Raw genomic sequence first — 56,596 nt, 5'->3', positions numbered from 1 at the left:
ATAACATCAGCAGTCATAATTGCAGTTTCTGCCTGCTCTCTCATTCGTGAGATGATAATATCATCGGATTCCGGCTCGATTCCGCCGGTATCAATCAGGGTAAACTGATAGTCTAACCAGCTAACCTCCGCATAGATACGGTCTCTTGTTACTCCTGGTGTGTCTTCTACTATAGAAATTCTGCTTCCTGCTAACGCATTAAACAGCGTAGATTTTCCTACATTCGGGCGGCCTACCACCGCAACAACCGGTTTACTCATAATTTCCTCCATTCTCTATTGCAATAATTTTATCTACAAAGTCTCGTCCCTCTGATTGTATAATATTCACGGGAACTTGTAAAGAATCGGAAAGTCCCTTTAATGAAATATCATCTAGGAAAATGTCCTCATCTGCTTTCAGTACATTACATGGAAGGAGTAATTCCTCCCCTAATTCTCTATCCTTCAACTGTGCGATAATATCTCCTCCTGTCAAAAGACCGGAAACGGTGATATGTTCGCCAAAAAATTCATTCTTAATACAGTACACATGTACTTTTATATGTGGAAACTTTTTCTCCACATCTCTCGCAAGTTTCTCAATGGTTGGGAAAGCAAGCTTTGCTGTTGCAATGGATACTGTCTTCTCCCTGTCATCTCCAGAAAGCTCCTCTAAACGTTCCTTTACCTCTTCTAGCAAAAGGCGCATCATTCCCACACCATTTTCAAGCTGTCCATACCCTTCATAGTAAGCCTCATCTGGGAATTCCTGCCCGGCAAGGATAAACCACTCGTCACTGGCATGAACAAAGGTTGTTCCATAATTTTCACGAAAATAATCCTGCCATTTATGAATCTGTTTTAAAACTTTTTTTGCATCTTCTTTTCCAAAAAGTTTTAATGGAGCAAGTCCCTCTCTGTACTTTGTAAGTCCGACCGGAACAACAGACAGACTCTCCATATGTGGAATAAACTTTCCAAGATCAGAAATAGTACGGTCAAGTTCTTCCTCATCATTTAATCCCTGACATAGTACTACCTGACTGTTCATACGGATACCTGCCTCATAGAAACGTCCTATTTTATCCAAAACATCGCCTGCAAAACGGTTATGAAGCATCTTACACCGAAGTTCCGGATTCGTCGTATGAACAGAAATGTTGATTGGTGAAAGGTGATATTTGATTACTCGCTCAATATCTTTATCCCTCATATTTGTGAGCGTGATATAATTTCCCTGTAAAAAAGAAAGCCTGGAGTCATCGTCTTTAAAATACAGCGTATCTCTCATTCCCGGCGGCATCTGATCAATAAAACAGAACATACACTTATTACAGCAGGAATGATATTCGTCCATAAGGGAAGATTCAAAAGTAATTCCCAAATCTTCATCTTCATCCTTCTCAATCTCCAGAACGCACTCCTCGCCATCCTTTGTGAGAATCAGAACATCTAAGTATTCATCTTCCACATAATACTGATAATCAAATATATCCTCTATTTCATTTCCATTAATTTCTTCTATCGCATCTCCCGGCTCTAATCCAAGTTCTTCCGCAATACTTCCCGGCTCTACCCACGCGATTTTATGCAAATGTTTCTTCATTTTCTTTCCTCATCTACAAAGATTCTATTATAAATCGTATATGCTATCATTTAAACTTTACAAGCGATCTGCTTCTCTCACTTTGTATCACTCTAAACAAATTACAGCTATACCTATTTGTGTTTCTGCCACATTAGAAAATTAATTTTATTTTGTTATTCTAGAGCGTGTTTGAAAAATGCTCTAACGAACTATAAACACATAAAACAGCCAAGATTTCCTCTTTTTCCATGACTTGCCCGGTGAGAAAACAGCTTATCGCTATTACAGCAGGTACAAATATCGGTAATATCCAGATTTTCTTTACGGATGCCTGCCTGTGTAAGAATCAGTTCATTTGCTTTCCATAAATCCAGTTGATATTTACCATTGCCCTTATCATCCATAATTAATGGAATCTCTTCTGGTAAAAATACTTGTTTAAATTCTTCGGCAACTTCTTCCCCGACTTCATAACAACTTCGGCAAATAGATGGTCCAATTGCCGCAATAATATTCTCTGGCTTACTACCATATTCTCTCTGTATATATGCAACAAACTTCGCACCAATTTTTGCTACCGTTCCACGCCAGCCGGAATGTGCCAGCCCTGCAACATGATGTTCCGGATCATAAAAAAGAAGTGGAACACAATCAGCGTAAGAAGTATACATAGGGATTCCTGCTTCATCTGTCACAAGGGCATCAATTCCCGGCACAGTTTCTCTCACAATGCCATCCCCCTTATCCTTTGCTGTAACTTTACGTATCTCTGTCTCATGAATCTGAGAAGACAACACCAGATCTTTTGCGTCAAATCCTATCGCGGCTCCGATTCTTCGAAAATTCTCCTGTACCTTTTCCGGGTCATCACCGCGGGTAAAAGATAAATTCATAGAGGAAAGATGTCCCTCACTCACTCCACCGATTCTTGTAGAAAAACCATGACATACTCCTGCCTTTACAAGCTTGGGAAAGGTAAGAAATACCACTCCATTTTTCTCATTTATAATTGTTGAATGATTCTCATTAGCGTATACAAAATCCATGTTTTCCTCCATATTTTCTGTTCACCCTTGAAATTCAAATGCATTCTGTATCCAGTGACACCGAAAATCTTTATCTACTTCTATCACATCAAAACGAACCGCCGTATTCTCTGCAAGTCTCCTCTGCATTCGATAATAATTAAATGTATAGCAGATTCTCTTTTGCTTTCTGAAATCAACCGCTTCTGCTGCAGTTCCGCAATCTCCATAGCTTCGCATCTTTACTTCTACAACAAGAATCATCTCCTGCTCTAATGCAATAATATCAATTTCTCCGTGGTAACTTCGAAAGTTTCTCTCCAGTATGCGAATACCTTTTCCCTCAAGAAAAAGGACTGCCGCCTCTTCTGCGGCACCTCCAGAATTCTTTCGCACAGATTACTTCTCCATTCTTTTATAAAATATTTTTAAGAAAACTACATCGATGAATCGGACACGGACCAAGTCGGTGCAAAGCCTCAATATGTTCTTTAGAACCATATCCTTTGTTCGAAGCAAAATCATATCCCGGAAAAACTTTATCATATTCTTCCATCATATGGTCTCGGTAAACCTTTGCCATAATACTCGCCGCTCCAATAGAAATACTCTTTGCATCTCCTTTGATAATCGGCACCTGTTTTATATCCACTCCCGGAATCATTACTGCATCATTAAGTAAAAGTTCCGGCTTTACGGAAAGATTGGCGATTGCCTGACGCATTGCTTCGTAAGTTGCCTGTAAAATATTTATCTCATCAATTCGCTCTGGCGAAGCCATACCAATGCCTACGGATACCGCTTCTTCTTTAATAATATCAAATAATTCCTCTCGCTTCTTTGCCGAAAGCTTCTTTGAATCATTAATATATAAAATACGGCTGCCTTTTGGCAAAACAACGGCTCCTGCTACAACCGGACCGGCTAACGGACCTCGTCCTACCTCGTCAATCCCACAGATAAAGTCATACTGACTGTATTCCTTTTCATATTGGCACAGATTCTCTATACGTTCTATTTCCTGATAATATTTATCTACTTTCTTTTGCTGAGAAAGTAAAAAATTCTGTACACCCTTTCTCTCATCTTCCTGATACAGGGCAATCTGTGCAGTAATCTGCTCTGGAGTCAGATTTTTAAACTCCTCTTTTATCATACTAATGCTTTTCATTTTTATGAAACCTTTCCAAACTTAGTCAAAGGCCAGATTCTTATCCACACCTTACCAATAATCTCTGAACGGTGTACCGGTCCAACTTCCTCATAACGGCTGTCATAGCTGACCGGACGATTATCCCCCAGACAAAAATATTCATCTTTCCCTAGTTCTAACGGTTCCTCTGCTATTCCCGGCTCATCAATATATTTTGTAATGCCGTAAATATCACTCTTTAACTTCTTCCCATTAATATAGACCTTACCTTTTTTTATCTGTACCGTCTCTCCAGGCAGCCCGATCACACGCTTAATATAATATGGATGTTCGCCGTATTCTTCCGGGCCTGGAAAAATAACAATATCATATCTCTCCGGGTCTCGAAAATGGTAAGATAATTTATCCATAATAAGATTCTGCCCGTCAGATAAAGTTGTATCCATAGAATCCCCACGTACAACCGTTCTCTGACCTACATAGTGAAGGATAAAATATACCGCCGCACATAAAATAGCAAGATATAAAATGGTACTGATAATTTCTCTCACGTTCTTTCTTCGCTGCTCTTTTCTTCTGCGTTGTCGTCTTCCCAATGTTACTTCCGGGTTTTTCTTTGTTCTCCTACCCATACTTCGCAGACACCCCTCATTTAAGACACCTTGCCAAACTTAGTCAAAGGCCAGATTCTTATCCATACTTTTCCTACAATAATAGACCGTTTTACCGGACCAACTTCTTTATAACGGCTATCCTGACTGACTGGCCGATTATCCCCTAAACAAAAATATTCATCATCACCAAGCGTAATCGGTTCTTCTGCAATTCCCGGATAATCAATATAATCTGTGATACCATACACATCACTCTTTAATTCTTTATCATTGATATAAACTTTACCATCTTTAATCTGTACAGTCTCTCCTGGCATCCCGATAATTCGCTTGATATAATATGGATGCTGTCCAAACTCTTCCGGACCTGGAAAAATAATAATATCATATCTTTCCGGATCATGGAATCGATAAGAAAGCTTGTCCATAACAAGATTCTGTCCATTGGCCAGAGTTGTATCCATAGAACTTCCATTTACAACGGTTCTCTGCCCTACAAAATGTAGAATCAAAAATACAAAAACGCAGACTCCAATTATGTATGCAATCGTACCCAATATATTCTGGGCAGTACTTTTTTCTTTTTTCTCACTCGCGTTTTTCTTCTCTGCTTCTCTTTCTTTACTGCGCATCAGGCACCTCCAAAGATAACTTTCCAAGACGTAAGGAACGGAAATCTTCTAAAAGCAGTCTTCCCGCCTTATCAATATCTGTCTGGTTTCCTTTCATCAGACATCCTCGTATTCTTGCAATCTCTTCAAGAATCTCTAAGTTTTCCTTACTCTCATCCACAGAATAGCGTTCTACCAGCACTCCTGGATAAGACTTTTTCAAAAAGCCGATGAATTCCATTGCCATCTCTGTTGTATTAAGAATTTCTTCCTTAATAGAACCAATGAGCGCCAGGCGAAGCCCTACTGCCTGATCTTCAAACTTCGGCCATAAAATACCTGGAGTATCTAAAAGTTCCACATTTTTATTAATCTTAATCCACTGTTTTCCCTTTGTAACACCTGGCTTATTGCCGGTCTTGGCACAGGCTTTTCCTGCAAAAGAATTAATAAATGTAGACTTTCCAACATTCGGAATTCCCACTACCATCGCACGAAGCGGGCGATTTAAGATTCCTCTCTTTTTATCTCTTGCTTTCTTCTCCTGACATGCCTTTTCAATTAAAGACTTTACTTCCTTCATCCCGGCGCCTTTTTGTGAGTTCACCTTCGCTACAAAGAAGCCCTTTGCCTCAAAATAGTTCTGCCATGCCGCTGTTGTCTTTGCATCTGCCATATCTGCTTTATTCAGCACGATAAGACGATATTTATTCTTTGCCAGTTCATCTATATCCGGATTCTTGCTGCTAAATGGTACTCGGGCATCCACCAGTTCTACCACAATATCAATCAGCTTGATATTCTCCTGCATCATTCTTCTGGCCTTCGTCATATGACCAGGATACCACTGAAAATGCATCTTTTTCCCTCCTTCTATATATTATCTATACTTATTATGCTATCACAGTCTTCCCTGTACTGATTCTATATTTACTTCTGTACTTGATTTACAGTTCAGATTTCGATAAACATATCTTTCCTACTGTCTTGTTACTTTATGAAGCGTTCCTGCTATTTTACCTACAAATTGTGAACGTTTGATGTTTCCAATATTGGATACTCTGGAATCTTCGCTGTTATTGCAGTTATCTCCCATTACAAAATACTCATCCTCACCAAGTTCTACATCATAGGCAGCAAGTCCTGCTGAAAGGATGTCTTCTTCTGAAAACCCTTTTAATTCTTTATTATTTATATAAATCTTTCCATTCTCTATCTTAATGGTCTCACCCGGTAATCCTACAACTCTTTTTACCGAATAGTGCGTGGTAGAGCCATTCTCTAGCTCTAAAATGACTGCATCAAGCCTTTTCGGGCTTCCAATTCGATAATCCAGCTTATTCACCAACACAGTATCTCCGTCATAATATGCCGGCTGCATGGAGTCGCCGTGTACGGTCACTGTCTGAAAGCAAAACTGAATCACTAAAAATGCTAACAGGATTGCTGCAACAACTTCTCCAACCCAAAGACCGATTCGGCGAATCATCATGTTTCTTCTTTCTAAATAACGATAATTTTTCATCTGCTTTCACCTTTTCCCGGAAATCTGTATGGAAAAACAGGGCAAGTATAAATACTCGCCCCGGTCTTTTGTGATACTATTTAACTAATTCTTTTACCTTAGCTCTCTTACCGATTCTATCACGTAAGTAGTAAAGTTTTGCTCTTCTTACTTTACCTTTTCTTACTACCTGAATCTTTGTAACGATTGGAGAATGTAATGGCCATGTCTTTTCAACACCAACACCGTTAGAGAACTTTCTTACTGTGAAAGTTTCTTTTGCTCCACCGTTCTGTCTCTTAATAACAGTTCCTTCGAATACCTGGATACGCTCACGGGAACCCTCTACTACCTTAGCGGAAACACGAACTGTATCTCCAACACGGAAACTGTCAACTTCTGGTTTTAACTGTGCATCTTCAATGCTCTTAATAATATCTTTCATGTGTGACCTCCTATATATTCTCGGTGTTCTTAATACCTAAACGTAAAAGCGGACCACCTTTTTTCACAACTTTTTAATAATAACATACTATTCCGACTCATGCAAGCCTTTTTTTAGCTTTTTTAAATACTTTTCATCTTCTTTAGATAAAATGGCTGTTTCAATAAGATCAGGCCGTCTTTCTAATGTCCTTTTTAACGACTGTTCTCTTCTCCACTTATCTATATTCCCATGATGTCCAGAAAGAAGTACATCTGGTACCTTTCTTCCTCGAAATTCTACCGGACGGGTATACTGGGGATGTTCTAAAAGATTGTCATGGAACGATTCAAACTCTGCAGATTCCTCATTATTAAGGACACCAGGTACAAGACGGGAAACCGCATCAATCATAACCATTGCCGGAAGTTCTCCCCCCGTAAGCACATAGTCACCGATAGACACATAGTCTGTAACGATTTCTTCTAAAATTCTCTCATCTACTCCCTCATAATGCCCACATAGAAAAATCAGATCTTCTTCTTTCGAAAATTCTTCTGCCATTGACTGGTTAAATACGGATCCCTGCGGTGTCACATAAACCACCCGTGGCTTTTTCTCCATGTTCTGAGTCACATCCTCATAAGCAAGATAAATCGGCTCTGGCTGCATCACCATTCCCGCTCCTCCGCCATAAGGATAGTCATCTACATGTTTATGCTTATCTTTGGAATAATCCCGGATATTTACCGCACTCAGATGAATATATCCATTCTTCAATGCTCTTCCGGTTACACTTGTATGAAGCCCTGCCTCAATCATATCCGGAAACAGGGTTAGTACGTGGAAATTCATTAATCCACCAGACCTTTCAGCATATGAACTAAAATAATCTTCTCTTCCATATCTACATCTAAGATACAGTCCTTAATCGCAGGAAGAAGTACATGTCCTCCATCTGGAGTCTTCACTTCATATACATCGTTCGCACCGGTTTCTATCACATCAATAAGTTCACCAATTGTCACGCCGCTCTCATCAACGATTGTAAGTCCCAGTAAATCTGCAACATAATATTCATCTTCTTCTAAAGGAACTGCATTCTCTCTCGTAACCTTAAGAGGGCATCTCTTATATTTTTCTACATCATTAATATCATCAAGCCCCTCAAACTTTACAAATACAAACTGTTTGAAAAACTTGCAGTACTGTACCTTTTTCTCAATCAGTTCCTTTCCTGTATCAATGAGAACTGTATCTAAGTCAAGAAATCTTTCTTTATCATCTGTCGTAGGAAAAACTTTGACTTCACCCTTCAGTCCATGTGTTCCTGTGATGATACCAACCTGAAATAAATCTTCCATACCTTTGTTATCTCCATTCTGCCGTCACATTTTTCGTTATATAGAAAAAAATGTTACCTGCTCAAACGTTTACAGGTAACATTTCAAATGCCTATTACTGTGCGATATCAACTATCACTTTTTTATCATCACGGGAAGCTGCTGCCTTGACAACAGTGCGGATTGCCTTAGCAATACGTCCCTGCTTGCCGATTACTTTGCCCATATCATCTGGTGCAACATGTAATTCTAAGATAATGGAGTTCTCTGTCTCCTTCTCTGTGACAACAATTTCATCCGGATGATCAACAAGAGAAACTGCTATAACTTTTACTAACTCTTTCATTATATTAGCCTCCAGTTATTATTTCTCAATACCGGCATTCTTTAATAATCTTGCAACTGTATCTGTAGGCTGAGCTCCTTTAGAAAGCCAGTCTTTTGCTGCTTCTTCATCGATTTTAACTACGCATGGTTCCTGGTTAGGATCGTATAAACCGATTTCATCGATGTTTCTACCATCTCTTGGAGATCTTGCATCTGCAACTACAATTCTATAGATAGGATTTCTCTTTTTACCCATTCTTTTTAATCTCATTTTTACTGCCATGTGATTCACCTCTTTCATAATATTTGTATATAAATTAATTCATCTATATTGGAACCGGTACCCCGGATACCATCGTTCATCAAAGCTTTTTAAAACGGAAGCTTCATTCCGCCAAGATTGAATCCGCCTTTTCTGCGGCCGCCCTTGCCCATCATTCCATTCATCTGCTTCATCATCTTACGCGACTGTTCAAACTGCTTACAAAGCTTATTCACATCCTGAAGCTTTACACCTGCTCCATTCGCAATTCGCTTCTTTCTGGAAGGATTCAAAATATTAGGGTTTGCTCTCTCTTCCGGTGTCATGGAATAAATAATCGCCTCAATGCTGTCCATCGCACTATCATCGATATCCACATTTTTAAGCTGACTTCCTACACCTGGAATCATGGAAAGCAGGTCTGTAAGACCGCCCATCTTCTTAATCTGCTGCATCTGGGAAAGGAAATCGTCAAAGCCAAACTCCGCCTTGCGAAGCTTCTGTTCTAACTTTCTTGCTTCTTCCTCATCCACTGCATTCTCCGCCTTCTCGATAAGAGTAAATACATCTCCCATTCCAAGAATTCGGCTTGTCATACGGTCTGGGTAAAACTGCTGTAAATCTTCAAGTTTCTCACCCATACCTACATATAATATCGGCTTACCTGTTACTGCGCGGATAGAAAGTGCCGCACCACCTCTGGTATCACCGTCAAGCTTGGTTAAGATGACGCCGTCGATGCCAACCTTTTCTTCGAAAGTTTTGGCTACATTGACCGCATCCTGTCCAGTCATAGCATCTACAACTAAAACTGTCTGTGTCACATCGACATTCGCCTTTATATTCTGCAGCTCTTCCATCATAGATTCATCTACATGAAGACGTCCTGCAGTATCCAAAATAACAATATTGTTGTCATTCTCTTTGGCATGTTCAATAGAAGCTTTAGCAATATCTACAGGATTCTGCTTATCTCCCATAGTGAACACAGGAACTCCCTGTTTCGCACCATTCACTTCCAACTGCTTGATTGCTGCCGGACGATATACGTCACAGGCAACTAATAAAGGTTTCTTACCCTTTTTCTTGAGCTGTCCGGCAATCTTGGCACAGGTTGTTGTCTTACCAGCACCCTGAAGACCTGCCATCAGGAAAACAGTAATCTCATTCCCCTGCTTAATCACCAGCTCTGTCATCTCGGAACCCATCAGGGATTCCATCTCTTCTTTTACAATCTTTATTACCATCTGACCTGGATTTAAACCAGTCAGAACATCCTGTCCTATCGCTCTGTCCGTTACTGTCTTGACAAAGGACTTAACTACACGGAAGTTAACATCCGCTTCCAGCAGGGCTCTCTTTACCTCTTTCATCGCTTCCTTTACGTCAGCTTCTGTCAGACGGCCCTTGCTTCTCAAATTCTTAAAGACATTCTGTAATTTATCAGTAAGGCTCTCAAATGCCATAACAAAATCTCCCTGTTCTTAATACTCTTCCAGTATGTTGCTGGACAGTTCTGCAATCTGTGCAATCTTCTCTCGGACAATGGACTTATCATCACATTCCGCAATCTCTTCTGCACAGGTATGAATGGAAGCTACTGTCTTCTTTACTTTCTGAAAATGTTCTACAAGATGAAGGCGATTCTCGTAATCGGTAAGAATCTTCTCACATCTTTTAATCAAATCATATGCTCCCTGTCGGCTGATGCCTCGAAGAACTGCAATCTCTGTTGGAGACAAATCATTCTGAATATACTCTCCATATACCTCTTTCTGGTGCTGCGTGAGCAGTTCACCATAAAAATCAAAAAGTAATGACTTCTCTACTATTCTATCCAATAGTCTCTCACCTCATGTCGTGTAAAGTAGTTTTGCTTTACAGTTGGCTATTATATACGACACAAATATTTTTGTCAAGTACTTTTCCTTGCTTTTTTGTGAATTTCTGATTTCCTGCAAACCAATGGACAAAGCACTGACGAAACTCGAATCTCAATATGCCCTATTTGAGACTTTAGTCACGGCGCGTTGAATGCCCGCTTAAAATGCTCGCGGCCAACTTTTACTCCAGCAGTCACTGTCAGAAGCATCGAAAGCCAATACCTCCTATTTGTAGTCTCGAAGCAAGTGTTGGGTACGAGTGCTTTAAGTGAGCATCCAACATGCCGCGACTAAAGTCACAAATAGGAAGTATTGGCTTTCAATGGTTCGTCAGCTTTGCCTGCGCGGCAAATTAGAAATTCTCAGCCTTAATCTGGAAGTAAGCCTGTGGATGATCACATACAGGACATACATCCGGAGCTTTCTTTCCGATGCAGATATGGCCACAGTTAGCACACTGCCAAATGGTATCTCCATCTCTTGAGAATACGATTTCTTTCTTTACGTTATCAAGAAGTTTTAAATATCTTGCTTCATGCTCTTTTTCGATTGCCCCTACGCCTTCAAACTTCTCTGCAATGTCATCAAATCCTTCTTCTCTTGCTTCTTTTGCAAAAGTTGCGTACATATCTGTCCACTCATAGTTCTCACCGTCTGCTGCTGCCTGAAGGTTCTCAATCGTAGAACGGATAGCTCCTCCTTCAAGAAGTTTGAACCACATCTTTGCATGTTCTTTTTCGTTGTTGGCTGTCTCTTCAAAAATGCTTGCAATCTGAACATAGCCTTCTTTTTTTGCCTTACTTGCAAAGTATGTGTATTTATTCCTTGCCTGAGATTCTCCTGCAAAAGCTGTCATTAAGTTCTGTTCTGTTTTTGTTCCTTTTAATTCTGGCATAATTAACCCCTTTCTTCTATACAATAGTATCCATGTATAAGTAATTACCCTTTGTTACCATTTTGTAATAATAGTAATTGTTATTGTTTATATGATAACTTATTAATAAATAATTGTCAAGAAGATTTTTAAAAATATCATTCATTTTTTTATTTTTCATCTTTATCCTTTACAATACGGTAAATAAACATATAGGCATAAATTAATAACGGCAGTCCTAACATCACAAAAAGAGATGCCATAAAATATGGACTCCCCGTAACCGCACAATATAATGTAACAAAAACCATTGCTATTAGAAAAATCACCAGCAGTAACGCCAGTATTCGTTTTATCTTTTTCATTTTTCTTCTCGTTCTTCTTTCTTTTTACTTTTTTCTTTCTCTTCTATTCTTCCCGTTCTCTTAAATGTTTCAGATGCGCTTTTATTTTCTTTTCGTATCCATTCTCTGTTGGAACATAAAATCTTTCTTCTTTCAGTTCATCTGGAAGATACTGCTGTTTTACATAATGTTCCGGGTAGTCATGAGCATATTTATACCCAATACCATGTCCTAATTTTTTGGCTCCTCCATAATGAGCATCTCTTAAATACGGCGGAACCTGACCTGTATTCTGACTTCTTACCATCTCTAAAGCTTTATCTACGGCCATAATACACGCATTGCTTTTCGGTGCACTGGCAACATAAGCTGCTGCCTGTGATAATAAAATTCTTGCTTCTGGCATTCCAATTCGTTCTACGCCCTGCGAAGCTGCCACCGCAACAACTAAGGCCTGCGGGTCTGCATTCCCTACGTCTTCAGAAGCACATATCATAATTCTCCTTGCGATAAACTTCGGGTCTTCTCCTGCATCAAGCATCCTGGCAAGATAAAAAACTGCTGCATCCGGATCTGTCCCACGCATACTTTTAATAAAAGCAGAGATATTATCATAATGATTATCCCCATCTCTGTCATAATTAACCGACTTTCGCTGAATACACTCTTCTGCTACAGACAAATCAATAACTAGTTGTCCTTTATCATCCGGCTCTGTGGTGAGCACACCAAGTTCTACAGCATTTAAGGCTCTTCTGGCATCTCCGCCGGCCATCTCGGCAATAAACCTTGCCGCTTCTTCGGTAATCACAGCTCCATATGCACCCATACCTCTTTCATTATCTTCTACCGCCGTCTTTACCAGACGATAAATATCGCTCTCTGCCAGCGGCTCCAGATGAAAAATCTGAGACCTCGAAAGAAGCGCACTATTTACTTCAAAATACGGATTCTCCGTTGTCGCACCAATCAAAATCACTGTACCATCTTCCACAAATGGTAAAAGATAATCCTGCTGTGCCTTATTAAACCGATGTATCTCATCAATAAATAATATTGTTCTCTTTCCATACATCCCAAAGGCATCTTTTGCCTGTGACACCGCCTGTTCCATATCTTTCTTTCCAGAGGTAGTTGCATTCATCTGCACGAAATTAGCACTTGTTGTATTTGCAATAACTTTCGCCAGTGTGGTCTTTCCCGTTCCCGGAGGGCCATAAAAAATCAACGAGCTTATCTTATCCGCCTTAATCGCCCGATATAATAACTTATCTTTTCCTATAATATGCTGCTGCCCTGCAACCTCATCAAGATTCTTCGGACGCATTCTCACAGCAAGCGGAGATTCCTCTTTTTTCCTCTGCATACTCATATACTCAAATAAATCCATCTTTTGCCTCATTCCATTTCTTTCTCTTATAAAAATGTATTATATCATCGCTACATACATGGCGTAAATAATTGCCTGATAATTATTGTACTATTTTACAAAAGCACTTCGTTATACTTTAAATATCTCTAGGAATATCCCTTACATTCAATTTCCGTATAATCGCGTAACCGTCTTCTAAATCCACTTCACTGTAACATCCCTGATCAAACACAAAATTCCAGTAACCTTCTGGTGGGAGTTTCAACATTGCTGCCAGCAAATGACCCAATGTTCCTTTATGTGCGGTAATCAGCATCTTTTCCGACTTATTCTCTTCCCCAGATGGAATATCTTTAAGAAAAGCTTCTACTCTTCTTCTTACATCAAGAAAGCTTTCCCCTTCTGGAATCCGATATGTAGAAAATTCTTTATTCCATTGTTCTAATTCCTGCGGATATTTTCCTTTAAGTTGCTTATAAGTAAGACCTTCAAAAATACCAAAATCCTGTTCCATCAGACGGCTGTCCCCGAAAATTTGCTGTTTTCTTTCTTCTATTATAATCTGTGCCGTATTATAGGCACGCACCAGGGGGCTTGCTACCACATAATCAAAAGAAACCTCTTTAAAAATATGCTGTAGATATTTTGCCTGCTCTATTCCCCTTACAGAAAGAACCGCATCTGTCTTTCCATAATAGCAGCCTTTTTCATTCAGCGCTGTCTCTCCATGCCTGACTAAATAAAGTTTCATTTTGCTTCCTCAATTCTATATTTCTATCTATTCACAACGTATATTTGCCTGTCACATCGTGCGTATATAAATGTAATGGCTTTTTAACACTTCTATTCATAACATATGTTCCACTATCTGCAAAAACTGTTTTTCATCAACATACCTATACACTATAACCCACAGCATCAACATGTTATCAATATATGCACATTTATTAATGCATACTATTATTATACGAAAAAAGCCGCTGCAAATCAATTCCTGCAGCGGCCGTGTCTTCTGTATCTTATCCCTGTAACTTCACTACATTCGAAGCCTGCGGGCCTTTCTCTCCCTGAACAATGTCAAACTCTACTTCATTCCCTTCTTCTAACGACTTAAAGCCCGGCATATTCAGTCCTGTATAATGTACAAAGATATCTTTGCCACTCTCATCCTGTATAAAGCCATACCCCTTCTGATTGTTAAACCACTTCACTGTTCCCTTAAACATCGGAATACCTCCATAATTAAAAATTCCTGCTTTCTTTCTCTCAGGACATCTCCATTTTAGCACAGCACTATATGCAAGTCAATATATTTTCTGATAATTATATATTTTAGACATTATTTTCTGATTTTTTATCCTATTTTGCAATTTTCGACTACATTTCACTTACGACCCCCTATTTTATAATTTCCGATTACGACTATCCCCATAACTTTCTTCACTTTTATAGCTTTGCATTGCTATCATCTTCACAATCAGCTCCACAATGCCGATATTCATACAAGAGCCGACTCATTCGCTTTATTTTACGATCAAACAGCCCCAGACGATACAGACTCAAGATAATCACACCTGCCAGCAGCGCGAGAATCATCCCCTTCATCCCATTCAACTTATAGCCAGTATAAATCAACACTAACGTTGCCATAGAATCAAGTCCCATGCTATCCGCTATCATCTTTGGCTGTAAAAACTGACGTGCTACCAGACAAACCACATAAAGGATAATAAGAAACATTGCCTGGCGATAATCCCTCTGTACAAAGCAGAACAACGTCCACGGAATCAATATCGTACCTGTTCCAAGAATAGGTAGCAAATCAACAAACGAAATTACTAAAGCAAGCAGTAATGCATACGGATTACCCATCAGGAAAAATCCTGCCAGCAAAATCACAAACACAATGCACATAATCTTAAACTGAGCAAGGAGAAATCCACCCAATGCTGCAATTACTTTATCTTTAATATCGCGAACTGTAGACTTCAAGTCTTCTGGAACAATTCTCCAGAATCCTTCCGTAAGCCGCTCTCTATCTGCAATGAAAAAGTATGCAGAAATAATCATAACAACAGTTCCAATAAAACCATTCGTCAAATCCGCTGCAGCAGACCCCATCATCTCAACTCCCTTTGGAGCAAACTTATTAATAATTCCACCCATCTGGCTTAAAAAGTCTGTAAAAAATCCCTGTATCTGCTTTCCAAAATCAGAAGAAATCGGCGAAACAATATTGGTAAGGCTATCTCCAAAAGACTTAATTGTTCTCTGCACATAAACATAGTATTCTGGCGCTCCTGAAAACAATCCCATCAGCTCCCGTCCAAGCTTTGTCACTGCCAGATAACCGATTCCCGCCAGTGCCAGCAAAACAAGTACAATGATTACCGCTGAAGACCATTTTTTGTTCAGCTTAATATGTTTCTCTAAAAAATTACACAGCGGTGTTGCCAGTAATGCCAGTATCCAGCTCGCTACAAAAGGCCAGAAAAATCCCATTAACTTTGGAATTCCTATAATCAACAGCACAGCTATGCCAAAAAATATAACTGTTTCCATAATTATATTAAATAATATCTTCCACTTTTTCATTCCAGACACCCGCTCTCTAGTAAAATATATAAATATAAGTATAGCACAGCCTTATGTATTTTCAATGAATTATACCTTTAAACAATTTCACGTTCTTTTCCCCTCGGAACAATCACACTTTGGGAGTATCTTTCATTTTTCCTCCACCGGAGCAGTTATACTTTTTAGACCATCTTTCATTTTTTCTTCACTAGAGCGTGTTTGAAAAATACTTTCAGACTATCTTTCGTTCCTTTCCTACCGGAACAATCTGATTTTTTCTTCTATTATAGTAATATACCGAATCCGATAAAATATCCCCCAGCGCAACAACAGTATTATTTGCATCTGACACCATTGTAAAAAGCGCAGACGGATCATCAATCTTATTCGACGGCACTAAGATTACCTCATGTATACTGCTTGGCAGAATATAAAAATCCGTTTTCTTTTCGAGGGCGAAAGACTCTAAAACATTATCATATAAAAGAACAGACGCCCCATTCACTTCCTGTTCATTCGTCATAATATACATCGGAATCGCAGACTCATCCAGCGAAATAGGAATCCCCGCCTGCGCTATCATTTCATCCATATCAATCATATGTACAGGAAATAGCCTTGGTGTATTCTCTCTTGCCGCCAGTAAGAGTTCATTCATTGAAATACCCCAGACCTGAAGTTCCTGATTCGTAACCAAAGCCGTGGAAATCCCGATATCATCGCTATGCGCCACCCACCGAAAAGTCAGTGCCAGATCATATAAGCGCAAATGAGGGCAATCCTCTAATATCTCCTTATTCTTCTCATAATTCACCAGACGGTATACAATTCTGTCTCTCACATACTCAAACTTCTCCAAATTAAAATGATAATCCGCCACCCTGGATATCTTCCACTCATATTCTTCCCGGATTCTTGTGATAATCTCCTCTAATGCTTCTCCCTTTAAATAATAAGAATAATATTCATCCAGATAAATCGTCGGAGAAATCTGTTCTTCCTCCCGCCTGATATACAGCCCACACAACTCAATTCCATTATTCTTCCTCACCACAGCCATCTCTATATCTGCATCTTCTCTCCATCCCTTCAAAACATTCTCCTTTATGTATGACTGAAATGCCTCAAATGTCATATTTTCTTCTCCTTTTCCATAATATTCTTTAATTTGTTTATTATGGAAATAATTGTAGCACATATTGTAATATTTTTCCAGTCTTTTTTTGTTTTATTTTTACAAAATAAGTATTTTTTTCTTTTCTCATTAGATATCTTCTCTATATCTCTGCCCGAAAATACTCAATCACATTTCATTCACTCCAAATCCCCATATGTCCAATATCTAAAGATTTTTTTCTTTACCAAACAAAATAAAACAAATTTACATACTCAAACTACCAACTTCTACACTAGAGCGTGTTTGAAAAATGCTCTAGCATAATCTTCCACACAACCTCACGATGAATCCTCAAATCCTCCCCACACCGAATATTAATCCCAGTCTCAGCCAAAGGCAAAAAAATCCCCCTCTAACCACCTCTAGACTTAGAGCCGCTGTTTCTCACCTCACATTCACAGCAACTAAAGCCATAGACACCGTTATAGGGGGCTTTTCATTTTCCTCTGTTAAGCCAATTAATATTCCATAATCTTATTATCTTTTGTATAGCGATATACTTTTCCCGTATCTTTATCTACATAATAATCTCCTGTCTTTTTGCCCCCTTCTGACTCATACACATGGAACTGATATCCTTCTGCTCCCGGATTACCACTGTCATAAGAAGTAAGATCCTGCGTTTCCTCCCGGAATTCATAGGACATATCTTCATTATCTGCTGTCAGTTTATCCATAAGATAATTTTTAGCATCTTCATACGTGTCAAATGTTCCTGCTCCTAAGTTATCCATTATTCCATCCGCATCTTCTTCTATATTATCTTCCGCATCTGTAGATTCCGTCGTTTTCTTATCTTTCGTCGTATTATCTGGATTTTCCACACTCCATCCGGTTGTTGCCTCCGCATTATCTTTTGAATTTTTCATTCCACAACCGGCAAGTGATAAAATTACCAGCGCCGCCAACAACATTGCTACATAAGTTTTTTGTTTTTTCATGACAAAACTCCTTCCATTGATTTTAAAAGTATTATCTGCATTTTTTCAAAAAATATAATTTTTTCTTTCCCTTTTCATAAATTTATAGAAAACGGTTATACTGATAAAACCAAACGCAGAAAGGAGTTTATTTATTATGAAATGGATTGACTATACCGCACTGACTCTGGCTATTATCGGAGCTATTGTATGGGGATTGATTGGGATATTCCAGTTTAATCTTGTCTCCTTCTTTTTTGGAGAAAATAGCTGGTTTTCCAGACTCATTTATGACCTCGTCGGCTTATCCGGTTTATATTTACTTACCTTGTTTGGCCGAATCGGACGCGATATGTAAGCATATGTATTTTGTTCCCTCTATTTTATACTCTGACAATATTTATATTTTAGGGTGTGTTTAAAAGAATCATTCCTGTAATCTACAGATTCTGACAAAACAGGCAGCAAAGAAGTGCAAATTTGTGTAAACGAATTTCTTTACAACTTCTTTACTGCCTCTTTTCTTTTTGATATACTAAATTCAATCATAACACAAAAATATACTCTCGAAATCTTTTTGTGCTTGATTTTGTGAGAAGATTTTTTGTCAGTTGTGTCCAAATTTTTGAGGTATACGCGGTGCGGCTGGCGGAAAATCAGCCACAAAAGCAAGTGCAAGAAAGACTCCGAGAGTACATAAAATAACACGGGAGGAATTTTATGAACTTAAAAAAGAAATTATGGCGATTGTTATCTGTTCTTTCTACTTTATTACTCGTCATTCTTCCAATTTCCGGATGTGACTATTTTTTCAGCGCGGAAAGTAACACCGAGACAGGGACTTACACTACCCTTTCAGAAACTACAGACTACACCTCCGATTCTGCCACTGAACAGAATAAGACGAGTAACATAGAAAGTGGAAATACATCTACGACCGAGAAAAAACAGATTGACGAAACTGACGGTTATCTTGATAAAGATGGCAGCTACACTTCCAAAGAAGATATCATGAATTATCTCATCGAATACGGACAGCTTCCAAATAATTTTATTACAAAAAAGGAAGCCAAGAAACTTGGATGGTCCGGAGGCAGTTTAGAACCTTACGCCCCAGGCAAATGTATTGGCGGAGATTATTTTGGCAACTATGAAAAAGTTCTCCCTGTTGTTTCCGGCAGAACTTACCACGAATGTGATATTGATACACTCAACGCCAAAAGCCGTGGTGCCAAACGAATCATTTACTCTGATGACGGGCAGATTTACTACACAGACAATCACTATAAATCTTTCACTTTACTTTATGGGGATGATGTACAATGATAATTACAATCGATGGTTTAGCCATGAAAAAGAAAGAAGATTTTTATCAGAACATAAAAGAGGAACTTGATGTTCCTGAATATTTTGGAAATAATCTGGATGCCCTATATGATTTTTTAACAGAGCAGCCAGACATTTTACAGATGAAGTTTCTTCATTATAATATGATGCAAAGCCAGCTTGGCAGATCTTTTTGCCAACAACTTCTAAAAGTATTACAGGATGCCGACATCCTCACCATAATAGATGAGTATTAGGACAATCGTAATAAATTCTAATACAGGGAGCACCGTAAGGGTGCTCTCCTTCCACTTATAAAAGTTTATACTTAATTTTTCTATTCCAGCGAGAATAATATTTTCCCCATTTTTAAGCAGGGTAAGCGGTGCAGAAAAAACTTCTGCCGACAACACAAACGGAAGAATGATTGCCATCGCAAGATAAATCCATACCCACCCCGATGGAACATTTTTTATCAGGTTCCCTGTTATGCCTGAAAAAGTAAGCACATATAAAATCAGGCGATGCCAGAAATATATTTGCAGTGTTCTTGCTCCAACTTTCCCTACTACTGGCACTTTACAGTTCGGTATCAGACTTATAATTGCAATTCCCATCAAAAATGCAATTACATAAAACATAAGCCTATGTACTGCTCCACAACTTTCTACATTAATAAGCGAGTAAGCATTTCTTCCCGTAAAAAGCCGAATATACGAATAGTTATCTTCAATCTTTGCTAATGTATATAAAATCATATCTGTAAGAAAAATTGCTGACAGACACTTTATCCAGGTTTTGTTTAACACTTCCTGCAGCTTCTTTATATCCAGACAATATCCTGTATAATAGAATGGGAAAAATACAATAATTCTTGAAAGATACAGGAAACTTCCTATATTTTCATCATATCCGGCAAGGCATGCCGCCAAAATACTTATCGGCAACACAAACCATAACGGAAGTTCTTTAATCAGATACGCAATAACCATAAATGCAGCCATCGCAAACATATACCACGGAATCCCCGTATCTTCAAACCACTGAAAAACTGCTTTCTGATGGAACAAAATTTTAATTCCATAAATGCAAACCTTCAGTGCATATCCTATCATAATATAATATAACGGTTTGTCCCATTGAAACTTACATCGCTGTGACCATCTTTTTTGTAATAATCCGGACAAAAAAATAAAAAGCGGCATATGGAAAGAATATATAAAAAGAGAAAGACTCTTCATTGTATTCGATATCGGGGCATATTGATTTACAAAATGTCCAATAACAACCATAACAATTAAAAAACACTTCAGATTGTCCCACTTATAAATGCGCTTTGTGCTTTTTTTCACTGCTTCACTCATCTTAATACCTCTTTGTATCAAATATTTGCATCTGATTATAGCACCTGATTTCAAATTTTTCTATAGTAAAATTTAACACTTTAGAAACCTTTTTGTAACATTTATTTTGGCATTTTGCTTAGATAAATAAGAATTTGCCGCAGGCAAAACAGATACTCTCAAAGAGAGCACATACTCTATATTTGTGTTCTGGGAGCTGCAAGACTATAATAAAAAATATTAGAAAAGCCTAATAACCGCTATATCAGTAGTCATTAGGCTTTTGTCATGCGGATAACAGGAATCGAACCTGCACTCCGAAGAACTAGATCCTAAGTCTAGCGCGTCTGCCAGTTCCGCCATATCCGCATATCCTGTAATTCAATTATCTTTTTTCACAAGCGAAAAAAGAAAGCGGGTGATGGGAATCGAACCCACGTATCTAGCTTGGAAGGCTAGTGTTCTACCATTGAACTACACCCGCAAATATCGGGGTGACAGGATTCGAACCTGCGGCCTCTTGATCCCAAATCAAGCGCTCTAGCCAAGCTGAGCCACACCCCGGTATACTATATAATATTTTTCGAAATCAAAAACCGCTATAGCAACGATTTTCGAATGAGACATCGGGGATTCGAACCCCGGACAACTTGATTAAAAGTCAAGTGCTCTACCAACTGAGCTAATATCCCATATCAAATTATTGATGAGCCAGCTTTTCGAATCACTGGTCCTACTGGACTAGCTGGATTCGAACCAGCGAATGCAGGAGTCAAAGTCCTGTGCCTTACCGCTTGGCGATAGCCCATTATAAGGTGGGTAGAGGGATTCGAACCCTCGGCCTCCAGAGCCACAATCTGGCGCGCTAACCAACTGCGCCACACCCACCATAGCCAGGACAACCTGACAAACGTGCCCGAAGGGATTCGAACCCCCGACCCACGGCTTAGAAGGCCGTTGCTCTATCCAGCTGAGCTACGGACACGCATAAATAGTTAGATACAATATATAATTGTAAATTCCACTTTCGCAGAAGCGGGTGATGGGAATCGAACCCACGTATCTAGCTTGGAAGGCTAGTGTTCTACCATTGAACTACACCCGCAAGTATCGGGGTGACAGGATTCGAACCTGCGGCCTCTTGATCCCAAATCAAGCGCTCTAGCCAAGCTGAGCCACACCCCGATATATTGTTTTCTTTGTCTTTGCTACTCTCTCGCGCTGACAATATGCATTATATACCACACCAAAGAAAATGTCAACAGTTTTTTTCAACTTTTTTTAATTTTTTTAATAATATATTTTTTTCAGACAATTAATTCAACTAACCGCTTATTTTATGACATTTTAAAATTTGTCTTTTTTCAATCTCTCTCATGAAATATTTCTGCAAAATAGTTTTCCAACAACCTTTCTCATTGCTTACAAGCTGACTGGAGTGTGTTAAAGGTAGTTAATTTCCACCTGTGATTAATTTCTGCCCGTGACAAAAGCAGAATTTATTTATAAAAAATAAAATAACCGACGTAACTTTAAGCTGTCACGCCGGCCACTTACTCTGAATCAATCTGATTCCTATTTTTCTTCTGTTGCTTCTTCAGATTTTTTCTCTTCTTCTGTTTTGGCAGCTTCTTCCTCTGCTGTTTCTTCTACTTCATCATCTTCATCAAAAAAATCATCATCGAAATCGTCATAGTCATCATCAATATCTTCTAAATAATCTGGAGAAAGATATTTGTAAACTACCGCTGCGATTCCTGCGACTGCTGCAACTGCTCCGATAATTGCCAGAACCCATAAAACTTTTTTGGATTCATCTTTTTTATCATTGCTCATTAATTCTGATAACTTTGCAACACCGAGTAATTCATCAATATTCTTCATTGTGCAATCCTCCTTATTAATTTTGTCTTTAGTATATCACGAGACGGAGAACTTTACCAATAAAATATTTTTTAAATACCAATTTGCCGCAGGCAGCGGGCTGTCTTCCCTGCCTACGGGCAAATTATTTTACCTTTTTAAGTTTTGCGAAAGAAGCAAACATCTTCTTCCTTCCGACTCTGTCAAACTCCACCGCTACTTCAAAGTCTCTGCCGCCTTTTGTGATTTCCTGTACGGTTCCCACGCCAAATTTGATATGTTTTACGCGGTCACCTACCTGATAGTCTAATTCTCCTACTGGTTTTACTTTAAAGTCGCTTAAATTATATGGTTTGCCCGCTTTGGCTCCATACTGGTATTTTGCAGGACGTTCTGTGTTCTTGACAACACGCTGTTCGGAAACACGCTGTTCTGTATCAAGATACTGTCCTGGGATTTCATCGATAAAGCGGGAACGGCGGTTGTACTGTGTCTGGCCTCGAAGCATTCTGCGTTTTGCTGCACTTAAGAATAATCTTTCTTTTGCTCTGGTGATGCCTACATAACAAAGCCGACGCTCTTCTTCTATTTCAGATTCGTCTCCTGACATCATGGCTCCAAAGCCTGGAAAAACTCCTTCTTCCATTCCGCCGAGAAAAACATTATTAAATTCCAATCCTTTTGCATTATGAAGGGTCATTAAAAGTACTTTATTATTTTCATCTTCCAAGTTATCAATTCCTGCATTTAAGGTATACATATCTTTTTCTGCGAGGAAATCACGAAGGTTCGGATTCTCCTCCTCTTCTTCATAATAGGCAATGTCATTGAAAAGTTCTTCGATATCTTCCAGTCTGCTTATTGATTCATCTGTCCCCTCTGCTTCTAATTCTGCTCTGTACTGTGTCACGTCAAGGATATGCTCTAAAAGCTCACTGATTTCATGCTCGCTGGCATATTCGCGGAATTCTTCTATCATATCTGCAAATTTATGAAGCTTTGCGAGTGCACGTGTCACTTCTGGAATTTCATCTGCATTAAATACTGCATCTAAGAAACTCATCTGATTCAAAATTGCAAATTCCTGCAGACGGTTAATCGTTGTCTGTCCAATGCCTCGTTTTGGCACATTTATAATTCTTTTCACAGAGAGGTCATCCATTCCACTATCTACTACTTTTAAGTAGCTCATCAGGTCTTTGATTTCTTTTCTATCATAGAAACTGATACCACGCACAATTGCATATGGAATATTTTTCTGCTTTAACTTTTCCTCAAAAATACGGGACTGGGCGTTTGTTCTATATAAAATAGCCATATCTTTATACTGTACTCCCCGCATCGCAAGGAAATTAATCCTTGATACCACACCGTCTGCTTCGTCGTATTCAGTATCATACTGCTTAAAATGAACCAGCTCTCCTTTTTGATTCTCTGTCCACAGCTTCTTTTCTTTTCTTCCTTTATTGTTCGCTATCACACCATTAGCTGCATTTAAAATATTCTGCGTAGAACGGTAATTCTGCTCTAAACGAATAACCTGTGCATCCGGAAATACTTTTTCAAAGTTTAAAATATTATAAATATTCGCTCCTCTGAACTTGTAAATGGACTGGTCATCATCCCCGACAACACAAAGATTTCTGTATTTTTTGGCGAGAAGACTTACTAACAGGAACTGTACCGTATTGGTATCCTGATACTCATCCACCATGATATACTGGAATCTGTCCTGATAATGCTCTAACACATCTGGATTGGTCTGAAATAAATCTACCATTTTTACAAGCAAATCATCAAAATCCAATGCATTATTCTCTTTGAGGCGTTTCTGATAATGCTCATAAATATCTGCAATCCTCTGATTACGGAAATTGCTTCCATATTCATTCCGATAGTCAAGCGGGGACTTGTATTCATTTTTTGCAGAAGAAATCTCAGACATGACCGAGCGTTCCAGAAACTGCTTTGTATCAATCTTCATCTCTTTTAAAACTTCCTTCATCAGAGACTTCTGATCGCTCGCATCGTAAATCGTAAAGTTTCTATCATACCCTAATAAGTCGATATGTCTTCGTAAAATACGGCTGCAAGTCGCATGGAACGTACTAATCCAAATATCTTCGGAACCGTAGCCTACTAATGCATCTACTCTTTCCCTCATCTCCTGCGCTGCTTTATTGGTAAAAGTAATCGCCAAAATGTTCCACGGTGCGACTCCTTTTTCTTCTATTAAATATGCGATGCGGTGTGTCAGAGATCTGGTCTTTCCTGAACCCGCTCCCGCAAGCATTAAAAGGGGGCCTTCTGTACAAAATACCGCCTCTCTTTGTTCATTATTTAAAGTATCATAAATACTCATTATTCAACCTTTCCAAACTAAAGCGTGTTTGAAAAATACTTTCAGCAAGATGTACGTCACAATTTACAGACGATTCCACCCAAATAAAGGCGAAATATATACAGTAAAATGATGCGTGCAATAAGTTGCTTTCTAATTTTTCAAACACGCTCTGGCTATAAATCAAATTCTGTAATTAATTAAAATGTCTAAAACACGCTCTATACTAACTTCTGGCCACAATTCGGACAGAACTTGCTTCCCTCTGTCTTCTGACCACAGTTTGGACAGAAGTTCGGTATTGTACCAGAAGCCTGTCCTGCCGCCTGATTCTGTGGTGCCGGAGCTGCATTCTGTACCTGTCCCTGCATATTCTGATTATTTTGCTGCATGGCACTTTGCATCTGGTTCACCATCTGCTGCCCCATCATCATTCCCATCTGCATGGAGGCCATATCTGTTGCCATATTATTGCCGCCGCCATTATTGCTTGTATTCGTCATGGCATCAATCATCGCCATCTGCTGGTATCTTCCCATATCGCCAACCATACTCTGACTTGCTACCTTCGTTACCATCTTCTGTACTTCTTCTGGATAACTTACAGAATCAATCTGGAAACTGGTTGCAGCAAGACCAATCTTCTGCATCTCTGTATTCAGTTCTCCTAAGATTCCCTGAGAAATCTCCACTGCATTTGCCTGAATGTTAAACATATCCTTTCCCTCGCGGACAATCCAGCGAAGAAGAAGCTGGTTAAGCATGGATAATACACGTTCTCTTACTTCATCGGTTGTATACTGCTTCTTGACACCAGCCACCTTGTCAATAAGCATCTGATAATCTCCTACCTTAAACTGGAATGTTCCGTTCGCACGAATCGGCATTCCCCCTGGCAGAGCCTCTGTCGGCAGATTCACAGCCTGTTTCGTTCCCCACTTCATCGTAAATTCCTTCGTATTGATGAAAATGACTTCCGCACGAATTCCACTGTTAAATCCAAACTTAAATCCCTTTAGTGTAGAGAGGAATGGAATGATATCTGATTCTATATCATAATTTCCTTCTTTTTCAAAAACACCTTCTGTAACACCATTGTATAAAAAAATAGCGTCCTGGCCCGGACGGATAATCAAACGGGAGCCCTTTTTAATCTCACTGTTATTCCATTTATAGAAAATAACGTCATCTCTGTATTCTTCCCATTCTACTACATTGGCAAGCTGACTTTTGAATAATCCCATAATAAACCTCCTTGCACTTATGTACAATCTGATTCGAAAGTACATCTCTATTATATATTTTATATCCGCTGTCAAATGACAGATATATATTTTTATTATACCTTACTTTCCCATTCTTGTCACTTATGAGATAGATTTTATTTTTCCTGATATTTTCCCTTGCTATATAGTAATAAAAACTATATAATATAGTTACATAAACATTTGTATATATACTTCAGAGCATGTTTAAAAATACTCTGGAGCACATCAAATATATGGAGGTACCATTTTGGATAATTATAAAGACTGGCTGTACGCCTTATTAAAAACAGAACCGATTCCTCCGGAAGACATTCCAGACATCGGATTATATATGGATCAGGTAACAACATTAATGGATACCAGATTAGCTGCTTCTAAGAGATATCCTGACGATAAGATTCTGACAAAAACAATGATCAATAACTACACGAAGAATCATCTGCTCCCCCCTTCTGACAAGAAGAAATATTCCAGAGAACACGTCTTTCTTCTCATTATGATTTATTATCTAAAGAGCATGTTATCAATTTCAGATATCCAGAGCCTGTTAGAACCTCTCTCCGAGAAGTATTTTCCAAAGAATGAGGAAAATGGTCTGACCCTCTCTGATATTTACCAGAAAATCATTGACGATAACACCGCTAATGAAGAATACATTTCAGAAGACATTATAAAAACATGGGAACGAACTCGTAATTCTTTTGCAGAGCATTCGCCTTCCACCGAAGAATCAGAATATCTTGATGATTTTTCTTTTATCTACCAGCTTGGATATGATATTTATATCCGAAAACAGATTATCGAAAAACTCATTGATAAGAGAAGAGAAGAAAATCCTCCTAAGAAGAAAGGGTCGAAAAAGAAATAGCACTATCCTCCTAAAAATAATCCATATCTGCGGCCTCGGAGCTGCGATTATACAACATTGGTAACAGTATCTCATTAAAATACTTGATTTTGCGACTTTGTGTTTTTTACGACGGAGTCAAAATCAATTATTTTAATGAGATACTGTTTGCAGATACCTATTCGCAGCGACTAAAGTCACAGATATGAATTATTTTGCTTGCAGGATTCGTCTGTCTTCCGCCAAACACTCTCAGCTATTTATCCTCCTCCATACGTCCCAGCACCAATTGATACCCGTCTGTTCCATAGTTCAGGCAGCGATTTACTCTGCTGATTGTCGCAGTAGAGGCTCCTGTTGCTTCGGCTACTTCGTTATAAGTCTTATGATTGCGAAGCATGTTGGCTACTTCAAAGCGCTGTCCTAAGGATAATAGTTCATTGACTGTGCATAAATCTTCAAAGAAAGCATAACATTCGTCTACGGACTGCAGCTTTAAAATGCCTTCCATTAACTTTTTAGTTTCTTCGTTATGTACACTTTTCCCCATAAGTTTCACCTCTTCCTTTAAAACTTTTATTGTCTTAATTGACTTTTCTGTAATTATTTTTCCTCGTAATTACATTTCGTTTTCCATAATTATTTTAATTTTTTCGCACTTATTTTTCCTCATATTTTCGGTGAATGTATTCTTTAAATACATCGACAGAACGGTTTACAATCAATTCTTCTGGAAAATCAATTTCTTTTATGAGTTTTTCTGAAAAATCTCTTCTTGCTACATCGCAAAATACGTGGGAATCACTGTTCATGATAACTGGCTGTTTATATTCCTTACACAGCTCTAACATTGCAATCAAATTCTCTCTGGTGTGTTTTCTGGAACCGGCAGGGTTTAAAGAGTTGTTATTTACTTCAAGAAGTGTGTTCGTTTCCTTTGCTGCTTCCACGATTGGTTCATATTCAAGAGGATAGATTCCATCATCCGGATGTCCGATAATATCTACTAACGGATTATGAACTGCTCCTAAAACCGCCTGTGTATTCTCTTTTCTTGTTCCTGGCTGGATACAAACACTGTGCAGGCTTGCGATTTTAAGGTCTAACTGCTTTAATACACGGGTATCTAAATCTATATGTCCGTCATAATCTAAAATATTAAGTTCTGCACCAAGCATTAATTCGATACCGCACATTGTTCTTGGAACTACCTTTAAGTTATGAAAATACATTGCGTGGCAGGTACCCGGCATCATTGGTGCATGTTCTGTAATTCCAAGTAATTTTAATCCTTTATCAAACCCTGCCTTTGCCATCTCCATGATGGTGTTATATGCATGGCCGCTGGCAATTGTGTGGGTATGTACATCTAATAAATAGTCCATTTTGCCTCCATTTTATTATCATGTACTCTCGGAGTCTTTCTTGCGCTTGCTTTTGTGGCTGATTTTCCGCCAGCTGCACCCAATTTTCAACAACGTATGCCTCAAAAATTCGGGCACAACTGACAAAAATCTTCTCACAAAATCAAGCACAAAAAGATTCCGAGAATACAGTATCTTGACAGGTTCCCGAAAAACCGGGAACCTCACTCATACATTAACGTAATAAATCATCACAGTTTCATAGTATATCATATTTTCAAAAATTTTTATAGTCAAATTTCCCGATATGTGTTTTCTAACGTTTCACAGGAAGAATGCAGCCGTTGTTTTTCCTCACTTCCTAATGGAAGTTCTACAATCCGCTGGATTCCCATTCGGTTTACAACACATGGAATTCCGATATAAATTCCATTTTCCCCGTATTCTCCCTGCAAATGTGCAGATACGGTAAGAACACTGTATTCATTTCCAAAAATTGCTTTTGTAATCCGTGCCATTGCCATACCGATTCCATAATACGTTGCCTTTTTGGCCTCGATAATTTTATAGGCTGCCATACGTACTTCTTCCTCTAATTCAAGGAGTTCCTGAAAATGACACCCTTCTGTCTCCCCACACAAATCAAAAATGGGCTTAGTAGTCATCATCGCCTGGCTCCACGGAACAAATTCGCTATCTCCGTGTTCTCCCATAACGTAAGCATGCATATTTCTTGGGTCTATCATAAACTTTTCTCCAAGAAGATATCGAAGTCTTGCCGTGTCAAGTGCTGTTCCTGTACCAATCACTTTTTCTGGCGGGAAATCACTGATTTCATATACAATCCTTGTCATAATATCTACCGGATTTGTTGCAACAAGAAAAATGCCGTGAAATCCATTTTCCAGTACAGATTGAAGAATTGTCTCAAATATTTTCCTGTTTTCCTTTAATAAATCAAGCCTGTTCTGCCCTTCTTTTTGCGGAAGGCCTGCTGTCAGCACAACAAGATCTGCATTGCAGCAATCTGTATATTCTCCCGCATAGATTTCCATATTTCCACCGCTAAATGCTACCCCGTGGTTTAAGTCCATCGCCTCGCCCTCAGCTCTTTTTTTATTAATATCAATAAGGACAAGCTCATCACATAAATTCTGGTTTAACAGTGCATAGGCATAGCTCATTCCCACCATTCCAGTTCCAATAAGAACTATCTTTCTTTTATCTGCTTTTTCCATAAAAAAATACCTCCTTACCGGAGGTATTCTCTGCTGTTTTTAAGGAAAATATACAAAACTTTTTAATTTGCCTCATAAGGACGTACACGGAGATGAAGTCCATGTGTATCACACACTTTCTGGCAGGCTGCGACTTCTTCCTCGCCAATCACATCAACAACGGTCATTACTACATTTGGCACATAACGCTGACAGGCCTTTGCAAAGCTGAGCATTGCATCGTAAGAAGCGAGTCCAAAGCGGTTTCTCGTCACATCAAGATACTTCTGTGCAGTAGAAGAATTTAAGCTGATGGAAACAGTATCAAAAATTCCGGCAAGGCGACTTGCAGTCGGCTCACCAAAGACTAAATCAGACAGACCATTGGTATTAATACGCAGAGGAATATCTGGATGGATGCTCTTTAACCACTGTCCTACTTCTACTACATCATTAAAACGCATCGTAGGCTCACCGAAACCACAGAAAATAATCTCTGCAACTTTAGACCAGTCATACTTGGAAAATAATTCTTTTACTAATTCTACAGAAGGTTCTTCCTTAAGCCACAAGCTGTTATGCTCGTTAAATTCCTTTAAACTTCTTAAACAAAATGTACAGGAACAGGAGCATCTGTTTGTCATGTTAATATAAATCTTATTCGGAAATCCGTTCTCCCCAAGATCAGATAAATCCTCTTTAAAGTCCTCTAAGTTATAGTAAACACCATTTTTCACTGTATATAAAATCATCGCTAAATCTCCTCTAAATATTCTTCAAAACATATTCCGTAGTTCCACGGCAGTTCCATCTGTGCCGTATAAGCAATCGCTTTATCAAGAAATGTGACTGCTCTTTTTACTGCTGTTTTAAAATCCTGTCCCTGAATCAAAGCCCCTGTTACAATAGAAGAAAATACATCGCCTGTTCCCGAACGGTCTCCGCCGATTTTTCTTGTTGATAATAATTCTGAAGTCTTATTTTTCTCAAAAATATAATTAAATATCAAATCACCTTGCTGTAAGCCTGTGATCACAATTCTACTTGGCCCCATATCGCTTAAAGCCTCACAAATCGCTACAAGTCCCTCTTCTGACAAATCTACTTTGTGATAATCCAAATCAAGAATGCGACAGGCTTCCGTAAGATTCGGGGTAAGCACATCCGCATATGGGAGAAGTTTTTTCATTTCCTGGCACATATCATCTGTATAAGATGAATAAAGCTTTCCGTAATCTCCCATAACCGGATCAACAACCGCTAATGTATTCTCCTTTTTAAACCGTTTAAAAAATTCAATAACAAGCCCTATCTGTTCTTTCGACCCGATAAAGCCCGTTGTAATTCCATCAAATTCAATACCTGTCTCTTCCCAGCTATTCATATATGTCCTAAGATATGGTGTATAATCCTGTAAAAAATAGTTTGGAAATCCCGTGTGTACAGACAGGATTGCTGTCGGCATCACGCAGCACTGTATCTTCATCGCGGAAATGATTGGCTGTGCCACAGCAGCAGAACATCTGCCAAATCCGGTCACATCATTAATTACCGCTACTCTTTTCTGTCGTTTCATATTGCCTCCAAATCTTTATTATACTTGTTATTCTTTTCTCTTTCTCAATCATATTTTTCAAAAAAATATACTAACAAGTTCTGAAATACTTCCCACAAAATATTTCTTATAAAATATCATTTATAAAATATTTACTGTGAAACTTTCTATAACGTATATAATTCCGGGGTTAATCTCCCGTCATCCGCTAAATCTATAATTAAAAATGTAGGTCCTGCCGGTGTCATCTGTCTTGGCAGTGCAATACTTCCCGGATTAAATACAGTCACGCCCTCTTTTTCATAGTAATGAAAAGCCGGACAATGTGTGTGTCCATAAAAAACAACATCCGCTCCCATCTCCTGAGCCTTACTTACAAGTTCTTCTTCTCCCCAGCTCACACCATAGGCATCCCCATGCGTTACAAATGCAACATGATCGCCAAGTTCAAAAATATCTTCTTTATCCCGGCTAAAATTATAATCACAATTGCCTTCTGCCATATAAACCGGACATCCTGCCAATTCCTCTAACATTTCCGGCGGAATCTCCATATCTCCGCAATGAATGAGAGCCTCAATCTTTCCACGGAATCTTTCAATCACATACTCAAGATTCGACATATTTCCATGATTATCACTAACCACTAAATACTTCTGTCCCATACTCGCCATCCTTCCCTCTACTCTTGCTTATTCCTGTTATTTATTCACTTTACTTATTCATTTTCTTTCTATATTATATAATTCATTTTCATTAAAGCGAATTAAATGATACCACATCCCTCGCCACCTTTCAACGGAAATGTACAAATTAGGTACTGTTTATGCATAATCCCACTTGATTTCGTAAAGAAAAGAAACTATACTATTTTAAAGACAAATGAAAATATGTACTTTCTGAATCTTCTTGTGCTTGATTTTGTAAGAAGATTTTTTATTAGTTTTGTTCATTTTTTGAGCTATACAGGATGCCTGCATTAATGCATCCGAATATAACTAATTAAGAATACACCAAAAAATCAAATCCAGAAAATGATTCAGGGAATACATAAATATAATCAGGAGGAACATAGATTTATGAACCAACTATCCGACCCGATTGCGGTATTTGACTCTGGCATGGGCGGCATCAGTGTTTTAAGAGAGATGACAAAGCTGATGCCAAATGAAGATTTTATTTATTACGGTGATTCCAAACATGCCCCTTATGGAACAAAAACTCTCGAGGAAGTGCGCACGCTTACGATTGAACATATTACATATCTTATTAAGGAAAAACATGCAAAGGCCGTTGCTGTTGCCTGCAACACTGCAACCAGTGCCGCAGTACGAATTCTTCGGGATATGTATCCCGACCTACCTTTAGTTGGTGTAGAACCAGCTATCAAACCAGCAGTATTAGCCACAGGACATGCAAAAGTTGTTGTCATGGCTACACCGATGACATTACGCGAAGAGAAATTTCACAAATTAGAAAGTCTTTACGATGAACAGGCAGACATTTATCCACTGCCTTGTCCAGGCCTTATGGAATTTGTTGAACAGGGTATTTTATCTGGCGAAAAACTTGAAACCTTTCTCCATAACCTGCTTGACCCATATAAGGATAAAGATATTACCGGCATTGTTCTTGGCTGCACCCACTATCCGTTCCTGAAAGAAACGATTCAGAAAATAGCAGGCCCGTCCGTCACGATCTTTGATGGCGGCTATGGAACGGCGAAGGAGCTGCTCCGCCGGCTTAGGGTGGCAGATTTGGCGCAGGTTGACAATACGCGAAAAGGCAGCGTCACTTTTTTAAATAGTTCTGATGATCCGGCGTTGATTCAGCGGTCGAAAAAGTTGCTGAATTCCTGATTTTCTACGCAAAACACAGCCCTCTAAGAATGAAATAATCCTTATTTCATTCTTAGAGGGTGTCTCCCTTGCCTGCGGCAATCCAAAATTTATTCCGAAAACTCTGTTGTTACTAAAGTCTCATAATCCACACGTTTTTCAAGTTCCCCTGCTTCTTCTAATATATCCTGAATCAAGGTGAAACTTTCTTTTTCAAATTTTGTATTTTCTTTATAGCTATCCTGTTCAGCATAACGTTCTACGATTTTTTCGAGTGTTTTTCTATCTGTGTCTTTAAATTGTGGTGCGATTACTTTGGCTATCTGCGCTGGTGTGTGGGTGTTGACATACTCCTGGCCTTTTTCGATAGCACGGGTAAAAGCTTCTAATAATTCCTTGTGGGTTTCGAGATAGCTTTTCTTTACACTATAAGCCGTGTAAGGAACATAGCCGCTCTCTTTTCCTACGGAGGCAACGACATAACCGGCTCCCTGTTCTTCAATTAAGGTTGCTGCCGGCTCGAACTCAACCGTGTAATCAGCCTCTCCCGAGACAAATGCTCCTGACGTATTGGCAAAATCAATGTTTTGTACAAGGTTAATGTCTTTTTGTGGATTCATTCCATGTTTCTTTAAAACGTATTCAAATACCATTTCTGGCATACCACCTGGTCTTCCACCAATGACTTTTTTCCCCTTTAAGTCTTCCCATTTAAAACTATCCTCTTTTTTACGGCTCACAACAAAGTTACCGGCCCGCTGTGTTAATTGGGCAAAGTTTATCAGATAGTCTGCATTGCCCTGGTTAAACTGATAGATTGTCGCTTCTGGCCCCATAAATGCAATATCTGCATCTCCGCTTATTACAGCCGTTGCCGTCTTATCTGCACCAAACCCGGTAGTAAGCTCCAGTTTAATTCCTTCTTTTTCAAAATATCCTTTTTCAATCGCTACATACTGCGGGGCATAAAAAATAGAATGTGCTACCTCATTTAAACGTACTTTTTTCAAATGATGACGGCTTCCCTCACAGCCTGCCAGACAGCAAATACCAAACAGCATGACAAAACATGGCATCATTAATATTATGAGATATCTTCGCATGGCTAATACTCCTGTTTTATTCTACAACAGTATATTCGATGAAAAACAAAATGTGAAAATTCTGATTTGTGAGGCTGCGGAGCAGACGAACTCCTGAAGCGAAATAAAGCATATTGGTGACTTTAGTCGCGGCGGTTTGAATGTTCACTTACAGCGTTCACATCCAAACCTTGCTCCGAGGCCACAAATATGCTTTATTTATCTTCATGAGTTCTGCTTGTTGACAGCTCAGAAAATCAGTTGGAGAGATTTGGGGAAGAGGACAGGAGATGTAGAAGTTCTGGGAAATGAAATTCTATAGGATTGACACTTGAATCAGTGCCATAATCGTATAGTTATTTATGGTCACTATTTTTTTCTATTAACTAGAGCGTGTTTATGAATTTATTTTTTGAAAAAAACAAAGTAATTTGTGCTAAAAATACTAAAGAAAGCAAAAAAGTTATAAGGCGAATGGATAACGCCCAGAAATCTTCCAAAGATAGTTATAATACCAAATAATTTAAAATGATAAGATAAGTGTCAGTCCTCCAGCATTTCAATTCCTCAAAAGGTCACAACTGTCTGAAGCCTCCCTCAAATCTTTCTCAAAATAAATCCTGAATTTGCATGGGCAGCCAACAAACAGCTTCCAAAGAGAGCCGATTCCCTATATTTGTGGCCTCGGAGCAAAGGTTGGATGCAAGCGGTTAAGCGAACATTCAACCTGCAGCGACTAAAGTCACAAATATAGGGGATCGGCTCTCTTTGGAAGCGTCTATTTTGCCTGCGGCAAATCAGGAGTTAAACTATTCTTCTTCTTCCCAGTTATGGTATACTGCCTGTACATCATCATCTTCATCGAGTAAGTCTAATGTACGGTTTAAGTTCTTAATATCTTCTGGGTCTGTTAATGTTACATAGTTGTCTGGAATCATTGTTACTTCTGCAGATGCCATTGGTACGCCTTCTTTTTCAAGGGCTTCTCTTACTTCACCAAATGCGTCTGGGTCTGTAGTAATTTCGTAGCTGTCATCTTCTTCCACGAAGTCTTCTGCTCCGGCATCTAATGCAACCATCATAAATTCATCTGGATCTGTTTCGTATTCTTCTTTAGATACAATGATCTGTCCTTTTTTCTGGAACATGAAAGATACACAGCCGGATGTACCGATATTTCCACGTCCTTTGGAGAATGCGGAACGTACGTTAGCTGCTGTACGGTTCTTATTATCTGTTAATGTTTCTACGATAATAGCGATTCCGTTAGGGCCGTATCCTTCGTATGTATTCTGTACATAATTTACGGAGTTGGCATCTCCGGCAGCTTTTTTGATACCTCTTTCGATAGTATCGTTAGGCATGTTGTTAGATTTTGCTTTAGCGATTACATCACGAAGCTTACTGTTATTCGCTGGATCTGGACCGCCTTCTTTTACTGCTACTGCAATTTCACGACCGATTACAGTAAAGATTTTACCTTTTGCAGCATCATTTTTTTCTTTTTTGTGTTTAATGTTCGCAAACTTGGAATGTCCTGACATTTTATCTTCTCCTCACTTCTCTATGATATTTAAATACTCTTATAGGCATAACTTTTTTAAGTTTATCACCGTTTTATTATGTAGTCAAGTATTCTGGCTTTATCTTTCTGATTTACCTTTCCACAAAAATTTTCGATTTACACCCATTTTTTTATTTTTTATATTTTCATAAAAAGGCTACTGTGCTGGCATATTGACAAACATGCTATTTTATAATCTGTACAATATTCTCCAAAATCAGCTACTGTACCAGAGCGTGTTAATGAATATACCGAAATCTTTTTTCAATTATTTTAATATTCCAGACTCTTTTATGCTCGCAATTGCTTTCTTAATCTCTTCTGGCGGAAGTACGAGAGCAAAACGGACATAACCTTCACCAAGGCTTCCAAAACTGCTTCCTGGTGTACAGATCACGCCAGTTTTCTCCATAAGTTCCATAACAAATTCATTGGAATTCGTATAGCCGTCCGGCAGTGGCCCCCATGCAAACATAGTTCCCTCGCTGTCTGGAATGTTCCACCCAATCTCTCGAAGTCCTTCGCACAGTGCATCTCTTCTTTCCTGATATTTTTTGCACTGTTCCTGTACGGCAGCATCATCGGATTTTAATGCCGCTACTGCACCTGCCTGTACAGGAAGAAATATACCATAGTCAATCTGGGAACGGAAACGTTTGAACACTTCAATGACCTGTGCATTTCCAATGACAAAGGACATACGCGCACCTGTATAATTATAGCTCTTTGACAGGGAATAAAATTCTACGCCGACTTCCTTTGCTCCCTTGAAAGAAAGGAAAGACTTGCCTTCTCTTCCGTCATAAATAATATCTGAGTATGCATTATCATGAATGATTAAAATATTATTTTCCCTGGCAAATGTAATTAACTTTTCGTAGAATTCGTCTGGTGCTGTCTTACAGATTGGATTGGCTGGATAGGATACTACCATCACTTTTGCTGCCTTTTTTACATCCGCAGGAATGGCATCAAAGTCTGGAAGATAGTTATTCTCCTCTGTCAGCGGATAAAACCACTGATTACTCTGTGCGATAAATGCGCCTGTTGAAAAGATTGGATATCCTGGGTTTGGTAAAAGCACGATATCTCCCGGATTAATGAGTGGCAGGAAAATGTGTGCCATTCCTTCCTGAGAGCCGTATACAGACATAATCTCATTCTTCGCAATGTCCGTATTATATCTATTTTTGTAACGTGCTGCTAACGCATCTAAAAGCTCATCGGTCTCGCCTAAAGAATAATGATAATTCTCCGGGTGAAGGCAGGCTTCGGATACCGCTTTCATCACACATTCCGGTGTTTCAAAATCTGGTGTTCCTACAGAAAAGTTGTAAATCTTCTTTCCCTGTTTTTGCAATTCTTTCTTTTTCTCATCTAAAATCTGAAAAATTCCTGCTTCAAAATTCTTCATTTTCTCTGCTGGTTCAAAATTCATATTTTTATTACTCCTTTGTGTTGTCCTTTATGTAATCAGCTCCAGACTGATTTTTAAGGCATAGTTTACTCTCTTTAAGGTGTTTGTGTCAAGATGGCATACCCGTTCTTTTAGACGCTGTTTGTCAATTGTACGAATCTGTTCTAATAGTACAACCGAATCCTTTGTAATATCACACTCCGTCGTAGACAGTTCCACATGAGTCGGCAGTTTTGCTTTATTCATCCGGCTTGTGATCGCCGCACAGATTACGGTAGGGCTGTGACGGTTGCCTGCATCATTTTGAATAATAAGCACCGGACGGACACCTCCCTGCTCGGAACCTACGACCGGGCGAAGGTCTGCATAATAAATATCTCCACGTTTTATCATCATTTTCACTCACTCCATTTTACTTTTCTTTCTAAATGAAGTATTTCCAGCAAACGTCATGAGTATTCTGATGATTTCCTTTGTTTTTTATATTTCTTCTGGAAAATGTTTCCGCTTCAAAATAGTTTCGAGATAATTCGGTAAATCTCCGGCAAGAACACTATAATATCCCTTTTCTTTTGCGGCAGCATCTCCGGCAAGACCGTGACAGTACACACCAAGTCGTGCCGCTGTCAAAATGTCAAGTCCTCCGGCAAGAAAACCGCAGATAATTCCTGTTAATACATCGCCGCTTCCACCAGTTGCCATTCCATTGTTTCCGCTCATATTAATGTATGAAGGTACGCTTCCATCGGACACAATGGTTCTTGCATCTTTTAGCACGATAACATGTCCCTTATCTGCAGTACTTGCAGCCGCTTTTGGCAGATTGCTGCGAATTTCTGCAATTTCTTCTCCAGTTAATCTGGACATTTCTTTCAAATGCGGGGTAAGAATCATCCCGCCTTCATATTCATGAAATAGCTGCCTTAATTCTGTATCTTCTTGTAACAAAGCCGCCAGATTATTAAGCCCATCTGCGTCAATAACAAGCGGTGCCTTTCCTAATGTAAGAACCTGTTTTACTAACTTACTTGCAAATGCACTCTGTCCAATTCCCGGTCCGATTCCGATAACAGATGCCCACGAAAGAGATTCCGGTAATAGTTCCCATGCCTTTTCTTCCGAATCATAAGTCGTAAGAATCGCCTCTGGAAGCTTTTCCTGCAAAATCACACGATTCTCCTCACAGGAAAAAATGCGTACCAGACCGCTTCCGCTCTTATAGGCCGCTGTTCCACTCAAAAGGGCGGCCCCTGCCATATTTTTGGAGCCGGCAATCAGAAGAACCTTCCCGTAACTTCCTTTATTCGTCCATGCCTTTCTTTCCGGCAAAAGTTCCAGGTCATCTGTTGTGAAAGAAACCATCTGCGGGGCGATTTCTTCAACCGCCTTATTCGGAAAACCGATTTCCTTTACAATGACTTCGCCGCTGACATCTGCCCCTGGATAAAGAAGCAGTCCCACCTTAGGAAGCCCAAAAGTGACCGTTATATCCGCCTCAAATGCAATACCAAGAATCTGTCCGGCAGAGGCATCGACTCCAGACGGAACATCTACCGCAACCTTCAGTGCTTCCATCTGATTCAGGCGCTCAATAACCTCCCTGTGCCGTCCTGCCACTTCTCGCTTTAATCCAACGCCAAAAATGGCATCTACGATAACATCATACTCCTCATCGGGAAACTTCATCAAAAAATCTGCTTCCATCTGCTCTAAAATGTGTTTCTGAATCTGATGGGAATCTGAATCATGTGGAATGACTCCGATTTCATAAAAATCTACGGTATAGCCTTCTTCTAACAGAAGTCTTCCCAGCGCCAGTCCATCACCTCCATTATTCCCTTTTTCTGTAACAATCAGCACCCTGCTATCTGTCGGTATTCTCTCCAAAAAGACTTCCTCTAATGCAAGTGCTGCCTTTTCCATCAAAACGATACCTGGAATCCCTACGTTATTTATACTATACGCATCAATATTTTGCATTTCTTCCCTTGAAGCAACGTAACGCATTATTTAACCTCCTACTTTCTAACAACTATCCCTTTCTTATTCTAAGATACAGAATGCAGCATATTGTTGAACTGCATCGTTCCAGAACATATTTGAAAAATACTTTCAGCAAGCTTTGCATCACCATCTGTATGCAAACACCCTTTAGCAAAAAGAGATGAAAATCTGTTTCTTACAACACAGCTTCTCATCTCTTCGTTCTCTTCTGCAATATAAACTTTATACTTACTGATTGTGACTGTGGATTCGATAAGACAATGTCATAATACTCTCTGCAAGATGTACATTCTCTACCAGAATCTCTTCTGGAAAATGCAAATCTACCGGCGCAAAGTTCCATAATGCCTTGATTCCCAAATCAACTAACTGTTCTGCAACTTTCGTTGCCTTCGACTTCGGCAATGTCAATGCGGCAATCATTACCTCATGTTCTTTTAAGAATGTTTCCAGCATGTCGATATCATATACTTCCACGCCCCGCACTGTCATACCAATTAATCTTGGATTCACATCGAAAAGCCCGATAATCTTAAATCCATTACTGTCAAAATCCTGATTGTTCGCCAACGCCTGTCCAAGATTACCTGCACCTACGATAATGATATTATTCGTCTTATCCAGTCCAAGAATCTTGCCCATCTCATTATAAAGATACTCTACATTATAACCATATCCCTGTTGACCAAACCCGCCAAAATTATTTAAATCCTGACGAATCTGGGAAGCAGTGACGTTCATTCTCTGACTCAGTTCCTTAGAGGAAATACGAACAACATTATTCTTCAGTAAATCTCCAAGATACCGATAGTACCGGGGCAATCTTTTTATCACTGCCGGAGAAATAGACTTTTCACTTCCTGATTTTACAACTGTTTTACTATCTGGCATAAGTTCCTCCCTTTGATAAAAAATTCCCATTCTTAAGCTCTAATGAATCAATTATATACAAAAATTCTTTTAATGTCAAATAAGATTGTTAAAAATTATAACACTTATTTACTTATTTTTTCTTTCATGATAAAATACATCAGAAATATTTCTACTTTATAATAATGCAACAACAATATAACTAATTTGGAGGTTATTATGATTTTAGCCTGTCAGAAAATCGAAAAAGCATTCGGCGGCAAATCCGTATTAAATAATGTTAATTTTTTAATTAATGAAGGGGAAAAAGCAGCAGTTATCGGTATTAACGGTGCCGGAAAAACTACCCTTTTTAAAATCATTACTGGAGAATATGAGGCAGACAACGGAGAAGTTATTTTCCAGAAAGGCTCTACCTACGGTTATTTATCTCAGGTTATTGATGTAAGCTCTCATCGCAGTATTTATGAAGAGATGCTCGATGCCAAAAAAGAGATTATCGAGATGGAAAAAAAGATTCGCCAGCTTGAAAAGGACATCAGTACCTTATCCGGTGAAGCATTAGAAAGTGCAATGGAAAGCTATTCCCGCCTGACAGACCGTTTTGAAAAAGCAAACGGCTATGCCTGGAAAAGTGAAATCACTGGCGTATTAAAGGGACTTGGATTTGATGAAAGCCAGTTTGCCACACCAATCCATACACTTTCCGGTGGTCAGAAAACCCGTGTCGCATTAAGCCGTATTCTCTTAATGCACCCGGATCTGATTTTACTCGATGAGCCGACCAACCACCTTGATATGGAATCCATTCGCTGGTTAGAGACTTTCCTTTCTAACTACCGTGGTGCCGTTTTAATCGTTTCCCACGACCGTTATTTTCTTGATAAAGTTGTGGATAAGGTTATCGAAATTGAGCGCGGAACCAGTCAGGTATTTAACGGCAATTACAGTGCCTACGCCGAAAAGAAAAAGGCACAGCGTGATGCACAGATGAAGCTTTACATGAACCAGCAGCAGGAAATCCACCATCAGGAAGAAGTAATCACAAAACTCCGCTCCTTTAACCGTGAGAAATCCATCAAACGTGCGGAAAGCCGTGAGAAAATGCTCAGTAAACTTGAACTCGTAGACAAACCCGTTGTCTTAAACAGCAAGATGCGTATCACTTTAGAACCAGAAGTCCTCAGCGGTAATGATGTACTTACAATTGAGGGACTTTCCAAATCTTTTGGTGACAAAGCCTTATTCCGCAATTTAAATGTGCAGATTAAACGAGGGGAAGTTGTCGGCCTCCTCGGAGCAAACGGTACGGGAAAGACCACCCTCTTAAAAATCATCAACCGCCAGCTTCGCGCCGACTCTGGTAAAATCCGATATGGCTCTAAAGTTTCCATCGGCTACTACGATCAGGAACAGCACGTACTAGACGATAGCAAAACGATTTTTGATGAGATTTCCGATGCGTATCCAAAGCTCACAAACACCCGCATCCGTAACGTACTCGCCGCCTTCCTTTTTACTGGCGAAGACGTATTTCAGGTGATCGGAACCTTAAGTGGTGGAGAAAAAGGACGAGTTTCCCTTGCAAAGCTGATGCTTTCTAATGCCAACTTCATTATTCTTGATGAGCCGACCAACCACTTAGATATCCAATCCCGCGAGATTTTGGAAGAAGCTATCAACAATTACGAAGGAACCGTATTCTACGTTTCCCACGACCGTTACTTCATCAACCAGACTGCCACCAGAATTCTGGATTTATCCCCAGAAGGCATCGTAAACTATAAAGGCAACTATAACTATTACTTAGAACAAAAAGAGGCTGGAAACATCTCAGCGGACAGCGATAACATCACGCTCACTTCCGCCACAGATGCCGCTCTGGCTCCTTCTCCTGAAAAAGCGAAAGAAGACTGGAAGCGTTCCCGCGAGGAAGCTGCCAGACAGCGTAAACGTGCTAACGACTTAAAGAAAACAGAAAAGGAAATCAGCCGTTTAGAAGAAGAAAACGACCAGTTAAAAGAAGAAATGGCACTTCCGGAGAATGCTACTAATGTGGCGAAGCTTATGGAGCTGAATACGAAGTTTGAGGAAAATGAGGCTGCACTCCTGGAACTCTACGACAAATGGGAAGAGCTTTCTGAATAAATTCTGGGCTGTAAATCTGATATAAAAAAGCCCGGCTACAAATGTAGCCGGGAAATAAGCCCTATTATTCATTTTTAATACAAACTAACTATTAATAAGCTGGTCCAAGATCAATCCAGTTTTTATCAACCCATTTACCCTGTGTTTTATTCCAACGGCGCTTCTGACGTCGTCCATTATGTACACGATAGTAAATAACTATCTGATCAGCGCATGGAGTAATACTATCTTCTTCTACAATCTCCACAATTTCTGATCCAAAGTCTACTTCTTCCGCCTGAATATCTGCTGACGGAAATACCATTCCAAGACTCATAAGAATCGCACCTGCCGCTACTACTCTTTTCCATTTTGCTTTTCTCATCATTACATTATCTCTCCTTCTATTTATAAACTTTATAATAGGGGTTACTTCTATAAACTTGTATTACTTCAATAGATTTTTATTGAACTTATCGTAATGTGTATTTATATTCATAACCGGAGAGAAATGTAAAAACGTATGTGCAGTATTGCCTATCAGTCTTTTCGAATCTGGCTTCTTCTGGAATCCACCATATCTGCAAGTTCTTTTAATAAGTCGTCATCTTCCTCATCCTTTAACAGTGCGTTAAATAATCTGGATAATGTACGGCTCGTATTTCTCTGCTCCTGACGGAGCTGATTAATTGAATATTCTTCTCTTGTCATTGTTGGCTGGAAAGTTCTGGCATAATTCTTCGTTGTCTTCTTAAAGCCGGCAACTTCTACCAAATCCTTATTTAAAAGGGAATTCAGTAATAAATGAACCGAACTTGCCTTCCATGTTCTATCATCAGAAACTCCTACAATCTCTGAAGATGTAAGAGGCTTCTCCTCATCCCATAATACTTCTAATATCTGTTTCTCACTATTGGTAATCTTTGGAATTTTTCTTTTCATGATATACCCCTTTTCTTCATTGTTTAATATTAAGTATATCATATAATAAAATACAAAAAAATTCAACAATTAGCCTGTGAATTTATCATCCATATGTAGTTATATTATCTAACCCTTTTATTTTTTATTATATTTAATAATTGGATATTCCTCGTATATTCCATTTTCCACATCTTCTTTTAATACTTTTTCTTCATATTTACCATAGTGGAAAATATAAGTCCCATCTTTCTGTTCTTCTAGGTAAGAATTCTCTCCATCTGAAACAAATGGTGTATTCTCTTGATGCATATCTGTCAATGGTACAATATATTCTGGCTGTAAGATAAAATAATAAGATGCAACAAACCAAATAACACTCACACCCAAGATAAACAAATTCATCTTTCTCTGTGTCCTCTTATCATCCTTCTTAAACATCACATAATGAAATCTTTGCTTTAATGGTCTTACTTCAAGCTTCTTTACAAATCCTAATGTATCCGAAGAAACTTTATCAAAGTTCGCTCTTCTGCCACCTGCCATATAAGTCAGGGTATCCAGATAATACAGGGTATCCATCTCACTGTATTTCTTCGACATCGCATTATCACAGTTTAATTCTATAATCTGGTCTAAATCTTTGCAAAGTAAATATGCCAATGGATTCCACCAGAATATCATTCCTATGATATTAATTATAAACTTCTTCCACAAATCTTTTCTCTTCCAATGAAGATATTCATGCATGAGAATAAATTCCAATTCTTTCTCGTTACATTCCTTCTCTGGAAGATATATAACTGGATGTCGCAGTCCCTTAATAAATGGTTCTGCAATTGCCAGATTATACTCAATCTTAATCGGACATTCTGAATCAATTTCTCTTAAAATTTTCTCTGCTACTCCATCTCCTTTGGAAGTCCCTTTTATAAGATATCCCTTTACCTTATTCCATTCTCTCATCTTGTGAACAACTGCTATGATAATACCAATTATCCATATTGTAAGAATAACTGCCATAACAATCTTCTTATGGATATCTTCTGACTTAGCATATAAATTCATAAGAAATGAGTACAAATACGGATCACATATCACCTTCTGATGACTCGGAAATTCTATCGGAAATAGCATTCTTACCGTACAAAATATGTAAAGAATCGAAATAAACGTAACTCCATACTTTGTTAAATAATCTGATCGCCTTCTCAGAATAAATATGAGGAGTAACATCGGACAACTAATTAAAAACGTCCATATTAAAGAATATAATGATAACATAACTTTTCCCCCTGCTTATTCTGATATTACTTTTCGTATTTTCTACATTATACACTACACTTGAATAAAAATAAATAGTTTTTTGTCGTTTTACTACATTTATTTTTTTATTTTTTGTTTAATTTTTATTTTGTATCATATTCAGAGACATTTTGTATTTCAAACTTAATCATTATATATATAGTTCTTAGTATATTAGAATTTTTATTAAAAATTATTATTTTTAGTAAGTCGCTTTGTGATATACAAAAAAATACCTGTCTGCATTATAAACTTATGCAAACAGGTATCGAATTATTCCTCTTTTTTTCACTTTTTGTTTTATTTGGCCTTTTTAATGTGGCTTTTGTCGTAAGATTTTAAAAACTGTGTCAGACGATCACAGGACTTCGCCCAGACAACGAGTTCTTCCGGACTTAATGTTTCCATGATAGCATCTAACATTTTCTCATGAAATTCTTCATGATGTTTGTAGGCAGCAATTCCCTTTTCGAGGAGATAGACATTAACTACTCGTCTGTCTTTCTCACTTCTGGCTCTTGCCACATACCCCTTATTCACCAGACTGTTCATGGATGTTGTGAGAGAACCTACAGTGATATTCAGCCGCTTTGCTACTACGCTCATGCGTGCACCATCTCCAAGACCGATGGCTTCTATGATATGCATATCATTGTTACTGATATCGGAAAATTCATCTGTGATAATTGCCTTCTCTTCCAGCTCTAAAATCTCGTGGAAAGTCTTTACTAACATTGTGTTTATCGTTTCTCTTACATCGTTCATTCCTATATTCTCACCTTATCTAATACCGTATCGTTTTTATCGCATGATAACCCTATAAATCATCTGGCCTTTATAAAGATCTGCATTTATGATGGCTGGGATGTTTCCTAAATTCCATCGCAACTCTTTATATTTGTATACAATTATGGACTTTATCTTCTTTTATTATCATTATATACAAGAACTACAGAAATAATCAATTACTTTTTTTACTGTTTCGATTGTTTTTGCCTCATAAGCGCGTCCTCCGCAGAATAAAAGGGCATTTTCTGTCTCTCCTTTGGCTGCATGGATGAGTGCTTCTGTGATACAGTACGGTGTTTCTGCCGGATTACAGGTATGAATACAGCGAAGACATTTCGTCGGCGGTATCCTTCCTTCGGATTTTACTTTATCTAAAAATGTGTTTCTGATTGCTCTTCCCGGCATTCCGACCGGACTTTTTACGATAACGATATCTTCTTTTTCTGCTTGAATATAGGTTTGTTTATAGTGTTCATCTGCATCACATTCTTCAGTTGTCACAAATCGGGTCGCAATCTGCACCCCGTCTGCTCCAAGAGAAAATGCTCTCTCATAATCGGCATGGTCATAAATGCCTCCTGCCAGGATGACAGGTTATTTTTTTCTCGTATTTTTCTTCGTATTTTTGTACTACGGTAATAATCTTCTTTACTTCTTCTCCATAAATATCTGGAGTAAATTCTTCTAACTGTTCTTTATGAAATCCTAAATGTCCTCCCGCCATCGGTCCTTCTATCACAATAAAATCGGCGGTTCTTTTATATTTTTTATCCCAGAATTTTAAAATAACACGAGCGGATTTCTGTGTGGATACAATCGGGGCAATCGCAATATCGCTGTCTGCTGTATACGCAGGCAGATCTACGGGAAGACCTGCTCCTGATACGATAAAATCAGCTCCTGCTGCAATTACTTCGTGGGCATAGGTTTCATAATCGTTCATGGCTACCATAAGATTAAAGCCAACAATTCCATCCGGTGAAATTGCTCTCGCTTTTTGCATTTCTTTATGAATGGCACGTTTATTAGCTTCTATGGGATTCTCATAAAAATCTGGTTCTTTAAAACCAATCTGTGCGGCAGAGATTGTTCCGGCTCCACCTTCTTTTGCAACTGTTCCGGCAAGCCTCCCAAGACTGATACCAACACCCATTCCACCCTGTACGATTGGAACTCTTACTTGTTTTTTTCCAATAGAAAATAAGTTTTTCTTCATAAGTTATATTCTCCTATAAGTACTAATATTCTATTTTCTATGTTTATATCAACATAAAACTCAAATAACTGACTAATTCAGTGAAATACTAATGTGACATCACTGACATTTCATTTTATTTGATGTGAATCATATTAGTTCTTTATAAAGCGTTCCCTACATACTGCGAAAACGCTGGTATCTTGCCTCAACTCTCTCTTTTTCTGTCATTTCCTTGCTGTTTTCTAAAAATGCGGAGATATTTTCTTCTAAATTATCAAATACATTCATCATTGAATCTAATGTATAGGATTCCGGCTCTGAAATAATTTTTTCAACAAAACCTGCTTTGTATAAATCATAAGAAGTCAGTTTCATTGCTTTGGCTGCGCGGGCTGCCTGACTGCCATCTTTCCATAAAATAGCCGCATAGCCTTCTGGAGAAAGAATAGAATAAACTGCATTTTCAAGAATCCAGACTTCATCGGCTACTGCCATGGCAAGCGCACCGCCGCTGCCGCCTTCTCCGATTAAGACGGAAAGAATTGGGGTCTCTAAGGAAGACATTTCATAGAGATTTCTGGCGATTGCCTCACCCTGACCTCGTTCCTCGGCTTCCATTCCACAGAAAGCTCCCGGTGTATCGACAAAACAGATGATTGGACGGTGGAACTTTTCGGCCTGCTTCATAAGACGAAGTGCTTTACGATAGCCTTCTGGCTCCGGCATCCCAAAGTTACGCTCAATATTTTCTGAAGTACTTTTTCCTTTCATCTGCGCGATAACGGTTACCGGCTGTCCCTGAAAATAAGCAATACCTCCGCAGATGGCGGCATCATCGCCAAAGTTTCTGTCTCCGTGGAATTCGATAAATTCTTCGAATAATCCGCTGATATAATCTTCACCAACTGGGCGGTCTTTTTCACGGGAAGTCAGGACGCGCTCCCAGGCTGTTTTTTCTGATGCACGTTTCTTTTGTGTTGCGGAAAGTTTTTGTTTGCGAGAGTTTTTCACTATTTTAACTGTCTGACCTACTTCCTGTTCTGATGCCACTGTAATATCACCATCATTGAAGACTGCATTATTGCCTGTATTCTCCGCTACCCCTTCTGCTGTTAAACGGTGCATTGTAAGAATCTTCTCCAACACCGTTTTCATATCTTTTCTCTCAACGATTTTATCAATAAAACCGTGTTTTAAGAGAAATTCGGAACGCTGGAATCCTTTCGGCAGCTTCTTGTGAATGGTCTGCTCGATAACTCGCGGGCCTGCAAATCCGATGAGTGCCTTTGGCTCTGCTAAAATGATATCGCCAAGCATAGCAAAACTTGCGGTAACGCCGCCTGTTGTCGGATCTGTGAGAACTGTAATGTAAAGTAAGCCAGCGTCACTGTGTCGTTTTAATGCGGCAGAAGTCTTAGCCATCTGCATAAGAGAGGTCATACCTTCCTGCATTCTCGCACCACCAGAGCAGGTGAAAATAATGACAGGAAGTTTTTCTTTTGTCGCGCGTTCTACACCTCTTGCAATTTTTTCACCAACGACTTCACCCATACTTGCCATAAGGAATCGTCCATCCATGACCATAAGAGCAACTTCATTTGCTCCGATGCGAGCTTTTCCTGTGATGACTGCCTCATCTAACTTTGTTTTTTCCTGCAGGGATTTGATTCTGTCTGGATACCCAATCATATGGAGAGGATTCTCTGTTGTAAGCCCGGTATCCCATTCTTCAAAAGAATCCTTTTCTGTTAAAAATGCAATCCTTTTCTGGGCTGGCATACGAAGGTAGCCTCCGCACTTTGGACAAATATATAAATTCTTCTTATAATCTTCTGTGAAAATACCCTTTCCACATTTATTACAGCGTTTTAAAAGTCCTTCTGGAACTTCTGGCTTTACCTTGCTGGCAGCTTCTTTTACTTCCGGCTTTGTGACGGGTGTTTTCTTAAATATACTTTTTAATTTCATAAATAAATCCTTTCGTACATAACAGGTAAACCTGTTATTTTTTTATTACGGGCCGCTGACTATTTATTTTTCCCATCTCTTCAAGAACATGTCTGGAAAATGTTTCTGCAAGATGTACATCTAATTTACAAAAGCTTTCGCTTAAATGAAAGCTACATGGCGAACTACGTCGGCCGAATAGATAGGAAATACATCTCAAAAATACAAAATAAGATGTGAATCTTACTTTTTGATTTCCTGACTACGTTCTTCAAGCACCTTTTCCAAATACTGAATCGTAAAATCGCCCTCCTGATAATCCGGACGTTCCATAATCTCATAAAGGAAATCAATATTCGTTGTGATTCCCTCGATGATAACTTCGCCTAATGCACGATGCATTTTTGCAATTGCTTCTTTTCTCGTTGCCGCAAATACAATGAGCTTTGTAATCATAGAATCATAGTATGGGGATACTTCACATCCACTGTAGATTGCACTGTCAATACGAACACCTTTTCCACCTGGAAGATACATATCGGTAATTCTTCCAGGACATGGACGGAAGTTCTTTGATGGGTCTTCCGCATTGATACGGCACTCAATGGCATGACCGGTAATCTGGATATCTTCCTGCTTCCATTTCAGTTTCTCGCCATCAGCAATTCGAATCTGTGCTTTAATCAAGTCGATTCCTGTAACCCATTCTGTGACAGGATGTTCTACCTGGATACGAGTGTTCATTTCCATAAAGTAAAAGCTTTTATCTTTTTCAAGGAGAAATTCAATCGTTCCTGCATTCTTATATCCTGCTGCCTTTGCTGCAAGAACAGCTGCCTGTCCCATTTTCTCACGAAGTTCCTCATCTACTACGGCAGATGGGGATTCCTCAATGACTTTCTGATGATTTCTCTGCACAGAACAGTCGCGTTCTCCCAAATGAATGACATTACCATAATTGTCGGCAAGAATCTGAAACTCTATATGGCGGGGATTCTCTACAAAATGCTCTAAGTACATGCTCTCATCACCGAAAGCAAGTCCGGATTCTTTCTGCGCCATTAAGAATGCATTTTCGAACTCATCCTCATTGTAAGCGACACGCATTCCCTTACCGCCGCCACCAAGAACGGCCTTTACGATAACTGGAAAGCCGATTCCTTTTGCAATTTCCAACGCTTCTTTTACATCAGTAAGCGCCTTCTGACATCCTGGAATTACTGGGACACCAGCATCTACCATTGTCTGTCTTGCTACTGCCTTATTGCCAAGTCGGGCAATAATATCAGAGTCCGGACCGATAAAAGTAATGTGGCAGGCCTCACACAGTTTCGCAAACTGGCTGTTTTCTGATAAAAAACCAAATCCCGGATGTATGGCATCCGCACCGGTAATCATCGTTGCGCTAATAATCTGCTCCATATTCAGATAACTGTCTTTTGCTGCAGCAGGTCCGATACAGACCGCCTCATCGGCAAGCTGTGTATGAAGTGCCTCCCGGTCTGCTTCGGAATACACTGCAACAGTTTCAATTCCCATCTCTCTGCAAGCACGGATGATGCGGATGGCAATCTCTCCTCTGTTTGCAATCAATATTTTCCGAATCATTATGTTCTCCTTTTATCTTTATTGCGACAACTTCTGCCACAATTCTCTATCCTAAAATTATACTATTTCTATGTTCTATCTATCTTCCTTGAGACTTATTCTGATGAAAAATCAACCAACCATAAAAGTTAATTCTGCCTTTACTACTACTTTTCCGTCCACATAGGCTGTGGCTTCTCCCACACCCATCGGGCCTTTACGTTTTACGATTTTGGTCTCAAGCTTTACTTTATCGCCCGGAACAATTTTCCCTTTAAAACGGCATTTATTAATTCCACCAAAATATGCTGTCTTTCCTTTATTTTCTTCTAAGGAAAGTATGGCAACTGCCCCTACCTGCGCTAACGCTTCTACAGTAAGAACACCTGGCATAACTGGCTCCTGTGGAAAATGTCCACGGAAAAAGTCTTCATGAAATGTTACGCATTTATATCCTACGGCACTGACACCTGGTTCCATCTCTTCGATGTAATCAACTAAAAGAAATGGATGTCTGTGTGGTAAAATCTGTTCAATTTCTTTAATTCCTAATCTCATAATTTTCTTCCAACCTGTTTACTGCTTTACTTATATTTATAAAAACCTGTTTTTACTTTCTGTTAAAGCTTCTGACTTATTAACTTGAGAAAATCAGACTTAAATTCATACCTTATCAATATTACTGAATTCTGAATAACGGCTGTCCATACTCCACATTCTCTTCATTTTCTACAAGAATTTCCGTAACAACACCATCGAATTCGCTCTCAATCTCATTCATAAGCTTCATTGCCTCAACAATGGCCAAAGTCTGCCCTTTCTTTACGGTATCCCCTACTTTTATGAAAGGCTCTGCATCTTCAGAAGGTGCTGCATAAAATGTACCAACTAACGGGGATTTTACGAGGTTTCCACCCTTTTCCCCGACTGCTTCTGCTGCCTGTGACTGTGCAGCTGCAGTAGCTGCAACTCCCTCTGTTCCGGCTGTATTTGCACCATTCACGCTGTTTGCGCTGACACCAATGGCTTCCTGTAACGCAATGTTTGAAGCTGGCACAACGATTTTTTCTTCTGGCTGTGGACAACTCATGGCAATGCGGATATTACCCTCTGTATATTCAAAATTCGTAAGCCCTGCTTTTGATACTTCTTTTACTAATTCTAAAATCTGCTGATAATCCATATCTGTCTACTCCTCGTATTTCTTTACAAGAAGAGAAGCGTTATGTCCTCCAAAACCAAGAGAGTTGGAGATGGCTACATTCACTTCCTGCTCTACTGCTCCGTTAATTACATAGTCAAGATCGCATCCCTCACCAGGATTGGTTGTTCCTACGGTTGGATGGATATAGCCTTCTTCGATGGACTTCACACAAACGATTAACTCTACCGCTCCGGCTGCTCCAAGCAAATGTCCGATCATTGACTTTGTAGAACTCATTTTTAAATGGTCTGCGCTCTCACCAAAGGCACGTCTTACAGCTCTTGTCTCAAATAAATCGTTGTGGTGGGTTCCTGTTCCATGTGCGTTAATGTAATCTACTTCTTCCGGTTTTACACCTGCTTCTTCCATGGCAAGTTCCATTGCTTTTGCTGCACCGCTTCCGTCCTCTGCAGGAGAAGTGATGTGGAAGGCATCACAGGTAGAACCATATCCGGCTAACTCTGCAAGAATCTTTGCTCCACGCTTTTTCGCATGTTCTAATTCCTCTAATACAACAACTCCTGCTCCCTCGCCAATAACGAATCCGCCTCTTGCCTCATCAAATGGAAGAGACGCGCGTAACGGGTCGCTCTCACTGGAAAGTGCAGTCAGATTTGTAAATCCAGCAACGGCAACTGGTGTGATACTGCTTTCTGTTCCACCGGCAAGCATAACATCGGCATCTCCGTACTGAATGGCACGAAGGGCATCTCCGATAGAGTTACTTCCTGTCGCACATGCAGTTACTACGTCAGTACATTTGCCTTTGCAGCCTAAGTCAATCGCTACATTTCCTGCTGCCATGTTGGAAATCATTAAAGGAATAAGCATTGGACTCACTCTCTTTGGTCCCTTTGTAATGATTTTCTCATGCTCTTTCTCCATGCTGGAAAGACCGCCGATACCGGAACCAATGATAACACCGACACGGTATGGATCTTCTTTTTCCATATCAAGACCTGCCATGGCAAATGCTTCTCTTGATGCAGCTACGGCATACTGGGAGAAAACTTCCATTCTTCTTGCTGCCTTGTTATCAAGTCTTTCTTTTACATTGAAATCTTTTACTTCGGCTGCAATCTTTACTTTATAATCTTCGGTATCGAACTTTGTGATAGCTCCGATACCTACCTTTTCTTCTTTAATTCCATTCCAGAATTCGTCTAATGTGTTTCCGATTGGAGTCACAGCACCCATTCCGGTAATTACTACTCTTCTTTTCATATCAGAAAAATCCTTTCTCTCACTTACATCACCATACCACCATCCACTAAAAGTACCTGACCGGTAATATAAGACGCTTTGTCAGAAGCTAAAAATACTGCTGCATTCGCAATATCTTCCGGCTCTGCAAAACGGCCAAGTGGAATCTGTTTCTTTGCATTTTCTTTTACTTCATCAGAAAGTACATCTGTCATCTCTGTTTTTACGAATCCCGGAGCAATAGCGTTACAGGTAATTCCTCTGGACGCTAATTCTTTTGCTGCGGATTTGGTTAATCCAATTATTCCTGCTTTGGATGCACTATAGTTCGCCTGACCGGCATTTCCGGCGACGCCGGAAACGGAACTTACATTAATGATTCTTCCATATCTCTGCTTCATCATGCGACGGCTCGCAAAACGAATCATCTGGAAACATCCCTTTAAGTTCGTATCTATTACATTATCGAAATCTGCTTCACTCATAGCCATTAAAAGACCATCTTTTGTAATTCCTGCATTATTTACAAGAATATCAATGCTGCCAAATGTCTTGGCTACCGCTTTTACTAAAGCATTACATTCTTCAAAATCTGCAACATTGGCACGGAAAATTTCTGCTTTTCCACCTGCCTCTTCAATTTCTTTTTTTACAAGAAGTGCCTTTTCTTCATTTCCGTGAAAATGTACGGCTACTGCTGCGCCTTCTTTTGCAAGAGCGATGGCAACTGCTTTTCCGATTCCGCCGGACGCGCCGGTCACAATTGCTGTTTTTCCTTCTAATAACATATCTATAACTCCTTTATAGCTTCCACTGTCTTGTCGATATCTTCCATCGTTCCGATTCGGAACATCTTTACGTTACGGTCAATCTTTCTCATAAAACCGCTCAAAGTCTTTCCCGGACCGATTTCTACGAAAACGTCCACACCGTCTGCTATCATGGCACGCACACTCTGCTCCCATAAAACGGAGGAATAAACCTGTTCTTTTAATAATTCTTTTGTTCTTGTCGTATCTGTCACGATACTTGCATCCACATTTGTCATATAAGGAATCTTTAACTCTCCTAATGTCACTTCGGAAAGTGCCTGATAAAGCTTCTCCCCTGCTTCTTTTAAGTAAATGGAATGAAATGGTCCGCTTACATTTAATGGAATGACACGTTTTGCTCCCGCCTCTTTTAAAGCTGGTGCTGCATTCTCTACCGCTTCCTTATCTCCGGTAATAACAATCTGTCCCGGACAGTTATAGTTTGCAACGTAAACACCTTCCATGTATGCAATCGCCTCATTTACCGCTTCTCCAGAAAGACCAAGTACAGCGGCCATACCGCCCTTACCTTCCGGTACTGCGTTATGCATGAGGTTTCCGCGGAGCCACACCATCTTAATAGCATCCTCAAGCTCCATGCCGCCTGCTGTTGTAATCGCACAATATTCTCCAAGACTAAGCCCGGCTGTCATGTCTGGTGTAAGCCCTCTTGCCATAATCTCTTTTGTCATTGCCATACAGGTAGTAACTAATGCAGCCTGTGTATAATCCGTTCTGTCAAGGAGTTCATTTTCCTCAAAACAGATATGTTTCATATCCTGTCCTAAAATCTCACAGCTCTTATCAAATACTTCTTTTGCCAGTGGGCTTTTTTCATAAAAATCTTTACCCATTCCTGCGACCTGTGCTCCCTGTCCCGGATAAAGAAATGCTATTTTACTCATTTACTCTACCTCCCGATATTCTCTGCCTGTGAAAGAACAACGTTCTTCATCTCTCTGCAGATTCCTTCGATAATTTCCTTACAACTTCTGCTGTCCTTTACAAGACCGGCAATCTGGCCTGCCATCACACTTCCATGAATGACATCACCGTCAACAACCGCCTTTCTAAGACCGCCAAGTGTCAGCTTCTCAAGTTCTTCAAAGGAAGCGCCTGCCTGCTCTAACTTCAAATACTCTCTTGTCTGCTGATTTCTTAAACATCTAACTGGATGTCCTGTTGTTCTTCCGGTTACCTTTGTATCAATATCTTTTGCTTTAATTACTTTATTCTTATAGGCTTCACTTACGATGGATTCCTTAGATGCAACGAAAATCGTTCCCATCTGGATAGCCTTTGCGCCAAGCATAAATGCGGCTGCCATTCCTCTTCCGTCTGCGATTCCGCCGGCTGCAATTACAGGGATATTTACTGCATCAACAACCTGTGGTACTAATGCCATTGTTGTTGTCTCTCCAATATGTCCGCCTGACTCGGTACCTTCTGCGATAACCGCGTCCGCACCAGCCTTTTCCATTCGCTTTGCAAGAGCAGTACTTGCTACAACTGGAATGACGCGCACACCGGCTTTCTTCCATTCTTCCATGTACTTTTCCGGGTTACCTGCACCGGTTGTTACTACCTTTACTTCCTCTTTTACAAGAAGTTCGGCGATCGCATCTGCCTCTGGATTTAATAACATCAGATTCACGCCAAATGGCTTATCTGTTTTTTCCTTTACTTTATGAATCTGTTCTTCCACCCAAGAAGCAGGTGCACCGCCCGCACCAATGATTCCAAGTCCACCGGCTTCGGAAACAGCGGCGGCAAGCTCGGCTGTTCCAACCCATGCCATACCGCCCTGAATTACCGGGTACTCAATTCCAAGCAATTCTGTAATCACTGTTTTCATTCTTTGTCCCTCTGCCTATTTATGTTCTTTGATGTACTCTACAACGTCTCCAACAGTTTCCATCTTCTCTAACTCTTCTGTAGGGATTTCTACATCAAACTCATCCTCAAGACTCATAACCATCTCGAAAAGGTCAAGAGAATCTACTTTTAAATCCTCTTTGAAAGATGCTTCCATTGTTACCTGGTCTTCTTCAATTCCTAAAGATTCCACGATTAATTCTTTAATTTTTTCAAACATAATATAAACCTCATTCTTTCTTATACTCTTACATTGTTTTCTTCTTTATGTAATCCGGAAATTCCGGGAATTACCTTTTTACCATTCTAAATACATGCCGCCCCATGTAAGGCCTGCGCCAAACCCGGCAACAACTATCTTCATTCCCGGCTGTAACTTTCCGGCTTTCTTTAATTCATCAAGCAGCACCGGAATACTCGCAGAAGACATATTTCCATTCTGCATCATATCCATCGGAAACTTTTCAATTGGCTGCTTTAACCGCTTAGCGATTGCCTCGACAATTCTTCGGTTTGCCTGATGAAGAACAAATAAATCAACTTCTTCTACAGACTTTCCTGCCTTTTCAAGAATTTCCTTCACTACAACAGGAACCTGTCTGGCTGCAAACTTGTAAATCTCTCTGCCATCCATCGCCACATAACCCTTTAAAGAACCATCGGCTCTCTTTCCCGTCGGATTCTGACAGGTAAGTACTTCACCTCTGCTTCCATCGGAATGAAGTACGGAAGGAATCTCAATGTTTCCTCTTCCATCTATATTCCCATCTTCATCTGCACTGACAACCGCAGCTCCGGCACCATCACCAAATAAAATACAGGTACCTCTGTCTTCCCAGTTCACGATATTCGACAGACATTCTACACCGATCAACAGCGCTTTTTTCGAAAGCCCGGCCTTAATCTGTCCGGCTGCCATCTGATAAGCTACTATAAATCCTGAACATGCCGCATTTAAATCAAATGCTGCTGCATTCACAGCACCAATTTCCTTTTGAACACTGCAGGCTGTACATGGCAAAAGCTGTTCAGACGAAACACTTGACACAATGAGAAGGTCAATCTCCTCTGCCGCAACCTGTGCATCTTCCAATGCCCTCTTCGCCGCTTTCGCTGCCATAGAAACTGCTGTCTCTTCCCTGGCAATATGCCGGCTCTTGATTCCGGTACGACTCTGAATCCATTCATCGTTCGTATCTACCAACTGAGAAATTTCAAAATTATCAAGCACTTTCTCAGGAAGGCAGGAGCCTGTCCCTTTTATTTTGACAAACATCACTTTCTCCTTTTCTTGCTCATATGATTACTTCTGATCACTTCGTTCTGATATTCTATGTGAATATTTTTATTTTCAAATCTTATTGTTTTGAAATAATATTATTTTGAATTAAAATAGTTTGAATATCAAAGCAAGTGATTACAAATATATCATAGCTGGTGGAGAAGTCAAGTATTTTTTTTGATACAAATGGACAAATAGGAATTTGCCGGGGTGAGTAAACAGACGAAGTCTGAGAATCAAATCATCTATATTTGTGATTTTCGTCGCTACGAGAAGTCGTCTTCTAAGAAAAGGCCGGCATGAAAAGGTATTGATTTTGACTCAGTTGTACAAAACACAAAGTCGTCAAAATCAATACCTTTTCATGCTGGCCTTTTCTAATATTTTATTATAGTCTCGTAGCTCCCAGACCACAAATATAGATGATTTGATTCTCGGACTTCTGTTTCCTGGCTGCCCGGGCAAATT

Annotated in this window: 61 protein-coding genes, 9 tRNA genes and 1 pseudogene (1 of these 71 cut by a window edge); 6 read left to right on the top strand and 65 right to left on the bottom strand. The window is 39.4% G+C overall.

Features of this window, described 5'->3' with window-relative positions:
• From der to EUBHAL_RS09950, 24 genes are all read right to left on the bottom strand, one after another.
• Window positions 1-260 carry the 5' end (the start) of a ribosome biogenesis GTPase Der gene (der, locus tag EUBHAL_RS10060; protein WP_022169309.1) on the bottom strand. It extends 1,066 nt beyond the left edge of the window, so the window shows 260 of its 1,326 coding nt (coding positions 1-260); its start codon is at window positions 258-260; its stop codon lies beyond the left edge, outside the window.
• Window positions 253-1,587 carry a DUF512 domain-containing protein gene (locus tag EUBHAL_RS10055; RefSeq protein WP_005348899.1) on the bottom strand — a complete coding sequence of 445 codons (1,335 nt, stop codon included), beginning with the start codon at window positions 1,585-1,587 and terminating at the stop codon, window positions 253-255. Before EUBHAL_RS10055 ends, der begins: the two co-directional genes overlap by 8 nt.
• A gap of 191 nt (window positions 1,588-1,778) precedes the next feature.
• Window positions 1,779-2,615, bottom strand: coding sequence for a peptidoglycan editing factor PgeF (pgeF, locus tag EUBHAL_RS10050; RefSeq protein ID WP_044922964.1), 837 nt, complete (start codon window positions 2,613-2,615; stop codon window positions 1,779-1,781).
• Window positions 2,616-2,636: 21 nt separating this feature from the next.
• Window positions 2,637-2,990 carry a YraN family protein gene (locus tag EUBHAL_RS10045; RefSeq protein WP_005348896.1) on the bottom strand — a complete coding sequence of 118 codons (354 nt, stop codon included), beginning with the start codon at window positions 2,988-2,990 and terminating at the stop codon, window positions 2,637-2,639.
• 19 nt (window positions 2,991-3,009) lie between these two features.
• Window positions 3,010-3,765 (bottom strand): ribonuclease HII, encoded by a 756-nt coding sequence (locus EUBHAL_RS10040; protein WP_005348894.1) that lies wholly within the window; start codon window positions 3,763-3,765, stop codon window positions 3,010-3,012.
• Between the two features lie 2 nt (window positions 3,766-3,767).
• A complete protein-coding gene (lepB, locus tag EUBHAL_RS10035) occupies window positions 3,768-4,379 on the bottom strand; it encodes a signal peptidase I (protein ID WP_005348892.1) in 612 nt (203 codons plus the stop codon).
• A 20-nt stretch (window positions 4,380-4,399) separates the two neighbouring features.
• Window positions 4,400-4,993 carry a signal peptidase I gene (gene lepB / locus EUBHAL_RS10030; protein ID WP_005348890.1) on the bottom strand — a complete coding sequence of 198 codons (594 nt, stop codon included), beginning with the start codon at window positions 4,991-4,993 and terminating at the stop codon, window positions 4,400-4,402.
• Complete coding sequence (ylqF, locus tag EUBHAL_RS10025) at window positions 4,983-5,831, bottom strand: ribosome biogenesis GTPase YlqF (RefSeq protein WP_005348887.1); 849 nt, start codon at window positions 5,829-5,831, stop codon at window positions 4,983-4,985. The genes lepB (EUBHAL_RS10030) and ylqF overlap by 11 nt, the downstream gene beginning before the upstream one ends.
• A 120-nt stretch (window positions 5,832-5,951) precedes the next feature.
• Window positions 5,952-6,497: a signal peptidase I gene (gene lepB, locus EUBHAL_RS10020; protein ID WP_022170312.1), complete on the bottom strand. Its 546-nt coding sequence runs from the start codon at window positions 6,495-6,497 to the stop codon at window positions 5,952-5,954.
• A gap of 76 nt (window positions 6,498-6,573) precedes the next feature.
• Window positions 6,574-6,921 (bottom strand): 50S ribosomal protein L19, encoded by a 348-nt coding sequence (rplS, locus tag EUBHAL_RS10015; protein ID WP_005348883.1) that lies wholly within the window; start codon window positions 6,919-6,921, stop codon window positions 6,574-6,576.
• Window positions 6,922-7,008: 87 nt separating this feature from the next.
• Window positions 7,009-7,755: a tRNA (guanosine(37)-N1)-methyltransferase TrmD gene (gene trmD / locus EUBHAL_RS10010; RefSeq protein WP_005348881.1), complete on the bottom strand. Its 747-nt coding sequence runs from the start codon at window positions 7,753-7,755 to the stop codon at window positions 7,009-7,011.
• Window positions 7,755-8,264, bottom strand: coding sequence for a ribosome maturation factor RimM (gene rimM, locus EUBHAL_RS10005; RefSeq protein ID WP_005348879.1), 510 nt, complete (start codon window positions 8,262-8,264; stop codon window positions 7,755-7,757). The genes trmD and rimM overlap by 1 nt, the downstream gene beginning before the upstream one ends.
• 94 nt (window positions 8,265-8,358) lie before the next feature.
• On the bottom strand, window positions 8,359-8,589 hold the full coding sequence (locus EUBHAL_RS10000; RefSeq protein ID WP_005348878.1) for a KH domain-containing protein: 231 nt from the start codon (window positions 8,587-8,589) through the stop codon (window positions 8,359-8,361).
• An 18-nt stretch (window positions 8,590-8,607) separates the two neighbouring features.
• The gene (gene rpsP, locus EUBHAL_RS09995) at window positions 8,608-8,853 is read right to left on the bottom strand and encodes a 30S ribosomal protein S16 (RefSeq protein ID WP_022170310.1); all 246 of its coding nucleotides are present in this window, start codon (window positions 8,851-8,853) and stop codon (window positions 8,608-8,610) included.
• 89 nt (window positions 8,854-8,942) lie between these two features.
• Entirely contained in the window at window positions 8,943-10,298 is a 1,356-nt protein-coding gene (gene ffh, locus EUBHAL_RS09990) for a signal recognition particle protein (RefSeq protein ID WP_005348875.1), read from the bottom strand.
• A gap of 18 nt (window positions 10,299-10,316) precedes the next feature.
• Window positions 10,317-10,673, bottom strand: coding sequence for a YlxM family DNA-binding protein (gene ylxM / locus EUBHAL_RS09985; RefSeq protein ID WP_005348873.1), 357 nt, complete (start codon window positions 10,671-10,673; stop codon window positions 10,317-10,319).
• Between the two features lie 394 nt (window positions 10,674-11,067).
• Window positions 11,068-11,610 (bottom strand): rubrerythrin, encoded by a 543-nt coding sequence (gene rbr / locus EUBHAL_RS09980; RefSeq protein WP_005348871.1) that lies wholly within the window; start codon window positions 11,608-11,610, stop codon window positions 11,068-11,070.
• 149 nt (window positions 11,611-11,759) lie between these two features.
• Complete coding sequence (locus EUBHAL_RS15720) at window positions 11,760-11,954, bottom strand: hypothetical protein (protein WP_005348867.1); 195 nt, start codon at window positions 11,952-11,954, stop codon at window positions 11,760-11,762.
• Between the two features lie 43 nt (window positions 11,955-11,997).
• Window positions 11,998-13,323 carry a replication-associated recombination protein A gene (locus EUBHAL_RS09975; RefSeq protein ID WP_044922961.1) on the bottom strand — a complete coding sequence of 442 codons (1,326 nt, stop codon included), beginning with the start codon at window positions 13,321-13,323 and terminating at the stop codon, window positions 11,998-12,000.
• 118 nt (window positions 13,324-13,441) lie between these two features.
• Window positions 13,442-14,056 carry an alpha-ribazole phosphatase gene (gene cobC, locus EUBHAL_RS09970; protein WP_005348864.1) on the bottom strand — a complete coding sequence of 205 codons (615 nt, stop codon included), beginning with the start codon at window positions 14,054-14,056 and terminating at the stop codon, window positions 13,442-13,444.
• Window positions 14,057-14,324: 268 nt separating this feature from the next.
• The gene (locus EUBHAL_RS09965) at window positions 14,325-14,531 is read right to left on the bottom strand and encodes a cold-shock protein (protein ID WP_022170308.1); all 207 of its coding nucleotides are present in this window, start codon (window positions 14,529-14,531) and stop codon (window positions 14,325-14,327) included.
• Window positions 14,532-14,751: 220 nt separating this feature from the next.
• Window positions 14,752-15,867, bottom strand: coding sequence for a sporulation integral membrane protein YtvI (gene ytvI, locus EUBHAL_RS09960; protein WP_167534403.1), 1,116 nt, complete (start codon window positions 15,865-15,867; stop codon window positions 14,752-14,754).
• Between the two features lie 247 nt (window positions 15,868-16,114).
• Window positions 16,115-17,017, bottom strand: coding sequence for a DUF5688 family protein (locus EUBHAL_RS09955; RefSeq protein ID WP_044922973.1), 903 nt, complete (start codon window positions 17,015-17,017; stop codon window positions 16,115-16,117).
• A gap of 500 nt (window positions 17,018-17,517) precedes the next feature.
• Window positions 17,518-18,000 carry a hypothetical protein gene (locus tag EUBHAL_RS09950; protein WP_005348853.1) on the bottom strand — a complete coding sequence of 161 codons (483 nt, stop codon included), beginning with the start codon at window positions 17,998-18,000 and terminating at the stop codon, window positions 17,518-17,520.
• 136 nt (window positions 18,001-18,136) lie between these two features.
• Between EUBHAL_RS09950 and EUBHAL_RS09945 the strand changes: the two genes are divergently transcribed.
• The 3 genes from EUBHAL_RS09945 (at window position 18,137) to EUBHAL_RS09935 (ending at window position 19,562) form a co-directional block, all read left to right on the top strand.
• A complete protein-coding gene (locus EUBHAL_RS09945; RefSeq protein ID WP_005348851.1) occupies window positions 18,137-18,337 on the top strand; it encodes a DUF378 domain-containing protein in 201 nt (66 codons plus the stop codon).
• A gap of 362 nt (window positions 18,338-18,699) precedes the next feature.
• On the top strand, window positions 18,700-19,305 hold the full coding sequence (locus EUBHAL_RS09940; RefSeq protein WP_005348848.1) for a ribonuclease domain-containing protein: 606 nt from the start codon (window positions 18,700-18,702) through the stop codon (window positions 19,303-19,305).
• A complete protein-coding gene (locus EUBHAL_RS09935) occupies window positions 19,302-19,562 on the top strand; it encodes a barstar family protein (protein ID WP_005348847.1) in 261 nt (86 codons plus the stop codon). Before EUBHAL_RS09940 ends, EUBHAL_RS09935 begins: the two co-directional genes overlap by 4 nt.
• Here EUBHAL_RS09935 and EUBHAL_RS09930 read toward each other — a convergent pair.
• From EUBHAL_RS09930 to EUBHAL_RS09870, 14 genes are all read right to left on the bottom strand, one after another.
• Window positions 19,521-20,669, bottom strand: a complete 1,149-nt coding sequence (locus EUBHAL_RS09930) for an acyltransferase family protein (protein ID WP_005348846.1) — start codon at window positions 20,667-20,669, stop codon at window positions 19,521-19,523. The two genes, EUBHAL_RS09935 and EUBHAL_RS09930, sit on opposite strands and share 42 nt — an antisense overlap.
• Before the next feature lie 268 nt (window positions 20,670-20,937).
• Window positions 20,938-21,017, bottom strand: a tRNA-Leu gene (locus EUBHAL_RS09925).
• Between the two features lie 44 nt (window positions 21,018-21,061).
• Window positions 21,062-21,132, bottom strand: a tRNA-Gly gene (locus EUBHAL_RS09920).
• Between the two features lie 5 nt (window positions 21,133-21,137).
• Window positions 21,138-21,212: transfer RNA gene (locus EUBHAL_RS09915), tRNA-Pro, on the bottom strand.
• 55 nt (window positions 21,213-21,267) lie between these two features.
• Window positions 21,268-21,340 (bottom strand) — tRNA-Lys (locus EUBHAL_RS09910).
• Window positions 21,341-21,384: 44 nt separating this feature from the next.
• A tRNA-Gln gene (locus tag EUBHAL_RS09905) sits at window positions 21,385-21,456 on the bottom strand.
• A 6-nt stretch (window positions 21,457-21,462) separates the two neighbouring features.
• Window positions 21,463-21,536 (bottom strand) — tRNA-His (locus tag EUBHAL_RS09900).
• Window positions 21,537-21,559: 23 nt separating this feature from the next.
• A tRNA-Arg gene (locus tag EUBHAL_RS09895) sits at window positions 21,560-21,633 on the bottom strand.
• A 49-nt stretch (window positions 21,634-21,682) separates the two neighbouring features.
• Window positions 21,683-21,753, bottom strand: a tRNA-Gly gene (locus EUBHAL_RS09890).
• Window positions 21,754-21,758: 5 nt separating this feature from the next.
• A tRNA-Pro gene (locus EUBHAL_RS09885) sits at window positions 21,759-21,833 on the bottom strand.
• 390 nt (window positions 21,834-22,223) lie between these two features.
• On the bottom strand, window positions 22,224-22,532 hold the full coding sequence (locus tag EUBHAL_RS09880; protein ID WP_005348845.1) for a hypothetical protein: 309 nt from the start codon (window positions 22,530-22,532) through the stop codon (window positions 22,224-22,226).
• Between the two features lie 124 nt (window positions 22,533-22,656).
• Window positions 22,657-24,873, bottom strand: coding sequence for a DNA helicase PcrA (pcrA, locus tag EUBHAL_RS09875; RefSeq protein WP_005348843.1), 2,217 nt, complete (start codon window positions 24,871-24,873; stop codon window positions 22,657-22,659).
• Window positions 24,860-25,021 (bottom strand): DUF6783 domain-containing protein, encoded by a 162-nt coding sequence (locus tag EUBHAL_RS17275; protein WP_372657388.1) that lies wholly within the window; start codon window positions 25,019-25,021, stop codon window positions 24,860-24,862. Before EUBHAL_RS17275 ends, pcrA begins: the two co-directional genes overlap by 14 nt.
• Window positions 25,022-25,073: 52 nt before the next feature.
• The gene (locus EUBHAL_RS09870) at window positions 25,074-26,096 is read right to left on the bottom strand and encodes an SPFH domain-containing protein (protein ID WP_005348841.1); all 1,023 of its coding nucleotides are present in this window, start codon (window positions 26,094-26,096) and stop codon (window positions 25,074-25,076) included.
• A gap of 271 nt (window positions 26,097-26,367) precedes the next feature.
• Here EUBHAL_RS09870 and EUBHAL_RS09865 point away from each other — a divergent pair, with 271 nt between their 5' ends.
• Window positions 26,368-26,988, top strand: coding sequence for a DUF1836 domain-containing protein (locus tag EUBHAL_RS09865; RefSeq protein WP_005348840.1), 621 nt, complete (start codon window positions 26,368-26,370; stop codon window positions 26,986-26,988).
• A gap of 235 nt (window positions 26,989-27,223) precedes the next feature.
• On the opposite strand, the gene EUBHAL_RS09860 is transcribed toward EUBHAL_RS09865, so the two are convergent.
• From EUBHAL_RS09860 to EUBHAL_RS09835, 6 genes are all read right to left on the bottom strand, one after another.
• Window positions 27,224-27,517: a YerC/YecD family TrpR-related protein gene (locus tag EUBHAL_RS09860; protein ID WP_005348838.1), complete on the bottom strand. Its 294-nt coding sequence runs from the start codon at window positions 27,515-27,517 to the stop codon at window positions 27,224-27,226.
• Window positions 27,518-27,626: 109 nt separating this feature from the next.
• Window positions 27,627-28,352, bottom strand: a complete 726-nt coding sequence (locus EUBHAL_RS09855; RefSeq protein WP_005348836.1) for a phosphatase — start codon at window positions 28,350-28,352, stop codon at window positions 27,627-27,629.
• A 272-nt stretch (window positions 28,353-28,624) separates the two neighbouring features.
• Window positions 28,625-29,569 carry an L-lactate dehydrogenase gene (locus EUBHAL_RS09850; protein WP_005348834.1) on the bottom strand — a complete coding sequence of 315 codons (945 nt, stop codon included), beginning with the start codon at window positions 29,567-29,569 and terminating at the stop codon, window positions 28,625-28,627.
• Between the two features lie 62 nt (window positions 29,570-29,631).
• Window positions 29,632-30,300: a TatD family nuclease-associated radical SAM protein gene (locus EUBHAL_RS09845; protein WP_005348832.1), complete on the bottom strand. Its 669-nt coding sequence runs from the start codon at window positions 30,298-30,300 to the stop codon at window positions 29,632-29,634.
• Window positions 30,301-30,302: 2 nt separating this feature from the next.
• Window positions 30,303-31,124 (bottom strand): pyridoxamine kinase, encoded by an 822-nt coding sequence (locus tag EUBHAL_RS09840; protein WP_005348830.1) that lies wholly within the window; start codon window positions 31,122-31,124, stop codon window positions 30,303-30,305.
• Window positions 31,125-31,270: 146 nt separating this feature from the next.
• On the bottom strand, window positions 31,271-31,768 hold the full coding sequence (locus EUBHAL_RS09835; RefSeq protein WP_044922956.1) for a metallophosphoesterase family protein: 498 nt from the start codon (window positions 31,766-31,768) through the stop codon (window positions 31,271-31,273).
• 414 nt (window positions 31,769-32,182) lie between these two features.
• Here EUBHAL_RS09835 and murI point away from each other — a divergent pair, with 414 nt between their 5' ends.
• Window positions 32,183-32,962: a glutamate racemase gene (murI, locus tag EUBHAL_RS09830; protein WP_044922953.1), complete on the top strand. Its 780-nt coding sequence runs from the start codon at window positions 32,183-32,185 to the stop codon at window positions 32,960-32,962.
• Between the two features lie 89 nt (window positions 32,963-33,051).
• Here murI and EUBHAL_RS09825 read toward each other — a convergent pair whose 3' ends face one another.
• The 6 genes from EUBHAL_RS09825 to EUBHAL_RS09800 all read right to left on the bottom strand — a co-directional run bounded on the left by EUBHAL_RS09825 (window position 33,052) and on the right by EUBHAL_RS09800 (window position 39,899).
• Window positions 33,052-34,044 (bottom strand): ABC transporter substrate-binding protein, encoded by a 993-nt coding sequence (locus EUBHAL_RS09825; RefSeq protein ID WP_044922951.1) that lies wholly within the window; start codon window positions 34,042-34,044, stop codon window positions 33,052-33,054.
• 788 nt (window positions 34,045-34,832) lie between these two features.
• A complete protein-coding gene (locus tag EUBHAL_RS09820; protein WP_005348814.1) occupies window positions 34,833-35,567 on the bottom strand; it encodes a YebC/PmpR family DNA-binding transcriptional regulator in 735 nt (244 codons plus the stop codon).
• 288 nt (window positions 35,568-35,855) lie between these two features.
• Window positions 35,856-37,025 carry an aminotransferase class I/II-fold pyridoxal phosphate-dependent enzyme gene (locus tag EUBHAL_RS09815; RefSeq protein WP_005348813.1) on the bottom strand — a complete coding sequence of 390 codons (1,170 nt, stop codon included), beginning with the start codon at window positions 37,023-37,025 and terminating at the stop codon, window positions 35,856-35,858.
• Between the two features lie 27 nt (window positions 37,026-37,052).
• On the bottom strand, window positions 37,053-37,400 hold the full coding sequence (locus EUBHAL_RS09810; protein WP_005348811.1) for a type II toxin-antitoxin system PemK/MazF family toxin: 348 nt from the start codon (window positions 37,398-37,400) through the stop codon (window positions 37,053-37,055).
• An 84-nt stretch (window positions 37,401-37,484) separates the two neighbouring features.
• Window positions 37,485-39,011, bottom strand: coding sequence for a bifunctional ADP-dependent NAD(P)H-hydrate dehydratase/NAD(P)H-hydrate epimerase (locus EUBHAL_RS09805; protein ID WP_005348809.1), 1,527 nt, complete (start codon window positions 39,009-39,011; stop codon window positions 37,485-37,487).
• 225 nt (window positions 39,012-39,236) lie between these two features.
• The gene (locus EUBHAL_RS09800; protein ID WP_022170476.1) at window positions 39,237-39,899 is read right to left on the bottom strand and encodes a redox-sensing transcriptional repressor Rex; all 663 of its coding nucleotides are present in this window, start codon (window positions 39,897-39,899) and stop codon (window positions 39,237-39,239) included.
• Between the two features lie 198 nt (window positions 39,900-40,097).
• Here EUBHAL_RS09800 and abc-f point away from each other — a divergent pair, with 198 nt between their 5' ends.
• Window positions 40,098-42,026, top strand: a complete 1,929-nt coding sequence (abc-f, locus tag EUBHAL_RS09795) for a ribosomal protection-like ABC-F family protein (protein ID WP_005348799.1) — start codon at window positions 40,098-40,100, stop codon at window positions 42,024-42,026.
• Between the two features lie 91 nt (window positions 42,027-42,117).
• Here abc-f and EUBHAL_RS09790 read toward each other — a convergent pair whose 3' ends face one another.
• The 15 genes and pseudogenes from EUBHAL_RS09790 to EUBHAL_RS09720 all read right to left on the bottom strand — a co-directional run bounded on the left by EUBHAL_RS09790 (window position 42,118) and on the right by EUBHAL_RS09720 (window position 56,122).
• Complete coding sequence (locus tag EUBHAL_RS09790; protein WP_044922947.1) at window positions 42,118-42,393, bottom strand: hypothetical protein; 276 nt, start codon at window positions 42,391-42,393, stop codon at window positions 42,118-42,120.
• 152 nt (window positions 42,394-42,545) lie between these two features.
• Complete coding sequence (locus EUBHAL_RS09785; protein WP_044922944.1) at window positions 42,546-42,947, bottom strand: BlaI/MecI/CopY family transcriptional regulator; 402 nt, start codon at window positions 42,945-42,947, stop codon at window positions 42,546-42,548.
• A 117-nt stretch (window positions 42,948-43,064) separates the two neighbouring features.
• Complete coding sequence (locus tag EUBHAL_RS09780; protein ID WP_044922941.1) at window positions 43,065-43,994, bottom strand: M56 family metallopeptidase; 930 nt, start codon at window positions 43,992-43,994, stop codon at window positions 43,065-43,067.
• A gap of 537 nt (window positions 43,995-44,531) precedes the next feature.
• Complete coding sequence (locus tag EUBHAL_RS09775; protein ID WP_005348794.1) at window positions 44,532-44,996, bottom strand: MarR family winged helix-turn-helix transcriptional regulator; 465 nt, start codon at window positions 44,994-44,996, stop codon at window positions 44,532-44,534.
• A gap of 171 nt (window positions 44,997-45,167) precedes the next feature.
• A pseudogene (locus EUBHAL_RS16885) lies at window positions 45,168-46,236 on the bottom strand (NAD(P)H-dependent flavin oxidoreductase).
• Window positions 46,237-46,392: 156 nt separating this feature from the next.
• Entirely contained in the window at window positions 46,393-48,186 is a 1,794-nt protein-coding gene (locus tag EUBHAL_RS09765; protein WP_005348791.1) for an acetyl-CoA carboxylase carboxyl transferase subunit, read from the bottom strand.
• Between the two features lie 222 nt (window positions 48,187-48,408).
• Entirely contained in the window at window positions 48,409-49,773 is a 1,365-nt protein-coding gene (locus EUBHAL_RS09760; protein WP_005348785.1) for an acetyl-CoA carboxylase biotin carboxylase subunit, read from the bottom strand.
• A gap of 111 nt (window positions 49,774-49,884) precedes the next feature.
• Complete coding sequence (gene fabZ, locus EUBHAL_RS09755; protein WP_005348778.1) at window positions 49,885-50,310, bottom strand: 3-hydroxyacyl-ACP dehydratase FabZ; 426 nt, start codon at window positions 50,308-50,310, stop codon at window positions 49,885-49,887.
• A gap of 121 nt (window positions 50,311-50,431) precedes the next feature.
• Window positions 50,432-50,935 carry an acetyl-CoA carboxylase biotin carboxyl carrier protein gene (accB, locus tag EUBHAL_RS09750; protein ID WP_005348777.1) on the bottom strand — a complete coding sequence of 168 codons (504 nt, stop codon included), beginning with the start codon at window positions 50,933-50,935 and terminating at the stop codon, window positions 50,432-50,434.
• Between the two features lie 6 nt (window positions 50,936-50,941).
• Window positions 50,942-52,180: a beta-ketoacyl-ACP synthase II gene (gene fabF / locus EUBHAL_RS09745; protein ID WP_005348776.1), complete on the bottom strand. Its 1,239-nt coding sequence runs from the start codon at window positions 52,178-52,180 to the stop codon at window positions 50,942-50,944.
• 23 nt (window positions 52,181-52,203) lie between these two features.
• Complete coding sequence (fabG, locus tag EUBHAL_RS09740) at window positions 52,204-52,947, bottom strand: 3-oxoacyl-[acyl-carrier-protein] reductase (RefSeq protein ID WP_005348774.1); 744 nt, start codon at window positions 52,945-52,947, stop codon at window positions 52,204-52,206.
• 2 nt (window positions 52,948-52,949) lie between these two features.
• Window positions 52,950-53,876, bottom strand: coding sequence for an ACP S-malonyltransferase (gene fabD / locus EUBHAL_RS09735; protein WP_005348773.1), 927 nt, complete (start codon window positions 53,874-53,876; stop codon window positions 52,950-52,952).
• A gap of 5 nt (window positions 53,877-53,881) precedes the next feature.
• Entirely contained in the window at window positions 53,882-54,826 is a 945-nt protein-coding gene (gene fabK, locus EUBHAL_RS09730; RefSeq protein ID WP_005348771.1) for an enoyl-[acyl-carrier-protein] reductase FabK, read from the bottom strand.
• A 15-nt stretch (window positions 54,827-54,841) separates the two neighbouring features.
• On the bottom strand, window positions 54,842-55,066 hold the full coding sequence (acpP, locus tag EUBHAL_RS09725) for an acyl carrier protein (protein ID WP_005348769.1): 225 nt from the start codon (window positions 55,064-55,066) through the stop codon (window positions 54,842-54,844).
• A gap of 78 nt (window positions 55,067-55,144) precedes the next feature.
• The gene (locus tag EUBHAL_RS09720) at window positions 55,145-56,122 is read right to left on the bottom strand and encodes a beta-ketoacyl-ACP synthase III (RefSeq protein ID WP_005348768.1); all 978 of its coding nucleotides are present in this window, start codon (window positions 56,120-56,122) and stop codon (window positions 55,145-55,147) included.
• Window positions 56,123-56,596: the final 474 nt, after the last annotated feature.

Origin of the sequence: Anaerobutyricum hallii DSM 3353, from assembly GCF_000173975.1 — a bacterium.
GTDB lineage: Bacteria > Bacillota > Clostridia > Lachnospirales > Lachnospiraceae > Anaerobutyricum > Anaerobutyricum hallii.
This window is presented reverse-complemented; position numbering and strand designations above follow the sequence as displayed.

Bases quoted from the DNA above. Each gene is read 5' to 3' on its own strand.
- murI (WP_044922953.1), top strand. From the start codon at position 32,183: ATGAACCAACTATCCGACCCGATTGCGGTATTTGACTCTGGCATGGGC.
- rpsP (WP_022170310.1), bottom strand. From the start codon at position 8,853: ATGGCAGTAAAAATGAGATTAAAAAGAATGGGTAAAAAGAGAAATCCT.
- EUBHAL_RS09940 (WP_005348848.1), top strand. From the start codon at position 18,700: ATGAACTTAAAAAAGAAATTATGGCGATTGTTATCTGTTCTTTCTACT.
- EUBHAL_RS09930 (WP_005348846.1), bottom strand. From the start codon at position 20,669: ATGAGTGAAGCAGTGAAAAAAAGCACAAAGCGCATTTATAAGTGGGAC.
- EUBHAL_RS09975 (WP_044922961.1), bottom strand. From the start codon at position 13,323: ATGGATTTATTTGAGTATATGAGTATGCAGAGGAAAAAAGAGGAATCT.
- lepB (WP_005348890.1), bottom strand. From the start codon at position 4,993: ATGCGCAGTAAAGAAAGAGAAGCAGAGAAGAAAAACGCGAGTGAGAAA.
- pcrA (WP_005348843.1), bottom strand. From the start codon at position 24,873: ATGAGTATTTATGATACTTTAAATAATGAACAAAGAGAGGCGGTATTT.
- ffh (WP_005348875.1), bottom strand. From the start codon at position 10,298: ATGGCATTTGAGAGCCTTACTGATAAATTACAGAATGTCTTTAAGAAT.
- fabG (WP_005348774.1), bottom strand. From the start codon at position 52,947: ATGTTATTAGAAGGAAAAACAGCAATTGTGACCGGCGCGTCCGGCGGA.
- EUBHAL_RS09965 (WP_022170308.1), bottom strand. From the start codon at position 14,531: ATGTTTAAGGGAACAGTGAAGTGGTTTAACAATCAGAAGGGGTATGGC.
- EUBHAL_RS09845 (WP_005348832.1), bottom strand. From the start codon at position 30,300: ATGATTTTATATACAGTGAAAAATGGTGTTTACTATAACTTAGAGGAC.
- accB (WP_005348777.1), bottom strand. From the start codon at position 50,935: ATGGATTATCAGCAGATTTTAGAATTAGTAAAAGAAGTATCAAAAGCA.
- EUBHAL_RS09810 (WP_005348811.1), bottom strand. From the start codon at position 37,400: ATGATGATAAAACGTGGAGATATTTATTATGCAGACCTTCGCCCGGTC.
- EUBHAL_RS09790 (WP_044922947.1), bottom strand. From the start codon at position 42,393: ATGATGAGAAAAGCAAAATGGAAAAGAGTAGTAGCGGCAGGTGCGATT.
- EUBHAL_RS10040 (WP_005348894.1), bottom strand. From the start codon at position 3,765: ATGAAAAGCATTAGTATGATAAAAGAGGAGTTTAAAAATCTGACTCCA.
- rbr (WP_005348871.1), bottom strand. From the start codon at position 11,610: ATGCCAGAATTAAAAGGAACAAAAACAGAACAGAACTTAATGACAGCT.
- EUBHAL_RS09775 (WP_005348794.1), bottom strand. From the start codon at position 44,996: ATGAACGATGTAAGAGAAACGATAAACACAATGTTAGTAAAGACTTTC.
- fabK (WP_005348771.1), bottom strand. From the start codon at position 54,826: ATGAAAACAGTGATTACAGAATTGCTTGGAATTGAGTACCCGGTAATT.
- ytvI (WP_167534403.1), bottom strand. From the start codon at position 15,867: ATGGAAACAGTTATATTTTTTGGCATAGCTGTGCTGTTGATTATAGGA.
- acpP (WP_005348769.1), bottom strand. From the start codon at position 55,066: ATGTTTGAAAAAATTAAAGAATTAATCGTGGAATCTTTAGGAATTGAA.
- EUBHAL_RS09765 (WP_005348791.1), bottom strand. From the start codon at position 48,186: ATGAAATTAAAAAGTATATTTAAGAAAACACCCGTCACAAAGCCGGAA.
- EUBHAL_RS09955 (WP_044922973.1), bottom strand. From the start codon at position 17,017: ATGACATTTGAGGCATTTCAGTCATACATAAAGGAGAATGTTTTGAAG.
- EUBHAL_RS09720 (WP_005348768.1), bottom strand. From the start codon at position 56,122: ATGTTTGTCAAAATAAAAGGGACAGGCTCCTGCCTTCCTGAGAAAGTG.
- lepB (WP_022170312.1), bottom strand. From the start codon at position 6,497: ATGAAAAATTATCGTTATTTAGAAAGAAGAAACATGATGATTCGCCGA.
- EUBHAL_RS09835 (WP_044922956.1), bottom strand. From the start codon at position 31,768: ATGGGACAGAAGTATTTAGTGGTTAGTGATAATCATGGAAATATGTCG.
- rimM (WP_005348879.1), bottom strand. From the start codon at position 8,264: ATGGAAGATTTATTTCAGGTTGGTATCATCACAGGAACACATGGACTG.
- ylqF (WP_005348887.1), bottom strand. From the start codon at position 5,831: ATGCATTTTCAGTGGTATCCTGGTCATATGACGAAGGCCAGAAGAATG.
- cobC (WP_005348864.1), bottom strand. From the start codon at position 14,056: ATGAAACTTTATTTAGTCAGGCATGGAGAGACAGCGCTGAATGAAAAA.
- EUBHAL_RS09860 (WP_005348838.1), bottom strand. From the start codon at position 27,517: ATGGGGAAAAGTGTACATAACGAAGAAACTAAAAAGTTAATGGAAGGC.
- EUBHAL_RS09880 (WP_005348845.1), bottom strand. From the start codon at position 22,532: ATGAAGAATATTGATGAATTACTCGGTGTTGCAAAGTTATCAGAATTA.
- EUBHAL_RS09805 (WP_005348809.1), bottom strand. From the start codon at position 39,011: ATGCGTTACGTTGCTTCAAGGGAAGAAATGCAAAATATTGATGCGTAT.
- fabZ (WP_005348778.1), bottom strand. From the start codon at position 50,310: ATGAGATTAGGAATTAAAGAAATTGAACAGATTTTACCACACAGACAT.
- EUBHAL_RS15720 (WP_005348867.1), bottom strand. From the start codon at position 11,954: ATGAAAAAGATAAAACGAATACTGGCGTTACTGCTGGTGATTTTTCTA.
- lepB (WP_005348892.1), bottom strand. From the start codon at position 4,379: ATGGGTAGGAGAACAAAGAAAAACCCGGAAGTAACATTGGGAAGACGA.
- rplS (WP_005348883.1), bottom strand. From the start codon at position 6,921: ATGAAAGATATTATTAAGAGCATTGAAGATGCACAGTTAAAACCAGAA.
- EUBHAL_RS09850 (WP_005348834.1), bottom strand. From the start codon at position 29,569: ATGGAAAAAGCAGATAAAAGAAAGATAGTTCTTATTGGAACTGGAATG.
- EUBHAL_RS10000 (WP_005348878.1), bottom strand. From the start codon at position 8,589: ATGAAAGAGTTAGTAAAAGTTATAGCAGTTTCTCTTGTTGATCATCCG.
- EUBHAL_RS10055 (WP_005348899.1), bottom strand. From the start codon at position 1,587: ATGAAGAAACATTTGCATAAAATCGCGTGGGTAGAGCCGGGAAGTATT.
- EUBHAL_RS09780 (WP_044922941.1), bottom strand. From the start codon at position 43,994: ATGAATTTATATGCTAAGTCAGAAGATATCCATAAGAAGATTGTTATG.
- EUBHAL_RS09950 (WP_005348853.1), bottom strand. From the start codon at position 18,000: ATGAAAAAACAAAAAACTTATGTAGCAATGTTGTTGGCGGCGCTGGTA.
- EUBHAL_RS09870 (WP_005348841.1), bottom strand. From the start codon at position 26,096: ATGGGATTATTCAAAAGTCAGCTTGCCAATGTAGTAGAATGGGAAGAA.
- EUBHAL_RS09815 (WP_005348813.1), bottom strand. From the start codon at position 37,025: ATGAATTTTGAACCAGCAGAGAAAATGAAGAATTTTGAAGCAGGAATT.
- EUBHAL_RS09825 (WP_044922951.1), bottom strand. From the start codon at position 34,044: ATGCGAAGATATCTCATAATATTAATGATGCCATGTTTTGTCATGCTG.
- EUBHAL_RS09945 (WP_005348851.1), top strand. From the start codon at position 18,137: ATGAAATGGATTGACTATACCGCACTGACTCTGGCTATTATCGGAGCT.
- abc-f (WP_005348799.1), top strand. From the start codon at position 40,098: ATGATTTTAGCCTGTCAGAAAATCGAAAAAGCATTCGGCGGCAAATCC.
- EUBHAL_RS09820 (WP_005348814.1), bottom strand. From the start codon at position 35,567: ATGTCAGGACATTCCAAGTTTGCGAACATTAAACACAAAAAAGAAAAA.
- trmD (WP_005348881.1), bottom strand. From the start codon at position 7,755: ATGAATTTCCACGTACTAACCCTGTTTCCGGATATGATTGAGGCAGGG.
- EUBHAL_RS09840 (WP_005348830.1), bottom strand. From the start codon at position 31,124: ATGAAACGACAGAAAAGAGTAGCGGTAATTAATGATGTGACCGGATTT.
- pgeF (WP_044922964.1), bottom strand. From the start codon at position 2,615: ATGGATTTTGTATACGCTAATGAGAATCATTCAACAATTATAAATGAG.
- EUBHAL_RS09785 (WP_044922944.1), bottom strand. From the start codon at position 42,947: ATGAAAAGAAAAATTCCAAAGATTACCAATAGTGAGAAACAGATATTA.
- EUBHAL_RS09855 (WP_005348836.1), bottom strand. From the start codon at position 28,352: ATGGACTATTTATTAGATGTACATACCCACACAATTGCCAGCGGCCAT.
- fabF (WP_005348776.1), bottom strand. From the start codon at position 52,180: ATGAAAAGAAGAGTAGTAATTACCGGAATGGGTGCTGTGACTCCAATC.
- EUBHAL_RS09935 (WP_005348847.1), top strand. From the start codon at position 19,302: ATGATAATTACAATCGATGGTTTAGCCATGAAAAAGAAAGAAGATTTT.
- fabD (WP_005348773.1), bottom strand. From the start codon at position 53,876: ATGAGTAAAATAGCATTTCTTTATCCGGGACAGGGAGCACAGGTCGCA.
- EUBHAL_RS09800 (WP_022170476.1), bottom strand. From the start codon at position 39,899: ATGCCAGATAGTAAAACAGTTGTAAAATCAGGAAGTGAAAAGTCTATT.
- EUBHAL_RS09760 (WP_005348785.1), bottom strand. From the start codon at position 49,773: ATGATTCGGAAAATATTGATTGCAAACAGAGGAGAGATTGCCATCCGC.